This is a genomic window from Streptomyces silvisoli (genome assembly GCF_029269905.1).
In the GTDB taxonomy this organism is placed as follows: Bacteria; Actinomycetota; Actinomycetes; order Streptomycetales; family Streptomycetaceae; genus Streptantibioticus_A; species Streptantibioticus_A silvisoli_A.
In genome coordinates, this window is the sequence record NZ_JARJBC010000001.1 from 398,023 (window position 1) to 452,242 (window position 54,220).

Annotated in this window: 63 protein-coding genes and 1 pseudogene (2 of these 64 running past the window's edge); 37 read left to right on the plus strand and 27 right to left on the minus strand. The window is 70.4% G+C overall.

Annotated elements, in window-relative coordinates; translation table 11 throughout:
- Positions 1–172: the beginning of an MGDG synthase family glycosyltransferase gene (locus P3G67_RS01790; protein ID WP_276091844.1), read on the minus strand. It extends 1,070 nt beyond the left edge of the window; the window shows 172 of its 1,242 coding nt (coding positions 1–172); it begins with the start codon at positions 170–172; its stop codon lies beyond the left edge, outside the window.
- A 161-nt stretch (positions 173–333) separates the two neighbouring features.
- The gene (locus P3G67_RS01795; RefSeq protein WP_276091845.1) at positions 334–1,716 is read right to left on the minus strand and encodes a hypothetical protein; all 1,383 of its coding nucleotides are present in this window, start codon (positions 1,714–1,716) and stop codon (positions 334–336) included.
- Between the two features lie 335 nt (positions 1,717–2,051).
- Here P3G67_RS01795 and P3G67_RS01800 point away from each other — a divergent pair, with 335 nt between their 5' ends.
- From P3G67_RS01800 to P3G67_RS01820, 5 genes are all read left to right on the plus strand, one after another.
- Positions 2,052–2,921: an RNA methyltransferase gene (locus P3G67_RS01800; RefSeq protein ID WP_276091846.1), complete on the plus strand. Its 870-nt coding sequence runs from the start codon at positions 2,052–2,054 to the stop codon at positions 2,919–2,921.
- A 264-nt stretch (positions 2,922–3,185) separates the two neighbouring features.
- Positions 3,186–3,674, plus strand: coding sequence for a hypothetical protein (locus P3G67_RS01805; RefSeq protein ID WP_276091847.1), 489 nt, complete (start codon positions 3,186–3,188; stop codon positions 3,672–3,674).
- Positions 3,675–3,693: 19 nt separating this feature from the next.
- Complete coding sequence (locus tag P3G67_RS01810; RefSeq protein ID WP_276091848.1) at positions 3,694–4,653, plus strand: NAD(P)H-dependent flavin oxidoreductase; 960 nt, start codon at positions 3,694–3,696, stop codon at positions 4,651–4,653.
- A gap of 196 nt (positions 4,654–4,849) precedes the next feature.
- A complete protein-coding gene (locus tag P3G67_RS01815; RefSeq protein ID WP_269856712.1) occupies positions 4,850–5,353 on the plus strand; it encodes an LURP-one-related/scramblase family protein in 504 nt (167 codons plus the stop codon).
- A gap of 170 nt (positions 5,354–5,523) precedes the next feature.
- Positions 5,524–7,068 (plus strand): AMP-binding protein, encoded by a 1,545-nt coding sequence (locus tag P3G67_RS01820; RefSeq protein WP_276091849.1) that lies wholly within the window; start codon positions 5,524–5,526, stop codon positions 7,066–7,068.
- A 51-nt stretch (positions 7,069–7,119) separates the two neighbouring features.
- Here the strand turns inward: P3G67_RS01820 and P3G67_RS01825 are convergent, their stop codons facing one another.
- Complete coding sequence (locus P3G67_RS01825; protein WP_276091850.1) at positions 7,120–7,758, minus strand: SAM-dependent methyltransferase; 639 nt, start codon at positions 7,756–7,758, stop codon at positions 7,120–7,122.
- Positions 7,759–7,900: 142 nt separating this feature from the next.
- Between P3G67_RS01825 and P3G67_RS01830 the strand changes: the two are divergent.
- A pseudogene (locus P3G67_RS01830) lies at positions 7,901–8,077 on the plus strand (XRE family transcriptional regulator); the annotation flags it as partial.
- A gap of 11 nt (positions 8,078–8,088) precedes the next feature.
- Here P3G67_RS01830 and P3G67_RS01835 read toward each other — a convergent pair.
- Together P3G67_RS01835 and P3G67_RS01840 are read right to left on the minus strand one after the other, a co-directional pair.
- Positions 8,089–8,307 carry a DUF6011 domain-containing protein gene (locus P3G67_RS01835; RefSeq protein WP_276091851.1) on the minus strand — a complete coding sequence of 73 codons (219 nt, stop codon included), beginning with the start codon at positions 8,305–8,307 and terminating at the stop codon, positions 8,089–8,091.
- Complete coding sequence (locus P3G67_RS01840; RefSeq protein WP_269856708.1) at positions 8,304–8,564, minus strand: Smr/MutS family protein; 261 nt, start codon at positions 8,562–8,564, stop codon at positions 8,304–8,306. Before P3G67_RS01840 ends, P3G67_RS01835 begins: the two co-directional genes overlap by 4 nt.
- Before the next feature lie 220 nt (positions 8,565–8,784).
- Here P3G67_RS01840 and P3G67_RS01845 point away from each other — a divergent pair, with 220 nt between their 5' ends.
- The 4 genes from P3G67_RS01845 (at position 8,785) to P3G67_RS01860 (ending at position 12,985) form a co-directional block, all read left to right on the plus strand.
- Entirely contained in the window at positions 8,785–9,300 is a 516-nt protein-coding gene (locus P3G67_RS01845; protein WP_276091852.1) for a 2Fe-2S iron-sulfur cluster-binding protein, read from the plus strand.
- Complete coding sequence (locus P3G67_RS01850; RefSeq protein ID WP_276091853.1) at positions 9,297–10,298, plus strand: FAD binding domain-containing protein; 1,002 nt, start codon at positions 9,297–9,299, stop codon at positions 10,296–10,298. The genes P3G67_RS01845 and P3G67_RS01850 overlap by 4 nt, the downstream gene beginning before the upstream one ends.
- On the plus strand, positions 10,295–12,409 hold the full coding sequence (locus P3G67_RS01855; protein ID WP_276091854.1) for a xanthine dehydrogenase family protein molybdopterin-binding subunit: 2,115 nt from the start codon (positions 10,295–10,297) through the stop codon (positions 12,407–12,409). Before P3G67_RS01850 ends, P3G67_RS01855 begins: the two co-directional genes overlap by 4 nt.
- A 90-nt stretch (positions 12,410–12,499) precedes the next feature.
- Positions 12,500–12,985, plus strand: a complete 486-nt coding sequence (locus P3G67_RS01860; RefSeq protein ID WP_276091855.1) for a DUF5709 domain-containing protein — start codon at positions 12,500–12,502, stop codon at positions 12,983–12,985.
- A 27-nt stretch (positions 12,986–13,012) separates the two neighbouring features.
- Here the strand turns inward: P3G67_RS01860 and P3G67_RS01865 are convergent, their stop codons facing one another.
- Complete coding sequence (locus tag P3G67_RS01865) at positions 13,013–13,399, minus strand: winged helix-turn-helix transcriptional regulator (RefSeq protein WP_276091856.1); 387 nt, start codon at positions 13,397–13,399, stop codon at positions 13,013–13,015.
- Positions 13,400–13,500: 101 nt separating this feature from the next.
- Here P3G67_RS01865 and P3G67_RS01870 point away from each other — a divergent pair, with 101 nt between their 5' ends.
- Positions 13,501–14,337, plus strand: a complete 837-nt coding sequence (locus P3G67_RS01870; RefSeq protein WP_276091857.1) for an alpha/beta fold hydrolase — start codon at positions 13,501–13,503, stop codon at positions 14,335–14,337.
- Between the two features lie 150 nt (positions 14,338–14,487).
- A complete protein-coding gene (locus tag P3G67_RS01875) occupies positions 14,488–15,198 on the plus strand; it encodes an MBL fold metallo-hydrolase (protein ID WP_276091858.1) in 711 nt (236 codons plus the stop codon).
- Here the strand turns inward: P3G67_RS01875 and P3G67_RS01880 are convergent.
- Both P3G67_RS01880 and P3G67_RS01885 read right to left on the minus strand, forming a co-directional pair.
- Complete coding sequence (locus P3G67_RS01880; RefSeq protein ID WP_276091859.1) at positions 15,188–15,787, minus strand: hypothetical protein; 600 nt, start codon at positions 15,785–15,787, stop codon at positions 15,188–15,190. The two genes, P3G67_RS01875 and P3G67_RS01880, sit on opposite strands and share 11 nt — an antisense overlap.
- 65 nt (positions 15,788–15,852) lie before the next feature.
- A complete protein-coding gene (locus P3G67_RS01885) occupies positions 15,853–16,287 on the minus strand; it encodes a hypothetical protein (protein ID WP_276091860.1) in 435 nt (144 codons plus the stop codon).
- A 140-nt stretch (positions 16,288–16,427) separates the two neighbouring features.
- Here P3G67_RS01885 and P3G67_RS01890 point away from each other — a divergent pair, with 140 nt between their 5' ends.
- From P3G67_RS01890 to P3G67_RS01900, 3 genes are all read left to right on the plus strand, one after another.
- Positions 16,428–16,616, plus strand: coding sequence for an antitoxin (locus P3G67_RS01890; RefSeq protein ID WP_276091861.1), 189 nt, complete (start codon positions 16,428–16,430; stop codon positions 16,614–16,616).
- 176 nt (positions 16,617–16,792) lie between these two features.
- Positions 16,793–17,494, plus strand: coding sequence for an esterase/lipase family protein (locus P3G67_RS01895; RefSeq protein WP_276091862.1), 702 nt, complete (start codon positions 16,793–16,795; stop codon positions 17,492–17,494).
- Positions 17,495–17,929: 435 nt separating this feature from the next.
- Positions 17,930–19,522 (plus strand): hypothetical protein, encoded by a 1,593-nt coding sequence (locus tag P3G67_RS01900; RefSeq protein WP_276091863.1) that lies wholly within the window; start codon positions 17,930–17,932, stop codon positions 19,520–19,522.
- Between the two features lie 17 nt (positions 19,523–19,539).
- On the opposite strand, the gene P3G67_RS01905 is transcribed toward P3G67_RS01900, so the two are convergent.
- The 5 genes from P3G67_RS01905 to P3G67_RS01925 all read right to left on the minus strand — a co-directional run bounded on the left by P3G67_RS01905 (position 19,540) and on the right by P3G67_RS01925 (position 26,120).
- The gene (locus tag P3G67_RS01905) at positions 19,540–20,331 is read right to left on the minus strand and encodes a polysaccharide deacetylase family protein (RefSeq protein WP_276091864.1); all 792 of its coding nucleotides are present in this window, start codon (positions 20,329–20,331) and stop codon (positions 19,540–19,542) included.
- Positions 20,332–20,489: 158 nt separating this feature from the next.
- A complete protein-coding gene (locus tag P3G67_RS01910; protein ID WP_391858161.1) occupies positions 20,490–21,758 on the minus strand; it encodes a sugar ABC transporter permease in 1,269 nt (422 codons plus the stop codon).
- Entirely contained in the window at positions 21,755–22,549 is a 795-nt protein-coding gene (locus tag P3G67_RS01915; protein ID WP_276091865.1) for an ATP-binding cassette domain-containing protein, read from the minus strand. Before P3G67_RS01915 ends, P3G67_RS01910 begins: the two co-directional genes overlap by 4 nt.
- 4 nt (positions 22,550–22,553) lie before the next feature.
- A complete protein-coding gene (locus tag P3G67_RS01920; RefSeq protein WP_276091866.1) occupies positions 22,554–23,660 on the minus strand; it encodes a sugar ABC transporter substrate-binding protein in 1,107 nt (368 codons plus the stop codon).
- Positions 23,661–23,744: 84 nt separating this feature from the next.
- Entirely contained in the window at positions 23,745–26,120 is a 2,376-nt protein-coding gene (locus P3G67_RS01925; RefSeq protein WP_313879550.1) for a SpoIIE family protein phosphatase, read from the minus strand.
- Between the two features lie 223 nt (positions 26,121–26,343).
- On the opposite strand from P3G67_RS01925, the gene P3G67_RS01930 reads away from it, so the two are divergent.
- Positions 26,344–26,799 carry a hypothetical protein gene (locus tag P3G67_RS01930; RefSeq protein WP_276091867.1) on the plus strand — a complete coding sequence of 152 codons (456 nt, stop codon included), beginning with the start codon at positions 26,344–26,346 and terminating at the stop codon, positions 26,797–26,799.
- Between the two features lie 53 nt (positions 26,800–26,852).
- Here P3G67_RS01930 and P3G67_RS01935 read toward each other — a convergent pair whose 3' ends face one another.
- A complete protein-coding gene (locus P3G67_RS01935) occupies positions 26,853–27,257 on the minus strand; it encodes a TOBE domain-containing protein (protein WP_333482407.1) in 405 nt (134 codons plus the stop codon).
- A 121-nt stretch (positions 27,258–27,378) separates the two neighbouring features.
- Here P3G67_RS01935 and P3G67_RS01940 point away from each other — a divergent pair, with 121 nt between their 5' ends.
- Positions 27,379–27,798: a TOBE domain-containing protein gene (locus P3G67_RS01940; protein WP_276091868.1), complete on the plus strand. Its 420-nt coding sequence runs from the start codon at positions 27,379–27,381 to the stop codon at positions 27,796–27,798.
- 21 nt (positions 27,799–27,819) lie between these two features.
- Here P3G67_RS01940 and P3G67_RS01945 read toward each other — a convergent pair whose 3' ends face one another.
- Positions 27,820–28,281: a molybdopterin-dependent oxidoreductase gene (locus P3G67_RS01945; RefSeq protein ID WP_276091869.1), complete on the minus strand. Its 462-nt coding sequence runs from the start codon at positions 28,279–28,281 to the stop codon at positions 27,820–27,822.
- A 173-nt stretch (positions 28,282–28,454) separates the two neighbouring features.
- Here P3G67_RS01945 and P3G67_RS01950 point away from each other — a divergent pair, with 173 nt between their 5' ends.
- Positions 28,455–29,009 carry a winged helix-turn-helix domain-containing protein gene (locus P3G67_RS01950; RefSeq protein WP_449343244.1) on the plus strand — a complete coding sequence of 185 codons (555 nt, stop codon included), beginning with the start codon at positions 28,455–28,457 and terminating at the stop codon, positions 29,007–29,009.
- A gap of 17 nt (positions 29,010–29,026) precedes the next feature.
- Here the strand turns inward: P3G67_RS01950 and P3G67_RS01955 are convergent, their stop codons facing one another.
- From P3G67_RS01955 to P3G67_RS01980, 5 genes are all read right to left on the minus strand, one after another.
- On the minus strand, positions 29,027–29,401 hold the full coding sequence (locus P3G67_RS01955; RefSeq protein WP_276091870.1) for an ArsR/SmtB family transcription factor: 375 nt from the start codon (positions 29,399–29,401) through the stop codon (positions 29,027–29,029).
- 336 nt (positions 29,402–29,737) lie between these two features.
- Positions 29,738–30,496 (minus strand): class I SAM-dependent methyltransferase, encoded by a 759-nt coding sequence (locus P3G67_RS01965; protein WP_276091871.1) that lies wholly within the window; start codon positions 30,494–30,496, stop codon positions 29,738–29,740.
- Positions 30,497–30,582: 86 nt separating this feature from the next.
- A complete protein-coding gene (locus P3G67_RS01970) occupies positions 30,583–31,785 on the minus strand; it encodes an aminotransferase class V-fold PLP-dependent enzyme (protein ID WP_276091872.1) in 1,203 nt (400 codons plus the stop codon).
- Between the two features lie 6 nt (positions 31,786–31,791).
- Positions 31,792–33,111 (minus strand): pyridoxal-phosphate dependent enzyme, encoded by a 1,320-nt coding sequence (locus tag P3G67_RS01975; protein ID WP_276091873.1) that lies wholly within the window; start codon positions 33,109–33,111, stop codon positions 31,792–31,794.
- Entirely contained in the window at positions 33,101–34,570 is a 1,470-nt protein-coding gene (locus P3G67_RS01980; protein WP_276091874.1) for a Y4yA family PLP-dependent enzyme, read from the minus strand. The genes P3G67_RS01975 and P3G67_RS01980 overlap by 11 nt, the downstream gene beginning before the upstream one ends.
- A gap of 197 nt (positions 34,571–34,767) precedes the next feature.
- On the opposite strand from P3G67_RS01980, the gene P3G67_RS01985 reads away from it, so the two are divergent.
- From P3G67_RS01985 to P3G67_RS02040, 12 genes are all read left to right on the plus strand, one after another.
- On the plus strand, positions 34,768–35,268 hold the full coding sequence (locus P3G67_RS01985) for a Fur family transcriptional regulator (protein WP_276091875.1): 501 nt from the start codon (positions 34,768–34,770) through the stop codon (positions 35,266–35,268).
- Positions 35,269–35,320: 52 nt separating this feature from the next.
- Positions 35,321–35,632 (plus strand): GTP-binding protein, encoded by a 312-nt coding sequence (locus tag P3G67_RS01990; protein WP_276091876.1) that lies wholly within the window; start codon positions 35,321–35,323, stop codon positions 35,630–35,632.
- Entirely contained in the window at positions 35,604–35,870 is a 267-nt protein-coding gene (locus tag P3G67_RS01995) for a hypothetical protein (protein ID WP_276091877.1), read from the plus strand. The genes P3G67_RS01990 and P3G67_RS01995 overlap by 29 nt, the downstream gene beginning before the upstream one ends.
- The gene (locus P3G67_RS02000) at positions 35,867–36,295 is read left to right on the plus strand and encodes a (2Fe-2S) ferredoxin domain-containing protein (RefSeq protein WP_276091878.1); all 429 of its coding nucleotides are present in this window, start codon (positions 35,867–35,869) and stop codon (positions 36,293–36,295) included. The genes P3G67_RS01995 and P3G67_RS02000 overlap by 4 nt, the downstream gene beginning before the upstream one ends.
- A 190-nt stretch (positions 36,296–36,485) precedes the next feature.
- Positions 36,486–36,785, plus strand: a complete 300-nt coding sequence (locus P3G67_RS02005; RefSeq protein WP_276091879.1) for a hypothetical protein — start codon at positions 36,486–36,488, stop codon at positions 36,783–36,785.
- A 217-nt stretch (positions 36,786–37,002) separates the two neighbouring features.
- Positions 37,003–37,167: a 50S ribosomal protein L33 gene (gene rpmG, locus P3G67_RS02010; protein WP_269856678.1), complete on the plus strand. Its 165-nt coding sequence runs from the start codon at positions 37,003–37,005 to the stop codon at positions 37,165–37,167.
- Positions 37,168–37,172: 5 nt separating this feature from the next.
- Complete coding sequence (locus P3G67_RS02015) at positions 37,173–37,424, plus strand: type B 50S ribosomal protein L31 (protein ID WP_269856677.1); 252 nt, start codon at positions 37,173–37,175, stop codon at positions 37,422–37,424.
- Entirely contained in the window at positions 37,421–38,578 is a 1,158-nt protein-coding gene (locus P3G67_RS02020; protein WP_276091880.1) for a GTP-binding protein, read from the plus strand. Before P3G67_RS02015 ends, P3G67_RS02020 begins: the two co-directional genes overlap by 4 nt.
- Positions 38,579–38,621: 43 nt before the next feature.
- Positions 38,622–38,864 carry a 30S ribosomal protein S18 gene (gene rpsR, locus P3G67_RS02025; protein WP_269856675.1) on the plus strand — a complete coding sequence of 81 codons (243 nt, stop codon included), beginning with the start codon at positions 38,622–38,624 and terminating at the stop codon, positions 38,862–38,864.
- Positions 38,865–39,016: 152 nt separating this feature from the next.
- On the plus strand, positions 39,017–39,178 hold the full coding sequence (locus tag P3G67_RS02030; RefSeq protein WP_269856674.1) for a hypothetical protein: 162 nt from the start codon (positions 39,017–39,019) through the stop codon (positions 39,176–39,178).
- 186 nt (positions 39,179–39,364) lie between these two features.
- Positions 39,365–39,832 carry a hypothetical protein gene (locus P3G67_RS02035; RefSeq protein WP_276091881.1) on the plus strand — a complete coding sequence of 156 codons (468 nt, stop codon included), beginning with the start codon at positions 39,365–39,367 and terminating at the stop codon, positions 39,830–39,832.
- 83 nt (positions 39,833–39,915) lie between these two features.
- Complete coding sequence (locus tag P3G67_RS02040) at positions 39,916–40,935, plus strand: PHP domain-containing protein (RefSeq protein WP_269856671.1); 1,020 nt, start codon at positions 39,916–39,918, stop codon at positions 40,933–40,935.
- 144 nt (positions 40,936–41,079) lie between these two features.
- Here P3G67_RS02040 and P3G67_RS02045 read toward each other — a convergent pair whose 3' ends face one another.
- The gene (locus P3G67_RS02045; protein WP_276091882.1) at positions 41,080–42,399 is read right to left on the minus strand and encodes a carotenoid oxygenase family protein; all 1,320 of its coding nucleotides are present in this window, start codon (positions 42,397–42,399) and stop codon (positions 41,080–41,082) included.
- A 29-nt stretch (positions 42,400–42,428) separates the two neighbouring features.
- Complete coding sequence (locus tag P3G67_RS02050) at positions 42,429–42,992, minus strand: hypothetical protein (RefSeq protein WP_313879551.1); 564 nt, start codon at positions 42,990–42,992, stop codon at positions 42,429–42,431.
- 119 nt (positions 42,993–43,111) lie between these two features.
- On the opposite strand from P3G67_RS02050, the gene P3G67_RS02055 reads away from it, so the two are divergent.
- Together P3G67_RS02055 and P3G67_RS02060 are read left to right on the plus strand one after the other, a co-directional pair.
- Positions 43,112–43,636 carry a PadR family transcriptional regulator gene (locus P3G67_RS02055; protein WP_276091883.1) on the plus strand — a complete coding sequence of 175 codons (525 nt, stop codon included), beginning with the start codon at positions 43,112–43,114 and terminating at the stop codon, positions 43,634–43,636.
- A 531-nt stretch (positions 43,637–44,167) separates the two neighbouring features.
- Positions 44,168–44,860: an RraA family protein gene (locus P3G67_RS02060; RefSeq protein WP_276091884.1), complete on the plus strand. Its 693-nt coding sequence runs from the start codon at positions 44,168–44,170 to the stop codon at positions 44,858–44,860.
- A 37-nt stretch (positions 44,861–44,897) separates the two neighbouring features.
- Here P3G67_RS02060 and P3G67_RS02065 read toward each other — a convergent pair whose 3' ends face one another.
- Positions 44,898–45,356 (minus strand): nuclear transport factor 2 family protein, encoded by a 459-nt coding sequence (locus P3G67_RS02065; RefSeq protein WP_276091885.1) that lies wholly within the window; start codon positions 45,354–45,356, stop codon positions 44,898–44,900.
- Positions 45,293–45,739: a maleylpyruvate isomerase N-terminal domain-containing protein gene (locus P3G67_RS02070; RefSeq protein WP_276091886.1), complete on the minus strand. Its 447-nt coding sequence runs from the start codon at positions 45,737–45,739 to the stop codon at positions 45,293–45,295. The genes P3G67_RS02065 and P3G67_RS02070 overlap by 64 nt, the downstream gene beginning before the upstream one ends.
- Positions 45,740–45,889: 150 nt before the next feature.
- Between P3G67_RS02070 and P3G67_RS02075 the strand changes: the two genes are divergently transcribed.
- On the plus strand, positions 45,890–46,774 hold the full coding sequence (locus P3G67_RS02075; RefSeq protein WP_276091887.1) for a ketopantoate reductase family protein: 885 nt from the start codon (positions 45,890–45,892) through the stop codon (positions 46,772–46,774).
- A 66-nt stretch (positions 46,775–46,840) separates the two neighbouring features.
- On the plus strand, positions 46,841–47,569 hold the full coding sequence (locus P3G67_RS02080) for a rhomboid family intramembrane serine protease (RefSeq protein ID WP_276091888.1): 729 nt from the start codon (positions 46,841–46,843) through the stop codon (positions 47,567–47,569).
- A gap of 19 nt (positions 47,570–47,588) precedes the next feature.
- Here the strand turns inward: P3G67_RS02080 and P3G67_RS02085 are convergent, their stop codons facing one another.
- Entirely contained in the window at positions 47,589–48,959 is a 1,371-nt protein-coding gene (locus P3G67_RS02085) for a helix-turn-helix domain-containing protein (RefSeq protein WP_276091889.1), read from the minus strand.
- Between the two features lie 207 nt (positions 48,960–49,166).
- On the opposite strand from P3G67_RS02085, the gene P3G67_RS02090 reads away from it, so the two are divergent.
- Positions 49,167–49,991 carry a neprosin family prolyl endopeptidase gene (locus P3G67_RS02090; protein WP_276091890.1) on the plus strand — a complete coding sequence of 275 codons (825 nt, stop codon included), beginning with the start codon at positions 49,167–49,169 and terminating at the stop codon, positions 49,989–49,991.
- A gap of 12 nt (positions 49,992–50,003) precedes the next feature.
- Here P3G67_RS02090 and P3G67_RS02095 read toward each other — a convergent pair whose 3' ends face one another.
- Both P3G67_RS02095 and P3G67_RS02100 read right to left on the minus strand, forming a co-directional pair.
- On the minus strand, positions 50,004–50,747 hold the full coding sequence (locus P3G67_RS02095) for a Mut7-C RNAse domain-containing protein (RefSeq protein WP_276091891.1): 744 nt from the start codon (positions 50,745–50,747) through the stop codon (positions 50,004–50,006).
- A 77-nt stretch (positions 50,748–50,824) separates the two neighbouring features.
- The gene (locus P3G67_RS02100) at positions 50,825–51,400 is read right to left on the minus strand and encodes a CGNR zinc finger domain-containing protein (RefSeq protein WP_276091892.1); all 576 of its coding nucleotides are present in this window, start codon (positions 51,398–51,400) and stop codon (positions 50,825–50,827) included.
- Positions 51,401–51,484: 84 nt separating this feature from the next.
- Here P3G67_RS02100 and P3G67_RS02105 point away from each other — a divergent pair, with 84 nt between their 5' ends.
- Both P3G67_RS02105 and P3G67_RS02110 read left to right on the plus strand, forming a co-directional pair.
- On the plus strand, positions 51,485–52,702 hold the full coding sequence (locus tag P3G67_RS02105) for an MDR family MFS transporter (protein WP_276091893.1): 1,218 nt from the start codon (positions 51,485–51,487) through the stop codon (positions 52,700–52,702).
- A 178-nt stretch (positions 52,703–52,880) separates the two neighbouring features.
- On the plus strand, positions 52,881–54,220 hold the 5' portion of the coding sequence (locus P3G67_RS02110) for a pentapeptide repeat-containing protein (RefSeq protein ID WP_276091894.1). The gene runs 379 nt beyond the window's last position; only the first 1,340 of its 1,719 coding nucleotides appear in the window; its start codon is at positions 52,881–52,883; its stop codon lies off the right edge, out of view.

Consider the following 54,220-nt stretch of genomic DNA (forward strand, 5'->3'; position numbering starts at 1 on the left):
AGTCACGGTACGTGGCCCCGATGCCGTGGGCGGCCAGCCGTCGTACGAGTTCCGTGGCGGCACCGTTGTGGCCCGCGCCGACACTGCCGGTGATGACCAGTGCGCGGAGCGGTGGCCCGGTTTCCGGGAGGTGGTGGGTGTGGTCGGGAGAGGCGTGCTGTAGGACGTCCATGTGCTTCCGCTCGACGTGGGCGCACGGCCGGGTACGGCGTGCGGCGCTTCGGGTGGGGCAGCCCCCTCGTGCTCGCGCCGTACCGTAGGAGCGGCCGGTCCCGATCCGCCGTTCGTGGACATGAGCGCCAGACGGCGGTCTGGTGAACTTCACGCCGCGCACTACCAAGTCCAGCCGTGGCCCCCACTGTTGTGGCTGAAGGCGAGCACTGACGTGGTCAGGATCAGCCAGCGGGTCAGCGGGCCGCGCGGCAGCAGTGCCGCCGTGGCCCAGACGGTGGCGGTGTACCAGGGCATGGACCAGGGCGCCGCCAGGATCCAGGCGAAGCCCAGGGCGAACGGCGCGGACACGGAGAGTACAGCCTGCGGCGGGATGCGGCGGTGCAGCAGCCAGGCGAGGGCCAGCATCAGGACCGGCCAGGCGAGGCTGATGGCGGTGCCGGTCGCGGCCGGTCCCACGGTGACCCGGCCGAGCTGTTGGACGGCCGCCCACAACGACGGGACGGAGACCAGGCGGGCCGCCGACGACAGCGGTGACAGGGCATGCAGGCCGTACGGGTAGTAGCCGGCGAACGAGACGACCGCGAAGGCGGACGTCTGCCGTGCCATGCGGGCCCAGTCGCGCTCCCGCAGCAGCGGCCACAACAGTCCGACGCCCAGCAGCACCGCACTGATCTTGAGGCCGCAGGCCAGCCCGACGAGCACCCCCACCAGCAGGTCGTCACGCGGCCGGGCGGCCCGGCGGGCGAGGTGAACGGCGCAGACCGCCAGGGCGGCGATGAGGGTGTCGAGATGGCCGCCCGCGACCAGCAGCACGATCAGCAGCGGATTGGCGACCCACATCAGCGCGGCGCGGACCGGGTCGTCGGCGGTGCGTATCAGGAGGTGTCCGGCGGCGAGGAACGCGGCGCCGTTGACCAGCATCAGCAGCCAGATGGTCAACCACGGCCGGTGCCCGCCGATCTGCGCCGCCGCGGACTGCAACCAGGTCGCGACCGGCCCGTACACCGAGGGCGTACGCAGCCATACGTCGCTGACCAAGTGCGCGTAGCCGCCGCCCAGTTGGCCGGGCGTGGTCACATAGGGGTCGCCGCCGAGCGCGGCTATCCGGCCATAGGCGGCATAACTGGCGGTGTCGGAGGAGCCGACCGGCGTCAGGTCGGCGACGACGGCCACGACGGCCGCGCCCACGTAGAAGAGGGCGCGCGGTCTTGGGCGCCAGCCGCGGCGGTTGGCGCCGAGCAGTCCGAACAGCCCCACGCTGGAAAGCGCTATCGATATGTAGACGGCGATCGTGGAGGCGCCCCCCGGCATGGGTGCCAGCAGGGGCAGCGGAAGCGGCGCCCGCAGTGTGTGGTTGTTCGGCGCGCTGGCGCCGACCAGCACCAACAGCACCATGCCGAGTGCCGATACGCAGACGGCGACCCTCGGCCTGGCGAGCACGCTGTCGTTGAACCGGTCGACCAGGGCGCTCCCGAGGGCGTCCGGCGCGATGGTGGCGGACGCGGGTCCGGTGTCCAGGGCGACTCGTGGAACCGGCGGCATCAGCGGCTCTCCCGCGGCCCGTTGGCGCGCACCGACCGCCATCCTCCCTCGCACGGCCTGCCGCACCGGTCTCGCGGCGGGCGCGATGGTCGGCGTTCGATCGTCGGTCGTCACAGTCGCTCTCTGGGTCGCGTACGGGGGACAACGCGCCAGGTAAGCTACTACAGCGTGTAGACGACCGCATATGTGCCCTGCTGGGCCGGGCATGAGCTCCTCAGATATCGCACTGCTCGGTGCACCGCAGATGTCCGGCATCGGAACAGAGGTTGGCGCGCGGACATCGAGTACGCTGCCCACGCGCGGTTCGTCGCGGGTCATCACGATATGGGGGACAGGTGCCAACGGTTCAGCGGATCACCTCGCGCAACGCGCGGTACCAGCAGTGGCAGGCACTGCTGGGCAATCGCAACAAGCGCCAGCGGTCAGGTGAGTTCCTGGTCCAGGGGGTGCGGCCCATCACGTTGGCCGTACGGTACGGCTGGCCGGTGCACGCGCTGATCTACGACGAGCAGCGGAAGTTGTCCCAGTGGGCCGAGGAACTGCTGCGTACCGTACGGACCGAGCACATCGCCACGACCTCCGACATGGTGGCTGACCTGGGGGAGAAGAACGAGTCCGCACCCGAGGTGGTCGCCGTCGTGGGCATGCCCGCCGACGACCTCGACCGAATCACGGTGCGCGATGACTTCCTCGGTGTGCTGTTCGACCGGCCGACGAGCCCGGGGAACATCGGCAGCATCATCCGCTCCGCGGACGCCTTCGGCGCGGACGGCCTGATCGTCGCCGGACACGCCGCGGACGTCTACGACCCCAAGTCGGTGCGCGCCAGCACCGGTTCACTGTTCGCCCTGCCCTCGGTACGGGTCGCGTCGCCACGCGAGGTGGTCGACTGGGTGGACGCGCAGCGGGCCGCGGGCCAGCCGGTGGTGCTGGTCGGTACGGACGAGCAGGGCGACTGCGATGTCTTCGACTTCGACCTCACCCAGCCGGTGTTGCTGCTGGTCGGCAACGAGACCAACGGGCTCAGCAACGCATGGCGCGAGGTGTGCGACCACACGGTGCGCATCCCCATGACCGGCGCGGCCAGCTCCCTCAACGCGGCCAACGCCACCACGGCGGTGCTCTACGAGGCGGCGCGCCAGCGCGTCGCCAGCGGGAGGGCGTCAAGCGGCGGCGCGCCCCGCTCCACCGGCGGCCGACGGTAACGCGGCGCCGTCGCCCCGGCACTGCCGGGGCGGTGCCACCAATCGTGTGCCGCCAGCCGGATGAATCGCCGCCGCCGGGACACCGTGGTGACCCGCGCTGACGGCTACGGGCTGCTCCGGCCGGGTGATCCGGGACGCCCCGCCTGCCACGGGCTCGGGCTGCGGCAAGTGTCTGATGCGCTTTAGCTCGTAGTGAGGGTGCGGATCTTCCGACGTCCAACAGCAGCCTCTTGCCTGCGTCCGCCGCCCGAGGAGGTCATCGCCATGAGCCCTCACAAGTGGGTCGCCGCTCCACTGGCGGGCGCGGTGATCGTCCTTGCCGCGCCGACCCTGGCCGATGCCGCCTTGGCTTCCGCCCACACACGGCACTCGGCAACCCTCGCCACGGTGCACCGCTCGGTGCAAGGCACGGCCCACCGCTCGGTGCACGGCACCGTGGCTCCTGACCGGCGTCGTGGCCGCCGGGTGCGCTTCGGCAGCGGATTCCGCTGCCCCACCCGCGCCCCGTTGGTCTTCAAGGACGTCAGGGCGATCCTGAAGAACTGCCGACGCGGACCGATCGCCATCATCAAATCCACCAAGGACGGCTCGGTGTTGACGTTCCTCGACGTCAACATCCCGTTCAACACCTCCGGTAGCTACCAGTTCCGGATCGTCGGCTTCTACCGACGCCACCCGGCGCTGCTGGTGCAGAACTTCGACCGCCGCCCCCGGTGGTTCTACTTCCCGCCCAGCCGCTGGCACTACCGCTGAGAGGCCGGATAATGCCCGTATGGCATTGACGACCGCGTTCACCACCTCACTCGGGCTGCGGCATCCCATCGCCCTCGCGCCCATGGGCGGCTCCGCCGGTGGCGCGCTGGCGGCGGCGGTGTCCAACGGCGGCGGGCTGGGCATGGTGGGCGGCGGCCGGGGCGACCGCGACTGGCTGCGCCATGAACTCGCCCTGCTCACCGGGCAGACCACCAGCCCGTGGGGAATCGGCTTCCTCGCTTGGGGAGTTGACGTCGAGACCGTCGCCTGGGCGCTGGAGTACCAGCCCGCCGCGATGATGCTGTCCTTCGGCGACCCCGCCCCCTTCGCCGAGCGTGTCCGGGACGCGGGCGCCCAACTCGTCGTGCAGGTCACCGATCTGGACGAGGCGCGGCGTGCCCTCGACGTGGGCGCGGACGTGATCGTCGCCCAGGGCACCGAGGCCGGGGGACACGGTGGCGCGGGGCGCGGCACGCTGCCGTTCGTACCGGCCGTGGTCGACCTGGCCTCGCCGGTGCCGGTACTCGCGGCGGGCGGGATCGCCGACGGGCGCGGCCTGGCGGCCGCACTGGTGCTCGGCGCGGCCGGGGCCCTGCTGGGCACCCGGTTCCAGGCCAGCCGCGAAGCACTCGTACCGCCCCAACTCACCGAGGCGCTGCTGCACGGCCGAGGCGAGGACACCGTACGAAGCCGCACCCTGGACGTCGCACGAGGAGCGCCCTGGCCCGAGCGGTATCCCGCGCGCACACTGCGCAACGCCTTCCTGGAACGCTGGCACGGCCGCGAGGCTGAACTCAGCCGCAACGCCGCTGCCCGGCAGGAGTTCCGGGCCGCCGCCGAACGCGACGACATCGACTACGTCCCCGTCTGGGCCGGTGAGGCCCTTGATCTGATCACCGAGATCAGACCGGCGGCCGACATCGTCACCGACCTCGCCACGGAGGCGGAGCGAGCCCTGGCCTCGGGGGGCCACCGCTGACACCCACGCTTCACGCCACTGTCCGAAGTGGCGGACGCGCTGGGCGCGCACGGGTACCGCCTTCTGTCGCGGGGGAGTGAACCAACGCGGCGCTGGCCGGAGCGCGACGCAACCGGAAGTCGCCGTACCGGCGTAATACGCTCTGGGGCGGCACAGTGCCGCTGACTGGCAGCAACGACCCGAACGGGGATTTCCCATGCGCTACCTGGTACGCGACCGCATGCTGGCCTTCCACGAGGAGGCATGGGTCGAGACCGAGCACCGGGAGAAGGTCTTCAAGGTCAACCGGAGGTTCCTGCGGCTTCGCCGCACCTTCGACTTCGTCGACGCCCAGGGCAACCACGTGGCCAGCATCGTCAAGAAGGCCTTCACCTTCCACCACACCATCCTGATCAAGCGGGAAGGCCAGTTGGAGGCATGGATCAGCAAGCGGATGTTCAGCCTCTTCGGCGACCGCTTCAAGGTCAGCCTGCGGGACGGGCGGCGACTGCGGATAGTGGGCAACTTCTGGGACCGCGAGTTCGACATCCAGCACGACGGCAACACCCTGGCGCACATCTCCCGGCGCTGGTTCAGCATCCGCGACGCCTACGCGGTGGACGTGATGAGCGAGCGGGACACGATGATGCTGCTCATCCTGGCGGTCTGCGTCGACCACACGCTTCAGGACATGAAGGGCGACAAGCTGACCAACCTCTGAGCAGGGCCGCAGGCAGCGTGTTCACGGCGCCCCGCAGGTGGCGAATCGGCGCCGTGATCGACCTTCCTGGGCCGGATGGCGATGGCCCGACTTGTTGTTATGGATCATCAGGGTGCATCGTACATTCGGTTGCCTCGGGCAACCCTATGGGTTTCTAGGAGGAGTTATAGATGTCTGTCGCTGCCGACGGTTTCCGTACTTACGTGGACGACAACCTCGACGCGCTGGGCGCTGACCCGGAGCGCGAGGCCCTCGTGCACGAGGGACGACGCATGACCGCGGGGGAACTGCGCGACCTCGTCTACCGGATGGCCCGCGCCCTGCGCGCCCAGGGCATAGGCCGCGGCCAGACGGTCACGTTGCTGTGCGGGAACCTGCCGGAGACCGTCGCCGCCCGCTACGCCGCCAACCTGATCGGCTGCCGGGTCAACCACCTTTACAACAAGCTGTCGGCCGAGGTCCAGGCCGCCATCGTGCAGGATGTGGAGACCCGCGCGCTGATCGTCGACCCGCGCCTCACCGAGCGTGCCGTCGAGGTGCTCGACCGGGCGCCGGTGAAGGACGTCCTGATACTCGGGCCCGCGCCCATCGGTTCCGACCTGCTCGCCCTGGCGGCCGAGCAGTCCGCCGAGCCGTTCCCCAACGAGGCCCGGCCGCAGGACATCTGCACCATCCGCCACACCGGCGGCACCACCGGCCATCCCAAGGGCATCTGCACCTCCTTCGGCCAGATGCGCAACCTGCGCGGACGGCTGCCGGAGAACAAGGGCGACCGGCACCGGCAGTTGGTGTGCACCACCCTGGCCCACGCGGCCGGTTTCCTGGTCGACTCCACCCTCAACTCCGGTGGCTCGGTGGTGCTGTTGGAGGACTTCGACGCCGAGGCCGTGCTGGCCACGATCGAGCGTGAGCGCATCACCCATCTGTTCCTGCTGCCGCCCCTGCTCTACCAGTTGATGGACCACCCGAACGCGGCCCACACCGACACCTCCAGCCTGACCAACGTGGTGTACGGCGGCTGCCAGGCGTCGCCGACCCGCATCGCCGACGCGGTGCGGCGGTTCGGCCCGGTGCTGATGCAGTTCTACGGGCAGAACGAGGCCGGTGGCATCAGCGTCCTCAAGTCCGAGGACCACGACGTGCAGCGCCCGGACCTGCTGCGGTCCGCGGGCAAGGTCCTCGACGGGGTCGAGGTCGTCGTCCGTGACGAGTCGGGACGCGATCTGCCCGCGGGTGAGCACGGCGAGATCTGCGTGCGCTCCGACCAGATCATGAGCGGGTACTGGAAGCAGCCCGAACTGACCGCAGAGGTGCTGCGCGACGGCTGGCTGCACACCGGTGACGTCGGCTACCTGGACGCGAACGGCTACCTGACGATCGTGGACCGACTCAAGGACATGATCGTCGTGGTCGGCGGCCATGTGTACACCACGGAGCTGGAGGACCTGCTCAACTCGCACCCGCAGGTGCTGCAGAGCGCCGTCTTCGGGGTGCGTGACGAGGACCGGATGGAGCGGGTGCACGCGACCGTGGTCCGCGCCCCCGGCAGCGACGTCGACGAACAGCGACTGCGCGACATGGTGCGCGGCGAGCGCGGCGCGATGTACGAGCCCGCGCGGATCACGTTCGTCGACGCCCTGCCGCTGACCGACGCGGGCAAGCCGGACAAGAAGCAGCTGCGGCTGCGGGCCGAGCAGGAGGCCGCCCTGGCCTGACCGCCGTCCGGGGCGGGCCGGGACTCGTCCGGCCCGGCCCTGGCGGTCCGCTCAACGCTGAGGCAGCCGACGGAGTTTGACGGTGCTGTCGGTGCGCGTGAACGACTCGCCGTCGGGCATGACCTGGACGCGCTCGTGTTCCTCGTTCAGCAGTACCTCCCACTGCCCGTCCGGCAGGTTCAGCGCTTCGATGACCTCGTCCGGGGAGGGCAGCCGCACCTCGGGATGGGCGTGCTGCTCCCAGTGGGGCAGACCCGAGTGTCCCTCGATGAGCAGTACCCCGCCGGGCGCGACGGCCGCAGCGGCCTTCTGCAGGATCTCCTCTCGCGGCATGTCGCCGAGGGTGTGCAGGAACTGGGCGGAGACCAGGTCGAAGCTGCCGGTGGGAAAGGACGTCGCGAGATCGTGCCGCTGCCAGTCGATCCGGTCGCCGACGCCCGCCGCAGCGGCGTGCTTGATCGCCCGGTCCAGGGCGACACGGGAGACGTCGACAGCGGTGACCCGCCAGCCCCGCTCGGCGAGCCAGACGGCGTCTCCTCCTTCGCCGCATCCCAGGTCCAGCGCGGTGCCCGGCTTGAGGGGGGCGACCTCCCGGGCCAGGACGGTGTTGGGCTGTCCGCTCCAGATCCGCTCGCTCTCGGAGTACCGGGCGTCCCAGAGCTCGGCCGCCGAGGCGGTTTCGTTGGTCATCTTCGGTTCCCTTTCGGTGGGAGGGGCGGTGGTCACAGGCGGGTGGCCCCCGCCCGTACCTCCGTTCACCGCAGAGCGTCGCCCCAGCATCGCTGCTTTGACAAACCTTCTTGCCGAGTCAGCAAACAGATGTATGGCTGACCTGTCCGGCCGACTACGGCTGGCCCTGGGCGGGCACGGCGTCGTCCTGACCGCCGAGTTCGACATCCGCACTCCGCATGGCCTCGCCAACGCGGGTTCGGCGCCCGTGGAGTTCCTCAGCCTGTTCGGGCCGCGGGGAGAACGGATGCGCGTACGCGCCCGCCCGAGCGGTGAGTGACCCGCGCCCGCTCAGTCCGCCAGACCGGGTAGCGCGTCCTGCTCGACCTCGGCGCGCGGCGGCCGTGGAGCGCCGCGCTCCGCCAGCTTGGCGCGGCAGCCCTCGCCAAGCCCCCACAGGCGCGCCTCCCGGCCGGTCAACGGGCGCCCGCACAGGCGGCAGCTGACGCGCCGCCGCGCCTGCGGCTCGTCATCCTGGTCGAGCGGCAGCGTCGGATTCGGCGCGGTCATCGGGCCGGCCTGAAGTGGACAAGGAGACGGCCCGGGTTGTTCGGATCGGCCTCGACCCGGTCGTACAGCTTCTTGATGTGCTTCTGGCCGAGGAACGCCAGGGTGCGCTGCCTCAGCTGCCCCGATCCCTTCCCGGGGATGATCTCCAAGACGGTCTCGCCGGTTCGGGCGGCCTTGAAGATGGTCTGCCGCAGGGCGAGTTCGATGTCTCGGTTGTTCCGGAAGATCGGGTGAAGGTCGAGGGTCAGCAACGTCAACCCCTCCTGTCGGTTCCGGCGTGGCCCAGCCCGAGTCTGCCATGTCGCCGTGCGCTCGACGCCGGGCGGGCGTACCCCGGTCACCTTCGGTGAACGTTTCCGTGCGCCAGCGGTGTGAGATGACGCGGCATCGGTTTGTCGCGGGCCCGAATCGGTTAGCCCGAAACGCTGTGCCGATGTGTTGGTACGCGCGACCGCGCGCACCGGAAGGAGACGGGCCATGGGTGCCATGACCGCGGTCACCCTGGACATCAACGGTGAGCGGTTCTCACGCGAACTCGACAACCGCACGACGCTGTTGGACCTGCTGCGCGAACACGCGCACCTGTCCGGGGCGAAGAAGGGCTGCGATCACGGTCAGTGCGGGGCCTGCACGGTCCTGCTCGACGGCCACCGCGTCAACTCCTGCCTGTTGCTCGCGGTCGCCATGGACGGGACGGAGATCACCACCATCGAGGGGCTGGCCGAAGGGGGCACCCTGCACCCGCTCCAGCAGGCGTTCGTGGACCACGACGCCTTCCAGTGCGGCTTCTGCACACCGGGCCAGATCTGCTCGGCGGTCGGGGCGATCGCCGAGGCGCGCGCCGGATGGCCCAGCGCCGTCACCGCCGAGGACGTCCCCGAAGGCCCGGTCGAGTTGACCGTGCCAGAGGTCCGCGAGCGGATGAGCGGCAACCTGTGCCGTTGCGGCGCCTACGTGAACATCGTCAGTGCGGTACGGGAAGTGGCTAGGTGAAGGAATTCCGGTACGAACGGCCGACCGACGCCGACGCGGCCGTCGCTTTGCTGACCGACGCTCCTGCCGCCACCTACCTCGGTGGCGGCACCAATCTGGTGGACCTCATGAAACTCGGCGTGGCCGCCCCCGACGTGGTCGTCGACGTCAGCCGACTGCCGTTCGAGGAGATCGAGGAGACCGACGGCGGCGGGCTGCGGGTTGGCGCCGCCGTACGCAACAGCACGCTCGCCGCGCGCCGGATGGTGCGCGAACGCTATCCGATCGTCTCCGAGGCGCTGCTGTCCGGCGCCTCGGCGCAGCTACGGAACGCGGCGACCATCGGCGGAAACCTGCTCCAGCGCACCCGGTGCCTGTACTTCCAGGACGTCGGCAAGCCGTGCAACAAGCGCCAGCCGGGCTCCGGCTGCCCCGCCCGGGAGGGCGTCCACCGCGACCTGGCGATCCTCGGGGCGTCGGAGCACTGCGTCGCCACGCACCCGTCCGACCTCGCCGTGGCGCTCGTCGCGCTGGACGCGATGGTCCACCTGGTCTCGGCCTCGGGTCCGCGCTCGCTGCCGCTGACCGAGTTGCACCGTCTGCCGGGCGACGAACCGCAGCGCGACACCGTCCTGCGGCACGGTGAACTGATCACCGCCGTGGAGCTTCCGCCGCCGGTGCCCGAGGCCCGCTCGGCCTACCGCAAGGCCCGTGACCGGGCCTCCTACTCCTTCGCGCTCGCCTCCGTCGCCGCCGTGCTGCAGGTGCGCGGCGGGCTGGTGCACCATGTGCGGATCGCCTTCGGCGCACTGGCGGCCAAGCCGTGGCGCGCCCGCGTCGCGGAAGAGGCGCTGCTGGGCCAGCCCGCGACCGGGGAGGCCTTCGGAGAGGCCGTCGACCGGGAGCTGGCGGCGGCCAGGCCGCTGCGGGACAACGGCTACAAGGTGCCGCTCGCCCGCCGCCTCGCCGTCAGCGTGCTGACCGACCTCGCGGCGCCCGAGGCCGGAGAACCGCGATGACCACCACCCAGCCCCTGCTCGGGGCGCCCACGGCCCGGCTGGAGGCCCGCGAGAAGGTCACCGGCGCCGCCCGGTACGCCACCGACCACCCCACCGACCGCACCGCGTACGCCTGGCCGGTGCCCGCCACCGTCGTGCGCGGCGAGATCACGTCGATCGACACCACCGCGGCCCTGGCCGACCCGGCCGTACTGGCCGTACTCACCCACCAGAACGCTCCCCGGCTGCACGAGACCGACGACCCGAACCTCGCCGTGCTGCAGAGCCCGCACGTGGCGCACCGCGGCCAGTTCGTCGCGCTCGCCGTCGCCACCTCACTGGAGGCCGCGCGGTCCGCCGCCGAAGCGATCCGCGTCACCTACCGCACCGAGCCGCACGACGTCGTACTGACCCCCGACCACCCGGGACTGTACAAACCCGACGAGGTCAACGCGGGCCTGCCCGCCGACCGGGAGCACGGTGACTTCGACACCGCCTACGCCAACGCCCCGGTGCGGATCGACGCCGTCTACGAGACCCCCGCCCTGCACAACCACCCCCTGGAACCGCACGCGGCCACCGCGCTGTGGGACGGCGACGATCTGACGGTCTACGACTCCAACCAGCACTCCTCCGGCGTCCAGCGCACACTCGCCCAGTTGTTCGGGCTGGCGAACGGCAAGGTGCACGTGGTCAACGAGCACGTCGGCGGCGGCTTCGGCGCCAAGGGCACCGCCCGGCCCCCCGTCGTACTCGCGGCGATGGCGGCCCGCACCGTGCGCCGCCCGGTCAAGCTCGCCCTGCCGCGCAACCAGCTCGCCGCGGTGACCGGCTACCGCGCCCCCACCATCCAGCGGATCCGCATCGGCGCCGACCCCGAAGGACACATCGAGGCGCTCGCCCACGAGGCGATCACACAGTCCTCGACGATCACCGAGTTCGTGGAGCAGGCCGCGACGCCCAGCCGCACCATGTACAACGCACCACACAGCCGCACCACCCACCGGGTCGCCCGACTCGACGTCCCCACTCCGTCGTGGATGCGCGCGCCCGGCGAGTGCCCGGGGATGTTCGCCCTGGAGTCCGCGATGGACGAACTCGCCCTCGCCTGCGGGGTCGACCCGATCGAACTGCGGACGCGCAACGAGCCGGCCGTCGAGCCGGACAGCGGGCTGCCGTTCAGCAGCCGCCATCTGGTGGAGTGCCTGCGCGAGGGCGCCCGCAGGTTCGGCTGGCACGACCGGGACGCCCGGATCGGGGGCAGGCGCGAGGGCCGTCTGCTGATCGGCAGCGGCGTCGCCGCCTCCACCTTTCCGGCGCTCGTGATGCCCTCGCAGGCCGAGGCGCACGCCGCCGCCGACGGAAGCTACGAGGTGCGCGTCAGCGCCAGCGACATCGGCACCGGCGCCCGCACCGTGCTGACCCAGATCGCCGCCGACACCCTCGGCGTGCCGCTGGACAGCGTCCGGGTCCGCGTCGGCAGCAGCGATCTGCCGCCCGCCTCGGTGGCCGGGGGCTCGTCCGGCACGGCCTCCTGGGGCTGGCCGGTGCACAAGGCGTGCACCGAGTTGCGGCAGCGCCTGGCGGAACGCGGGTACGCGGTGCCCGAGCAGGGCATCACCGTCGCCACGGACATCGCCCAGGACATTGACGAGCGGGAGGACCTCGCACGCCACGCCTTCGGCGCGCAGTTCGCCGAGGTCCAGGTCGATCCGGCGACCGGTGAGACACGGGTGCGCCGGCTGCTCGGCGTCTTCGCGGCGGGCCGGATCCTCAACTCCCGTACCGCGCGGTCGCAGTTCATCGGCGGGATGACAATGGGCCTGGGAATGGCGCTACTTGAGGGCAGCACCATGGATCCCGCCTTCGGTGACTACGCGGAACGGGACCTGGCCGCGTACCACGTGGCCGCCTGCGCGGACGTCCCGGAGATCGACGTCCACTGGATCGAAGAGGAAGACCCACACCTCAACCCCATGGGCTCCAAGGGCATCGGCGAGATCGGGATCGTCGGCACCGCCGCGGCGATCGCCAACGCGGTCCACCACGCCACCGGCGTACGGGTGCGTGCCCTGCCCATCCACCCCGATGTGCTCGTGGCCCGGCTGACTGACCAGCCAGGTCCGCCATAGCGCGGGAAAGTGTGTCAAGGTGTAAGAGGAAGAGCGCCGTAGCAGGTGCCTGGGCAGGACGGCAGCTCACCCGGTGGTGAGGAGACTCCCATGTCCGACGAGATGTGGGCCAACGAGGTTTACCAACCTGACGGGTCGGAGGTCCAGGACGACTCCGGAATCCTCGATCCGCAGGACACCCTGGACGACCGGGGCGTCAGCCCGGCCATCGACGAGGGGTACTCACCGCCGGAGCGCCCGCTGGCAGTGGAGCGGTTCGGCGTCACGGTCAGCGAGCAGCGCCGGGGCGAGAGTCTCGACCAGCGGCTGGCGGAGGAGGTACCGGACGTCGGCGAGCCACTGGGGGACGGCGTCGGAGACCTGGTCGGCGGCAACGGAGAGCTGATCGACCGCGAGGTCGGCGACGCGCGGGCGGGGCGTCTTGTGGGCACCGACGAGGGCGTGCCGCACGGTGTGGAGCAGGCGGAGGACAGTGCGGCCTACGACGCCGGAATCGCGGGCGGCGCCGCGTCGGCCGAGGAGGCGGCGATGCGGATCGTGGAGGAGGGAAAGGAGCCCGAGCCGGACGATCTGTGACCGCCACCGCGCTGCGGTGTGAGGGGACTACCCGGAAGCGCCGTCCATGGCCGCCGCGTTGGCGCGGTCGATCTCGGCCATGTGTTCCTCGGCCCAGTTCCGCAGCATGGCCAGCGGAGTCTCCAGAGACAGGCCGAGTTCGGTGATCCGGTAGTGCACCCGTGGCGGCACGGTCGGCTCCACCCGGCGGGTGACCAGGCCGTCGCGGACCAGGTTCCGCAGGGTCACCGACAGCATCTTCTGCGAGACGCCCGGCATCCGGCGCTGCAACTCCGCGAACCGGACCTCGTCCGGAGCCGCCCCGGCCAGCACCTTGATCACCATCGACGTCCACTTGGTGCCGATGCGGTCCAGCAACTGCCGGGTCGGGCATCGCTGATCGAACAGGTCGCCGCGGGCGCCGTCGGGGGTCACCTGGAACTCACCACCTGTGCCGAAAGTGCGGTCTTGGCGCCTCCACTGTAGTTACCTAACGTTTGCTTGTCACCATCGGTAACCGGCCTCGGAGGCGCGCCGTGTCCCTGAAGATCGAACTCCGCCGCGTCGCGACCAACCGCGTCCGGCTCAATGTGGCGCTCGCGGGCGAAGGTCCGGCGGTCCTGCTGCTGCACGGGTTTCCGCACACCTGGCGACTGTGGACCGAGGTCATGGAGCGGCTCGCCGCTCAACACCGCGTCATCGCACCCGACTTGCGGGGTCTCGGCGCCAGCACCCGGGCCACCGACGGCTACGACGCCGCAAACCTGGCCGCCGACGCCGAGGGCCTGCTGGCCGCACTCGGCGAGACCTCCGCGGCGGTGGTCGGGATCGACGCGGGCACCCCGCCCGCCTTCCTGCTCGCCATGCGGCGACCCGGTCTCGTCCGGCGACTGGCGGTGATGGAGTCACTGGTGGGCGCGCTGCCCGGCGCCGAGGACTTCCTGGCGGGCGGGGCACCGTGGTGGTTCGGCTTCCACGCCCAGCCCGGCCTGGCGGAATCCGTACTGACCGGCCATGAGGCCCAGTACATCGACTGGTTCCTCGACCGCGGCACTCTCGGCCGTGGCGTGCCCGCCGACATCCGCGACGCCTTCGTGCACGCCTACACCGGAGCCGAGGCCCTGCGCTGCGCCTTCTCCTACTACCGCGCACTGCCCACCAGCGCGCGGCAGATCCAGGAGGCGGTCGCCACCAGCCGACTCACGGTGCCCACCCTGGCGGTCGGCGCGCAGCCGGTCGGCGACGCCCTCGAACGGCAACTGCGTCCGGTGGCCGACCACCTCGTCGGCCATGTCATCGAGGACTGCGGCCACATCATTCCGCTGGACCGGCCAGCGGCGCTGCTCGACCTACTGGAGCCGTTCCTCGGGTGAGGCGCAGACAGTCACTGCTGGCCGTGGCCCGGCGGCGCGACGTCACCGTTGTCGAGGACCTGTCCTCGCGGCGGGGCCGGGGTGACGGGGAGCGGTTCCGCCATGCGCGAAACCTCCGAATGCGGCGTGGCGGGCGGCCACGCTGGGGTGATGGGAGAGACCACGACCGTGCGACGGCTCGACCTGGGCTATGTGATCCGCCCAGCGTCGGAAACGGGCGGCTCGCAGCCGAGGGTTGACCCCGTTCTCGCCTATCTGGTGGCGCACGAGCGGGGCCTGCTGCTATTCGACACCGGCATCGGCGCGGCCGATCCCGAGACCGAAGCCCACTACCGACCCCAACGGCGCGGACTCCAGGACGAGTTGGCCGCCGCCGGTGTGACCCTTGCCGATATCTCGGTCGTTGTGAACTGCCATCTCCACTTCGACCACTGCGGCGGAAATCCTTTGCTGGGCGGCACGCCGATCCTGGTGCAGGACGTGGAACTGGCCATGGCCCGCCGAGGCGACTACACGATTGACGAACTCGTCGACTTCCCCGGTGCGGTCTACGAAGGACTCGCCGGCGAGGCCGAGATCTGGCCTGGGGTCTGGATCATCCCGACCCCAGGGCACACCAACGGCCATCAGCCACTGGTCCTACGACAACCGGACGGCGGAGCCGTCGTGCTCGCCGGTCAAGCCCATGACTTCGCCTTCCAGTTCGGCTCGGACCACTTGGCCCGGCGCGCTTCGCTGCGCGGCGTGCAACCACCGCTTCCCACCTACCGGCCGTGGTTGGACCGGCTCGCCGAATTCCACCCCCGGCGTGTGTTCTTCGCCCATGACTTCGCGGTCTGGGAGGCGCCGCTCAACGGGTGATGGGAATGGTGCGGCTGACCAGGGCCTCGTAGCCGCGTTCTGACCAGGCGGTGAAGTGCACTTGGAGCGAGGTCAGTTGGGCGGGGGCCGCTGGGGCGATGGACAGGCGGAACAGGAAGCGGGTGGCGCGGTTGTCGGGGAGGTTCTCGGCCAGGAAGTCGGTGTTGGTGTTGAGCACCGGGTCGCAGCCGCTCGTCAGGCTGAGTCTCTTCCACCGTCCTTGGTGGTAGACCTCGACGGTTGCGTCCCTGGGTGCGAGGGACACCGCCTTGCCGTTGCCGATCGGGGCCCAGGCGGACAGGCCGAGCGCCGGGCGGATGCTGTGGAACGGGGCGCCTGTGCCGTTGTAGATCACCGTGCCGATCTCGACCTTGGGGCCGCCCGCGATGACCCCTTTCGGCATCGCCAGCGGGTCGTAGGCCGCCGTGGCACGCCCGTGGTGGACGGTGGCCGGAGTGCGCGTGGCGGAGGGTGCCGGGTCCGGTGCGTCGCAGGCGGTGGCGGGGTCGGCCGGGGCCAGTAGTGGTACGGCGGTCAGGAGCAGCCCGGCGACGGCGAGGGGCAGGCGCGGACGGCGTGCGGTGGACATGGTCTCCGTCCGGGTTGGTGTGTGCGGCAACTCGTCCGCGGCGCCCGGGGATTGCGGCCGTCTCGTCACTTCACGTGGACCGTTGCCGTCCAGTGCAGCACCGTATGCGGGCAGATGCGACCGGGAGCGGAGACGCACCGCTCATTGGCGCTGATGGTCGCGGTGCCGTCGGACTGCGCGCGGAAGACGGCGCTGGCGTTGCCGCTTGGGGATGTCCCCTCGGCGGTGCGCTGGAGGGTCCGGTCCCCGGTGGCGCTCGGCACGCTCCACTTCCACGTCTCCGCGTTCGCGCGGCGGCCGGTCAGCCGGACCGTGATCACTTCTCCCCTGCGGACGGTCACCGAGCGGCCGTTGTCAGCGTTCGTGAGGGTGAGGCGGGCGGCCGTTACCGACCGGTCCGTTCGTGGTGCGGCGGAGGCCGGGGCCGGTACGCAGATCGCGGCGGTGGACAGGGCCAGCCCCACGGTGAACGCGCTGACGGGGATTTTCATGCTCCTCATGCCCTCCACTGTGGCTCGCGGCGGCACGGCCCGCTTCCGATCACCTTCGATTCACTCCTTCGAGGTGAACGGCTTGCGGATGCGGACCGAGTGTTATGCGGTGACCCTGGGAGAGGGGCCACACGCCAAGGAGGACCACCATGTCCATGCTCGACAAGCTCAAGGGCCTGCTGAAGGGGCACGAGGACCAAGCCAGGACGGGCGTCGACAAGGCGGGTGACTACGCGGACGAGAAGACGCAGGGCAGGTACAGCGGCCAGGTCGACACCGGCCAGGAAAAGCTCAGGGAGCAGTTCGGCGGAGACCAGGGCAATCCCCCACGGACCTGACTGCGGCCTGACGCGGATCGCGGGGGCCGTTGGCGGCCGCGGCGGCGTTGCCGGTTGCCTTGCGCATGTCCGTCGCGTTCCCCAAGCTGCGTTCCAGGCCCTACGAGGGGGAGGAACGGATGCCCAAGGGGAACTCAAGGCACGGCTTACCGCGACGGCCGGTAAAACGCGACCACTTGGGCCGCGCACTCGCGGCCCTACTGGCAACGGCCCTGGCGACCGCCACACTGAGCGCCGTCACGTCCAGCGCTCCCGCCCATGCGGCGCCGGCTGAACCGGACCCGGTGGTCTTCGTGCACGGCCGCAACGCCGGGCCCGGTGTGTGGGGCGGCATGATGACCGACTTCACCGCCGCCGGGTACCCGCAGGACCGGCTGTTCGCCTGGTCGTACGACACATCGCAGTCGACCAACGAGGTGCTGAGCGGCCAACTGTCCTCGTACGTCGACACGGTGCTGGCCCGCACCGGTGCCACCCGGGTGGACATCGTCGCGCACAGCCTGGGCAGCCTGCCCACCCGCTGGTACGTCAAGTTCGGCGGCGGCGCGCGGAAGGTGGCGCACTGGGCCTCCCTTGCCGGTCCCAACCACGGTACTAGCCTGGCCTATCTGTGCGCGTTGTGGGACCAGGGATGCCGGGACATGACCCCCGGCTCCTACGTCGTGCGGCACTTGGACCAGGGCGCCGAAGCCCCGGGACCGGTGCGGTACGCGACCTGGTGGTCGCCGTGCGACGAGCAGGTCTCCCCGCCGACGAGCACGGAACTCACCGGTGCGGCCAACACCGAGACCGGCTGCCTGAAGCACAACGACTTCCTCAGCGACCGAACGGTGTCCGAACAGGTTCTCGCGTTCCTCCGGACCGCGACGGCTCACTGATCACCGGCCCGGCCGGACACGGCTTCGGACGCCCGCCAAGCCCTTGGAGCGGCGGGCGCCCGAAGCCTCAGCGTTTCACGCGGCCTGGCGCGGCCGCATCAGCGACTCGACCGGGCAGGAATCCGGGTAAGTCCCAAAAGCTTCGGGAGCGCTGTGACGGCGTCCGTCCGGAAAGGGGAATCCGGCCCTCCGGACTTCGATCAGACCGGGACCGTGAAATGCCGCTCATGTGGTTGGCGCTGCGGCGGGACCATCCGGCGGCCGAAGCCACCGAGTCGGACAGGGCCGGTCCGGACGCTGCCAAGTGACCGCACCACGCCGGGAATTGAACCCCACCGCGCACCCGTACGTGTGGAGGGGCGGCCCGGTTCCGCCGCCGACGCCGAGGCGGTTCGGCGACGGGCCGACTGAACCAGGAAGATCGGAGCCGGATACGTGTCGCACATACGCACCGAGAAGTCCCGTCGGACCTTGCGGCGGCAGCGGGTACGCCGCCGAAGGATCTCCAAGCTGACGCTCACCCTCGCGGGCGTACCGCTGGCCATGGGCGCGCTCGCCGGAACCGTGTTCGCCGCGGTCGGCGTCCACCACCACCGCGGTGCCGCCGCAGCCGCCCCGTCCACCAGCCCCAGCGCCGCCGCCAACCCGGCCGCGGCCGCCAACGCCAACCCGAACTGCACCCTGATCGTCCCCGCCAACCCGTTGAGCGCCCAAGGCCTGGCCACTCCCTACCAGTTGACGGCGACCAACCCCGCGATGGGACCCTGCAACGAGGCCAACGCCAACCAGTCGGCGTTCGTCGAAGCCGCGGTCATGGGCGGCAACGGCCAACTCACGCTCTACGACCCGCTGGTGGTCGACAAGGGCACCCAACCGGCCGCGCCCCCGGCCGCCGCGCAGGTCCCGGCGGGATCCACGGTCGGCATCTGGTTCGGGTTCAACGGAACCAACCTGACGCTGAAGTCGGCCGCGGGCGCCAACAGTCTCACCCAGGGCAAGTGCGTCAACGGTCAGAACGGCTCGGTCTTCGGGCAGTTCGCGCAGTGCAACGCCCCCGCGTTCTTCCAGGCCGCCAACGGCCAGATCGCCAACAAGCAGTTGCAGGTCCCGGCGCTGGGCATGGCGAAGGACGGGATGCCTTGTCCCACCACCCGTGACTTCTCCGTGGTGGACCAGGACCAGAGTGACAACGTGGTCACCCACTACCTGGCCAACGGCAAGGGGCAGACCGCCCAGAACAACGCCGCGGGCAAGGCGGCGGTGGCCAACGCCACCGATCTGGCCAACGGCAGCGACAACCTGCTGCTGAGCCAGTTCATCGACCCGGCCCTGGGCTGCACACCGTGGACCACACCGGACCAGTCCAGCGGCAACCAGCCGAGCGCCGCCCTGCCGTTGGACGAACTGTCCGCGGCGGCCAACCAGAAGGCCCCGGTCGCCCTCGTACCGCTCAACGATCCGATGACGCTGAACAACGCCAACGCCAGCCAGGGCAAGACCAATCTGTACCGCGCCGGAGTCGACCAGCCCCCGATCGGCGCCGCCGACAACGGCAACGGTGCGACGTACTGCAAGAACATGTTCAACAACCCCGCGGGTGTGCAAAGGGTGTTCAAGGACCAGGCGATGTTCGCCAACGCGCCGTCCGTGGACGCCGCGATGGCCACCAACCTGTTCACCTTCCTGGCGATGCGGGCGAACCAGAGCTTCACCAACCTCGGTTGCGGCAAGCTGCTGAACGCCGCCAACCCGATCACGTTGACGACCAACGGCAACGGGGTGGTCACCGCCGCCGCCCTCACCCCGCTCGGCAAGACCCCGCCGTCCGCCGCGCCCACCGCCTCGGCCATGCCGAGCGCGCCCACCGGCACCGGCGGCATGCCGCCCACCGCGACCGCCTCAGCCCCGGCCCCCAGCACCAGTGCCACCGCCCCGGCAGGCGGCACCGCGGGCGGCACCGGCACCGGGAACAGCCCCACCCCGGCGCCCAGCAAGTCGTGCCGACCGCCCAAGAAGGTCCATTGGTAGCCGACGCCGACGGTGGGTTACTCGCCGTCGCTGTCGTCGGCTCCGGAGAAGGGAGTGGTGAACCGGTAGCCCGCGGCGATCAGCCGCGGGAGATAGGTGCGCACGGCCGCCAGGGTCTGGGATCGGTCGCCGCCACCGTCATGATTGATGATGATCGCTCCCGTGCGGGTGCGGTCCAGTACGGTGGCGGCTATCCGCGCACTGCCCGGACGGGACCAGTCGCGCGGATCCACCGACCAGGCCAGCGGCCGCAGGTCGTACTCCGAGCACGCGGACAGCACGGCGGGCGTGAACGTTCCGAACGGGGCGCGGAACAGCCCCGGGCGGTTCCCCCGGGAGGCCGACTCGATGGCGTCGGCGGCCTTCTCTATCTGGTCGCGTATCTGCGCGGGACGCAGATGCCGCAGATTGGGGTGCGACCAGGTGTGGTTGGCCAGCGCGTGCCCCTCGTCGACGACGCGGGCCACCAAGTCCGGGTGTCTGGCGGCGTGTTCCCCGATCATGCAGAACGTGGCGGTGACATGGTGGCGCCGCAACTCGTCGAGTATGAACGGGGTGTAGCGGGGGTCGGGCCCGTCGTCGAAGGTGATGGCGATGGTCTTGGGGCCGGCGTCCACGTGGTACTGCGGCCCGCGCACATCGCCGTCCTCGCTCTGTGCGGGGCCGGGGGTGGGGAACCGGGACCGGGACCGCCCGCCGGCGACCGTGTGCCGCCAGGGCGGGTCGACCAGCAGGCCCCATCCGCCCACGGCCGCCATCACCAGACCGCTTGTGTACAGCACAGCCCGCCGAGGCACGCTCACCGTCACGGGACATCGTCTCCCTCGTAGCGGTTGCCCCCATCGCGGCACCAGAGGGCGTTCGCCCGTCGCCGCGTTACACCGCCACCCTGGCACCGGGCACCGTCCCCGGCAGTCGGGAGTACGCCATTAGCCTTAACGTCCCCGCGGCGCGGGGACGGGTCCGCTCACGCCCGGCCGTGCGTCTTCTGGGAGCGGCGGGAGAGCGAGTCCAGCACGACGGCGGCCAGCAGCACACCGCCGGTGATCATGTACTGCACGGTGGTCTGGATCCCCATCAGCAGCATCCCGGACGCGATCGACTGGATGACGAGCATGCCGAGCAGCGCGGACCAGGGCCTGCCGCGCCCGCCGAACAGGCTGGCGCCGCCGATGACGGCCGCGGCAATGGAGTTGATCATCAGGATGCTGGAGCCGGAGGTCTGGCCGACCGAGGCCACCCGCGAGGCCAGGAACAGCCCGCCGATAGCGGCCAGCGTCCCGGAGATCGCGAACACCGAGACCCGCACCCACACCACGTTGATGCCCGCTCGCCGGGTCGCCTCCACACCGCCGCCGATCGACCGGATCCGGCGTCCGTACTTCGTACGCCGCTGCACGTAGTCGAGGCCGACGACGAAGACAAGGAAGACCAACAGCGCGAGCGGCAGGCCCTCGAACCGGTTGAGCACATACGCGGCGGCGAACGCGATCACCGCGATCCCGCCGGTGCGCAGGGCGATCTCAGCGAGCGGCCGGTACGGCACCTCGGCGGCCCTGCGCCGCCGCCGGTCCTGGTACGAGGTCAGGAAGAACACCGCGGCGCTCAGCGCGGCCAGCCCGTACGCCGCGGCCGTGTGGTGGAAGTAGCGGTTGGTCAGGGCGTAGACCACGCCCCGGTCATGGAGGTTGATGGTGCCGCTGGCGCCGAGGACGTGCAGCATCAGACCGTTCCAGGCCAGCAGCCCCGCCAGGGTGACCACGAAGGCGGGCACCCCGACCCTGGCGAAGAAGAACCCCTGGATGCCGCCGATCGCGGCGCCGACGAGCACCGCGGCGAGCACCGCCAGCCACTCCGGCAGGCCGTCGTTGACGTTCATCACGGCGAACACCGCCGCCGCCAGCCCGCTGACCGAGCCGACCGACAGGTCGATCTCGCCCAGCAACAGCACGAAGACGATGCCGACCGCAATCAGTCCCGTGCCGACGATGTCCACGCTGAGGTTGGACAGGTTGCGCGGGGAGAGGAACTGGTGGTCCAGGACCTGGAAGACGATCCAGATCACCACGACGCAGAACACTCCCGGCAGCGAGCCCAGTTCACCGCCGCGCAGCTTGCGGACGAACTCGTCCAGATAGCCCGGCGCTTCCCGGTCCGGCTCGCCCTGGCGGCGCCTGGCGGTGGAGTCGGTGTGCGCCTTGGCGGCCTTGAGTTCGGAAGCTTCCGCCCTGTTCACAGCATCGCCTCCCACGCCCATGCCCTGCGGTGCGTCACGGCGTTGTCGGTTGCTCCGGTGATGGAGGAGACGATCTGCTCCTGGGACGTGGTCAGTACGTCGAAGAAGCCGTTGTTCCGGCCGAGGCGCAGCACCGCGACCTGGTCGGCCGCGGCCTTGACGTCGCCCAGGTTGTGGCTGATCAGCAGCACACCGATGCCGCGTTCCCGCAACCGCTCGATGAGGTCGAGGAAGTGGGCGGTCTGCTCGACACCCAGGGCTGCGGTGGGCTCGTCCAGGATGAGGATTTTGGGATCGCTCAGCAGTGCGCGGGCGATAGCGACCATCTGCCGCTGGCCCGCGGAGAGCGACGCGACGGGGACCCGTACGCTGGGGATCCGGATGGACAGGGTGTCCATCAACTCCAGTTGCCGGGTGCGGCGTTCCATGGCCACCTCGTCAAGGACACCGCCCTTGCACAGCTCATGGCCGAGGAAAACGTTACCGACCACATCGAGGGTCTCGCACAGCGCGAGGTCCTGGTACACGCCCGCGATGCCCAGGGCCTGGGCGTCATGGGGGCGGTTGATGCGGACCGGTCGGCCGTTCCACTCGATGACGCCCTCGTCCGCGGGGCCGACACCGGTGATCACCTTGACGAGGGTGGACTTTCCGGCGCCGTTGTCGCCGACCAGGGCGACCACCTCACCGGCGTGGATCTCCAACTCGACGTCCGTGAGCGCCTGGACGGCGCCGAACCGCTTGCAGATTCCGCGCAGTGCCAGCACGGGCGTGGTGGACACATCGACCATCTCCTTAACCGGTGAGACCGGCCTTCTGGCAGGCGGACCCGTACTGGGGCGTGCAGATCTGGCTGACCGTGTAGGGGCCGCGGTCGACGACGGTCTGCCGGATGGTGTGCACGGTCACCGGCACCAGGGTGCCGAGGACGGCCGGAATGTCCTTGCTGGTGTCGTTGCTGACCCGGGCGTTGGCGATGCCGTGCAACGTCCGGCCACGGCCCAGCGCGACGGCCATCCGCGCGGCGGCGTCGGCTTCCGACACGAAGGACTTGTAGACGGTGAGGCTCTGCTCGCCGGTGAGCAGCCGCTGTATGGCGCCCAGATCGGCGTCCTGACCGGTGATCGGGGGCAGCGGCGTGACATCGGCAGCCTTGAGGGCGGACAGAGCGCCGGACGCCAGGCCGTCGTTGGCGGACAGCACACCGTCGATCCGGCCCGCGCCCAGTTCGGCGATGGCGGCGGACATGTTGCTGAACGCGTTCTCCGGGATCCAGCCGCCGGTGTAGTACGTCGCGGCGATCTTGGCTCGGCCCTTGAGGACGGAGAGCGCGCCGTCCTTCAGCGCCGCGGTGTTCGGGTCGGTGGGGTCGCCGTTCATCATCACGACCCGCGGATCGTGCGCCTTGCTGCCCATGGCGGTCAGGAGGCCTTGGGCCTGGACCCGGCCGATCTGCCAGGAGTCGTAGCTGGAGTAGGCGGAGACCGGGCCCTGGGCCAGCCGGTCGTAGGAGACGACCGGGATGTGGGCGTCGTGCGCCCTGGTGACGGAGGAGCGCAGCGCCTTGTAGTCGACCGGATCGAGGATGAGCACCCGGACGCCGTTGGCGATCATCGAGTCGATCTGCTGTTGCTGGGTCGCCACGTCCGCCGAGGCGTTGGCGTAGTCCACCGTGCAGTGCGGGCACAGTTGCCGGACCTTCTTCTCGACCAGCGGTTTGTCGGCGGTCGCCCAGCGTGCGGTGTGGGTGTCGGGAAGGAGCAGGCCGATCGTGAAGCCGCCGCTGCCCTTGGCGACGGCGGTCGGGATGCCGGGGCCGCGGGCCGTTCCGCAGGCGGCGAGGCCGACGGCCAGGGACACCGCTGTCACGGCAACCGCAGCGCGACCCAGAGAACTCTTCATCCGCGGGCACTTCCGGTCGTGGTTCCCCTCTCGACAATAGCCGTAATACCCAAAAAATCGGACTCGGCGCCGGCGATCGACGACTCAGCTCTCCAGCGGTGCCAGGACAATCTCCCCCCACACCTGCTTGCCGCCGCTGAGTGGAACCGCACCCCACGAGCACGCCATGGCCTCCACCAGCAGCAGCCCCCGGCCGCCGGTCACCTCCCAGTCCACGCTCGTCGGCTTGACCGGTGCGCGCGGCGACGAGTCGCTGACCGCCACCCGCAACCGCTCCCCGGCCAGGGTGAGATCGAGGCGAACCTCGCCCTGGGTGTGCACCAGGGCGTTGGTGACCAGCTCGGAGACGATCAGCAGTACCGCGTCCGTCTGCTGGCTCACCTTCCACGAGCGCAGGGTGCGCGCGGTGAAGCGGCGGGCGTGCATCACGGCGTCGGGCAGCCGCCACACCGCCCAGCCCGCGCGCAGCGGCCGGGCCCGCAACCCGTCGTAGCGCAGCAGCAGCACCGCGACGTCATCGTCACGCTGGTCCGCGCCGCTGATCACCGCGTCGGCCAGCCGGTCGACGTCGGACGGGTCGGTGGCGGAGAGCACCTCGCGCACCCGGCGCATCCCGTCGTCCAGATGCAGGCTGGACGACTCGACCAGGCCGTCGGTGAGCAGTGTGATGACGCTTCCGGCGGCCAGCCCGACCACCGTCAGGGGAAACTCCGCGTCCGCCAGCACCCCCAGCGGCGGACCGCCCTCGGCGAACACCTCGCTGGAGTTGCCGTCCGGGTCGCGCAGCAGCGGCGGCAGATGCCCGGCCCTGACGATCCAGGCGTCGCCCTCCTCCGTGTCCAGCGCGACGTAGCAGCAGGTGGCGAACGAGTCCGTGTCCATGCCCACGAGCAGCCGGTTGGCGTGCGAGACCACCACGTCCGGCGGGTGGCCCTCCACGGCGTAGGCCCGGATGGCGGTGCGGATCTGGCCCATGACCGTGGCGGCCTCGGCGCTGTGCCCCTGTACGTCGCCGATGACCAGCGCCACATGCCGGTCGGAGAGCGGGATGACGTCGTACCAGTCGCCGCCCACCTCAAGCCCGGCCGTGGCGGGCAGATAACGGGCTACCGCCGCACAGCCGGGCAGCTCGGGCAGCTTGCGCGGGAGCAGGCTGCGCTGGAGCATCGCGGCCAGCTCGTGCTCGGCGTCGAAGGCGCGGGCCCGCACCAGGGCCTGCCCCACCAGTCCCGCGGTCGCGGTCAGCAGCGACCGCTCCTCGGTGCCGAACTCATGCGGGTTGTCCCAGCCGAGCAGGCAGGCGCCGACCAGCCGGCCGTCGGCGGGCAGTGGCAGCACCGCGAGTCCGCCGCGGCCGAGTCCGGCGAGCCCCGGCTCCAGGCCGGTGCTGGTGGTCCACAGGCTGGTGCGGCCCTCGCGCAGCGCCGCCGCCAGCGTGGGCAGGGCGCGGGCCGGGGCCTCGGGCCACTCGGAACGCCACTCGGCGCGCCAGATCTCCGGCCACGCCGAGGGCTCCGGCGGGTCGAGGACGGTGACCACCAGTCGGCTGGCGTGCAACTCGGACAGCGCCATCCGATCGGCGCCCAGGGGCTCGCGCAGCGCGGTCACCACGCCCCGGCTCACGTCCCGTACGGTCGTCGCGGTGGCCAGGATCGCGGACAGCCGCTGCACCCGGGAGACCTCGTCCGTGCTGGGCCGCAGATGCGAGGACTCGGCGACCACGCCCAGCATCCGCTCCGGCCTGCCGTCCGAGTCGGCCAGCACCCGGCAACGCAGCCGCAGCCAGTGCAGCTCGCCCGACGGCCAGCGCATCCGGAACTCCAACTCCCGCCTGCTGGAGGCCATATGCCCCGGTTCGACCACGGACATCAGCGCGGGCAGGTCCTCCGGAACGGTGTGCGCCAGCAGGGTCTCCACGCGTCCGTCGAACTCGCTCGGGTGGATCCCGGCCAGATCGAGCACCTGTCTGTCAGCGTCGATCTGCCCGGTGCCCAGCACCAGCGTGAACGAACCGACCCGCATGTGCCGCAGTGCGCAGTCCGGGGCCGTGGTACCGCAGGGGACGTCGGCGGCGTCGAGGAGCGCGCCGACCTGGTCCGCGTACAGCTCCAGGAAGTTGCGCCGCACGGTGTCGAAACCGTCCCCGCCGCGGTCCAGTACGACCAGGCAGCCCAGCCGCTTGCCGTCGGCGCCCAGCGGCAGGGCGCCCAGGGAGACGTCGGCGGGCTGGCCGTCACCGTGTGCGGTCACCTCCGCCGGGGTCAACCACAGCGGCTGCCCGGTGCGGAAGGCGTCGGCCACCGGCGAGCTGCCGGACAAGGGGTATCTGGACGACAGTCCGAACCCGGTGCCGGGACTCTCCCCGACCGCATCGGTCTGTCGTAGCTCGTCGGCGTCCTGGTCCAGCACGTAGACGGCGGTGAGTGCCGCCCCGGCGAACCCTTCGCCCCGATCCGTCACGATCCGCAGCGTCCTCGTAGCAGGGAGTCGACTCCGTGGCCCCGGCCGCCAGGTTTCGCGGCATCGGGGCCGCCTCGCTCTGGCCCTTTATCATCACACATTCCCGCTTAAGGGCGAGATTGATCCGGATTGCTCCCGGGTTCGCGGTTCTGGGTTGCGGGCTTGCGTAATCACGCAAGTGGCGTGGCTACGATGTGGGGAACCGGGACCCAGGGGAGAGCCAATGAGCACGGAATCCGGCGGAACCGTACCCACCGTCGACGAGCAGCCGACCGACCCGGGAATGCGGCCGGTGGAGTCACTGACCGGGATAGCCCACCCGGCACACGCCTTCGACCGGATCCTGGCCTGGGTGCCGCGCGCCCTGGCCAGCAAGGTGCACGTCATCTTCCTGGTCGCGCTGGGCATCTACCTGGTCGTGCTGCCGCTGGCTCACATCCTCACCCCCAGTGCCACCGCCGAACTCATCGGCGGCAACTACACCAACGTGACCAGCGACGTGGGCGCGTGCGTCGCCGCCGGCGGCACCCTGCACCTGGTGCGCACCAACCGCAGGCGCTCCCGCATGGAAGAGGAAAGACTGCGCCTCGCCCGGGAGACGCACCGGCTGCTGCATCATGTCCATGCCGACCAGGCCCGCGGTCTGGGTCATGACGTTCCGGAGCTCGACAGGGGCTAGAGCGGAGCGCGGGTACTCGGTCAGCCGACCGGGCCGGAGGAGCGGGTCAGGGTTCAGCGGTCGATGTGGACGTTGGTCGACTTCACCCGGGCGGTGGCCTGTACCCCGACCTCCAGTCCGAGTTCCTCGACGGCCTCCCGGGTGAGCAGCGAGACCAGCCGGTGCGGTCCGGCCTGGATCTCCACCTGGGCGGCGACATCGCCCAGCTTGACCGCGGTGACGATGCCGGGGAAGGCGTTGCGGGCCGTGGTGTACGAGGCCTCCTCCTCGCCCCCCGCGCTCTGCGCCAGTTCCACGGAGAACGCGGCCAGGTCCCGGCCGTCGATGAGACGGCGACCGGCCTCGTCGCGGTGCGTGCGGATACGGCCGCCGTCCGCCCAGCGGCGGGCGGTGTCCGGACTCACGCCGAGTAGCCGCGCCGCCTGGCCGATCGTGTAGGACTGCATGTGCCTCACGATAGTGGCCCTTTGCCCGGCGTTTGCGACGGGTCGCGATCATCGACGGCCAGTGCTGGCTACTGTGTCTGTGTCATATCCGGAAAACGGGATATTCCGTGCGAAGGGCCCGAGGTGGCGTTCCATGAGTCTGAGCATGCGCAACCAGCTTCCCGGCACTGTCGTATCGGTCACCCCTGGCACGGTCATGGCCACGGTGAAGGCCCGACTGGCCGGTGGCCAGCAGATCACCGCCGCGGTGACGCTGGAGGCGGTCAGGGATCTCGGGATCGCCGAGGGCAGTGCGGTGCGCGCCCTGGTCAAGTCCACCGAGGTGGCGTTGGCCACCGGCCCGGTGACCGGGGTCAGCATCCGCAACCAGATCCCCGGCACCGTCTCGGCGGTGGCCACCGGTGAAGCCATGGCGACAGTCAAAGTGGCTGTGGAGGGCGGGGAGTTGACCGCCGCTGTCACCAAGGACGCCGTCGAGGACCTCCGGTTGGCCGCGGGTTCCCCGGTGGTCGCGCTGATCAAGTCGACGGAGATCGCGCTCGCCGCCGCCTGATGGGATGCCGCGGTCGCCCGCCTAGCGGTCGGGCGGAAGGTAGGCCCCGACCCAGATGCTGGTGATCGCGCTGACGTAGCGCGCCCCGCAGGCGTCGCCGGGTACCACCAGCTGGCTGCCCTCCGCGTCCAGCGGGCGCCCGTCGAGAGTGGTGGCCAGCAGCACGGGGGAGTTGCCGAACTCGGCGTCGATCTCGGGCCAGGACAGCACCGAGCGATGGCCGTCGCCACCGAACACCGCGATCAGGAACCGCGAACGGTCCTTGCGGCGGTGCACGTCGAAAGCGGGGTGGGCCTCGGCGGCCACGTCCCGCAGCAGCGGCCCGGTGAAGACATGCCGCTGGGCGCCGTTGGTCGCGCAGTCGAAGACGACTTCGGCCCGCTGGGCCGGCCACCGCCGCAGTTGGGCCACCGTCAGGTCGACGGGGCGTTCGAGGTCACCGTACAAGCGCAGCGTCCGGGGCGGTGCTGTGATGCGGCTCATCGGTGGTCCCCTCGGCGTACGGGCGTGAGTCGGGCTGCTCGCACAACGTGATGCCCGCCCCTGGAGATCGGGAACCGAATCTGCCCGACTTTTCGGCCGTAAAGCCTGGTGAATCTTCGGCGGGTGTGAGCAGTAGCCTCGCATCTGCGAACCCGCTGGCTTGCACTCGCTTGATGAAAATGAAAACCGATTGCGATAAGCTGTGGTGTCATGGCCCGCCCCGAAGCGCACCCGACTGTCAGCACCCGAGCCCGCACCGCTGCCCACCAACTCTGCTACTGGGCGCGTCGGCAACTGGCCACCCTCATCGACCGCTAAGGAGAGCCGTGCTGGTCCGCTATCCGCGCACGCGGTACTCGATCCACCGGAACTGCCGGTACACACAGCCGATTTGGGACCGCTCGGCACCCGAAGCCGTCGCGGTTGCCGAGCCCGTCGCGCCACCGCAGGGTGTGGTCATCGACCGCGAGCGGCGTGCGGCGTCGATTGACGGGCGAACGCTCACCCTGACCTACCTGGAGTTCGAACTCCTCGCCCATCTGACGGCGGCCCCACGGCGGGTGCACACCCGCGCCCAGCTGATCAACGAGGTGTGGCGGCAGCCGTCCATCGGCGACACCCGCACCGTGGACGTCCACATCGCCAGACTCCGCCGCAAGCTCGGCCCGGCACACCGATCGCTGATCGCGACCGTGCGTCAGGTCGGCTACACATACCGCCCCGCATGAGTGGCGGCCGCGTGAGGCTATCCGGGCGAGGGGGTCGAACCGTGCGTGGCGAGCACTTCGAGTAGCTCCGCGATCTCCGGGGCGCGCAGGCGGTAGCGGACCACCCGTCCGTCCTTGTCGGCCTGTACCGCGCCCGAGGTACGCAGCAGCCGTAGCGCCTGGGAGACCGCGGTGTCCCGGATCCCGGTGGCGAGCGCCAGGTCGGAGACCGCGACGGGGCCTGCCCGGTACAGCGCGAGCAGCAGCGAGAGGCGGCCGGGGTCGGCGAGCAGGGCGAAGCGCTCGGCCCAGGCGCGCACCCGATCGGGATCGCCGATCCCCTCGATGGCGTGGCACACGGTGTGCTCGTCAATGGGGCGCTGATGCGCGCGCTCCGGCGGAACCAAGTGCATGGGCCCCATTCTCACCCCTTGCCCGCCGATGACCAACACACGTGCATATCTGTGCGGGCTTGGGGCCACCCTGACCGAACATCTACCGTTGTCCAGCCGTGGTGTTCGGGAGGACCGGTGCGAAACCGGAGCGGCCCTCGCCACTGCCCCCGTCTGAAAACTCCATCATGGCCCTGCCGACTGGATCTCCGGCATCGACCTGAACGACGTGGGCCGCCTCATCATCGTCGGCCTGTTCGCGGTGGTCTGGGCCTGCGCACTCGTCTACTGGCGGCCTGGCCAGGGTCGAGCGCCGTTGGCACGCACCGGCGGCCGAAGGCAGCTGATCCACAGCCGTCAGCGCACCGCTACCAGAACGCAACCGGTGCCGAACTGCCAGACCGGGCAGACGTGTCGGAATCCCACCCGGCGTAGCAGTTCCACGTGGTGGGACACGTCCAGACCGTTGTCCCGGTTGTGGTGTGCGCAGGACGGCCTGGGTTGGTCGGTGAGCAGTTGGGCCAGCTCGGGTTCGTCCGCCACGGCCGCCCACCAGGACGTCCAGTCCTCACGTTCGCGCAGCCGCTGCCGTTCGGCCCGGCGCCGTCCCACCTCGGCGGCGATCCGCGATGCCGGGTCGCCGCCCGGGCCGAACTGGTCGCTGTTGACCAGCACCCCGCCGGGCCGTACCAGCGCGGCCAGTTGTTCGTAGGCGCGTCCCAGCACCTCCGGCGGCAGGCAGTGCAGTGCGGTGGTGGAGACGACGGCATCCGGTGGCTGGTCCAGCTCCAGCGCCTGGAGCCAGCCGTCCGCTCCGATGGTCGCCTCCACGAACCGGGCCGCGGCCGCATGGTGGGTTCTGCCCAACTCCAGCAGGAGGGGGTCGCGGTCCACGGCCACGATGTCCGCGTGCGGCAGCCGCTCCGCCAGTCGCACGGCCAGCGATCCGGGGCCGCAGCCGAGGTCCACGATCAGCGGCTTCGGCTGTTCGGCGGTGACATGCTCAACGATGTCCGCGATCACCGTGAACCGCTCCTCGCGGTCGACGGCGTACCGCTGCTGCTGGCGTTCCCAACGCTCTACCCACAGCGCGGCGGTTGCCATGCTCAGTCCCATCGGGGCGCGCCACCTCTGCCATCTCGTAACCATCCGTCCGACAGCGCCGAGCCTACAGGTGGAAACGATTTTCAAGTGCGGGTGCTTCACTCCAACGTGCTCAAAACCCTCAGAAGCCGGTCAATCTCCTCGGGGGCGTTGTATACGTGCAGACTCACCCGCACCGAGTTCTGCTTCTCGCCGCCGCCGCCCTGGCAGTGGCTGTCGCTGCGCACCATGAACCCCTCACTGAACAACACGAATCCCAGATCACCCGAGTCGATGTCGCGGTGCCGGAAGGTGACTATGCCGCGCCGCTGTTGTGCGTCGGTCCGGGCGGCGAGGCTGCGCTGGCATCCCAGCACTTCGTACGGGTCGAGTTGGCGCAGCCCCTCGGTGAGCCGGGCGGCCAGCGCGGTGGTCCATCGCTCGACGCGATCGATGCCCGCTGTGTCCAGCCAGTCAAGTGCCGCCCGCAGACTGGCGATTCCGCTGGTGTTGGGGGTGCCGTCCCAGCCGCCCGGTACGAAGCGCGGCCCGCGAGCGTTACGGGCCCACACGGCGCCGCTGCCCGGCAGGGCGAGCGCCTTGTGGCCGGAGAACACGGCGAAGTCCACATCTAGTTCGGCCATGGAGACCGGCAGATGGCCGACGCTCTGCGCGGCGTCCAGGCAGATCGGTACGTCCGGCCCCACCGCCTGGCGGATCCGGTGCACGTTCATGTCGCCGCCGTACACATGGTGTACATGGGTGACCGCGACGAACCGGGTGCGCTCACCCACCAGTTCGGCCAGCGCACCCGGTTCGTAGTCACCGGAACCCGGCTGGTACGGCATGGCGCGCACCAGGACGCGCACCCCCTGCCGGGCGAGCAGGTCGCGTACCTCAAGCCACGGTGCGATGTTGGCCTGGTGGTCGGCGAACGGGACGACGATCTCGTCACCGTCGGCGAGCAAGCCGGTCAACCAGTCCCGTGCGACGGTGCGCAGCCCCTCGGTCGCCCCACTGGTGAAGTGCACCTCGGAACGCTCCGGCACCGGATCGCGCAGGAACTCCTTGACGCGCTGCCGGGTGGCCCGCACCAGTGCCGTCGTCTGGTTGGCCCAGGTGTAACTGCCCCTCGCGGCATTGGCGTTGCTGGTGGTGAGGTAGGCGTGTACGGCGTCCAGCACCGCCCGCGGTTTCTGTGTGGTCGCCGCGCTGTCCAGGTACGTCAGCTCCGGGTTGGCCGCGATGATGGGGAACTGGGCGCGCAGCGCGGTGTGCCAGGCGCGTAGCTCCTCCAGCGCGTCGGTGTCCGTGGTGGTCACCCCGGCTCACTCCCGTACCAGGGGAGCGCCGGCGTCCCGCCAGGCGATGATGCCACCGGACAGACTGCGCACATCGGGATGGCCCATCCGGGACAGCAGCGCCGCGTACCGGGCGGACTGCTCACCGACCGGACATGCCAGCAGCACGGGCTGGCTCTTGCTGAACGGCAGTCCGCCGCGAACGAGTTCACCGAAGAGTTCGTCCACGATGTTGACGGACCCCTCGATGTGCAGGGCGGCGTAGGCGAAGGGGCTGCGCAGGTCGACGATGAGTGGCCGCTCCATGGCGATCCACTTCAGGGCTTCCTCGGTGTCGATGGCCGGGGCCGAGCGCACTTCGGCGTCGGAGAGGGTGGTGAGGGAGTTCTTCCGCGCTGGGCGGCCCAGCAGTTCGGGGCGCCGCTCCCGGACGTAGCTCAGATAGCTCTCTATTCGGTCGCACACGATGAACACCGCCGACCTGCGCTCAGTCAACTCCCTGTCGACTTGGCGCAGTTGGCGCACCGCGCCGAAGTACGCGGCGCCGCCGGTGGGCCCGGCGAGCAGGCCGCAGCCGCGGGCCAGGGTCAGCATGCCCTCGATGGCCTCGTCGGAGGTCACCGACTCGATGGCGTCATAGGTGGCCGGATCGAACAGGCCGACCTCCTGCACCTCGTCAATGGTGCGGATCCCCGGGATGAAGTCCGACTTGTGCGCGACCAGCCCGATGACCTGCACCCGCGGGTCGTGTTCGCGCAGCACCCTGGCCACTCCACTGGACGAGCCCGCGGTGCCCACACAGGCGATGAACCAGTCTGGGGCCCGTCCGTCCAGGTCCTTGACGATCTCCGGGCCGGTTCCCGTGGCGTGTGCCTGTGTGTTGCGGGTGTTGTAGTACTGGTCGGTGTACAGGTAGGCGCCCTGCGGTTCGGTGAGGGACTGGTGAAAGAGCGTCAGCGGATCGGCGGTGTTGGTGGGATCGAGGCATTCGGTCTGTCCCGGTAGCTCCTCGATCTCCGCGCCCAGCAACAGCAGCAGTTCCCTGACCTCGGGGATCTTCATCCGGTTGGTGATGCTCTTGAACGACAGCCCGTGCATGCCCGCGATCACGGCCAGCGCCTTGGCGGTGTTCCCGCTGGACAGTTCCACCACCGTGTGGCCGTTTTCCACCGCCGAGTCCAGACCGGGGCGCACCATGTTCCAGGCGGCCCGGTCCTTGACCGATCCGAACGGGTTGAGCATCTCCAGCTTCGCGTACAGGTCGATGTTGCGCAGGCCGTGCACGGCCGGGTTGATGCGGACCAGCGGTGTGTTGCCGATGGCCTCGGTGATGTTGTCAAACCGCATGCGCGCCCCCGGGATTCGTGATCGGCCAGTACTGCTCGTCAAGGCACCATCGCCAGCCGTCCCCGTCCTGCCAGGCGGCGACCTTGCGCGCCACGGGCTGCCGTTGCGCGTGGTCGGCGCTGAAGTCCATGCAGTACCCGGCGGTGTTGGCGAAGCCCAGCAGATCACCGGGGACGGGTGGACGCGGAAGGAAGACCATCCTGCGGGTGACCATGTCCGACTCCAGGCAGAGGTTCCCGGTGAGGTAGACCCCCAACGGCTCCGCGTCGGCCGGGGTTCGGCCCTTGTCGCGCGGGATGAGCAGCGGGTCCATCAGCACGCCGTGTTCCTCCAGGCCGATGTCGTCCGCGTTGGCCTCCAGCCGTACCAGGTGCTCGCCCGACTCCGTGCGCCGCACCTCCAGCACCCGGGCGAGGGTGAGCCCGCACTGGTCGGCCAGCGCCCGACCGGGTTCGGTGTACAGGTCGTACAGACTCTCCAGGAGCAGCGTGGCCAACCGGCCGCCCAACGACGGGGCTTGCTGCGACAGCAGCGCGTCGAGGTAGCGCTCACCGGCTACCGGCCGATGGGCCGGGTAGAGGCCGAGGGCGCCGCGCAGCGTGCCGGAGTCGTTGCGCAGTCCGTAGCCGTGCTGGTGCCAGGTGAGCGGCGGGCGCCTGCCCAGCACCGCGTTGGTCAACTCCGTGGTGTAGCGGTCCCACTGCTCGCCGTCGTCGAGGTAGTTGACGCCGTAACCGCCGCCGACGTCGATGACCCGCGGTTGCAGCCCTCGGGCCCGGCACAGGTCCATCGCCCGAAGGCAGCCTTCGAGTGCCACCGCCTTCTCGCTGAGGCTGGTGGTGTCCAGGTGGTAGCCGACGCCGAGCAACTCCACGGCGTCGCCGTGCCGTTCGACCACCTTCAGTAGTCCGTCCAGTTCCGCCACCGGTGAGCCGAACCTGCTCTGCCGGGTCAGTACCTTCACTCCGGGCGCCGTGAACCCCGACAGCCTCAGCAGGATCCGGGCGCGGGGCAGCCGGAACCGGTTCACCAGTGCGGTCAGTTCGTCGAGTTCGGCGGGGGAGTCGATGTGCACCCCGACCCCGGTACGGGCGGCCAGCCACAGGAACTCCGGGTTCTTCGGGCCGGTGGCCACGATCCGGTCGGGTGTGAATCCCGCGCCGAGCGCGTGCTGGAGTTCGCCCAGCGACGCGACCTCAACGGCGCCGCCCGCGGCGGCGAGTTGCCGTACCAGGGCGCTGGAACGGTTGGCCTTGTGCGCGAAGAGGACCTCGCCGCCCAGCCGGTGCTCGCGGTACACGCCGCGGAAGCGAGCCAGGTTGTCGGTGATCTGCTGGGGGAGCACCACGTTGAGCGGTGAGCCGAGGCCGCCGACGAGTGTGTGCAGTAGTGGGCCGGACCGCACCAACGACGCCAGCCGTGGGCCCAGCCTCGGCTCCAGGTACAAGGGGACGTCCATCCGAGGTTCCCTCCCCTGGTATCGGCTGGGCCAGCGGTGACCCAACGACTGTTCGGTCTACCCATTTCCGCCCGCGAGGCTATTTACGCCCCCTTCCGAGTGGTGGGAATGGCCGGAAAAGATACGTGGACATGGAAGTCATTTTCACTTAGTGTCGGTGTGTGACCATACAGAGCCTCGCGAGGAGGTGATCGGCCGTGGGCGGCCGGACGACCGGCAAGCCGCCGCGCGTGGAGGCGCGGGGGCGTACGACCTGGCAGCGCACCGCCGTACTGAGGGTGCTCGCGGGATGCCAGGACTTCGTCTCCGCCCAGGAGTTGCACGCCCTGCTCGCCGCAGCCGGAAACAGCGTCGGGCTGACCACCGTCTACCGTGCGCTACGGGACCTGGAGTCGGCCGGGCGGGTGGACGTGGTCCGCGATGACGCGGGGGAGCGGCTGTACCGGCGGCGGCTCTCGGACGGCCACCGGCACTACCTGATGTGCCGCTGTTGCGGGCGCAGCCAGCCGGTGGCCTCCGAGGTGGTGGAGGAATGGGCGGACCGGGTCGGTGAGGACGCGGGGTTCGCCGCGGTCCATCACACCGTAGAACTCACCGGCATCTGCGCCCGATGCCTGCCCTCCGCCGAACAGGGCGAGCCACCCTGTCGGCCAGCCCGCAACCGCGACCCCCACAGCACCGCCCCCGAAGGGGCCTGACCCATCGATAGGCGAAACCGCCGCGGTCGGCGGCGGATGCCTGCCCGCCACCGTGCTAACCGGATTCCTCGCCTCGCTTCGGCCGTCCCCGCCGACACGCCGGGTCGACCTCCAACAGGCCCTGAACGCCACCTGGTTCCGCGCCGACGGCGGGCACCGGTACGACACCACCGTCATATCCGTCGGCGTCGACCTGCCCGGTGAGCTCGACCAGGACCGGCTCAACGGGTGGCTGGGCGGCCTGTTGAGCGCCCGGGGCGCTGATATCTTCCGTTCGAAGGGCATCCCGCCATTGCGGGCACGCCCAAGCCGATATGTCTTCGAGGGGGCTCCACATGCCGTTGCATGGCGGGTTCGGCCGTGACCGCCGCGTCGGCGAACTCCGCGGCGAGCGGCCGGTGTTCATTCCGCCGCGACCGCGACCGCGCCGCCCGGGAACCCGGCTTCGCGGACTGTCCAACCACCGCGGGAGCGAGCGCGTGGGCTTCTCCGGCAAGGGTCGGGCCGACACCGCGCCGCGCCCGCTGCGCGCCTACGGGACCATCACGGCACTCGCCGCCTGGCGACCGGGCGGTCATCTGCCGTCCCGGACGGCACGGTGAGCAGGGGCGTGGTGTTCGGTGCCGCCCGCAGTCGGCCGTGCACGGTGGTCGTGTGCCGGGGCTGCTGCTGCGGCAATCCGAGCAAGCACCCCGGTACCGACCACCAGTGGCAGGTGGACCGGCTACGGGCGGCGGCCGCCGAGTCCGGGGGCCGGCTGACGCTGCGTACCACCGACTGCCTCGGTCCCTGCGGTCAGGCGAACGTGATCGTGGTCCAGCCCTCCGCCGAGGGCAGGCGCAACGGCGGCCGGGCCGTCTGGATCGGCTGGGCGCTGGACGACGACTGCACCGATGACATCCTGCGCTGGGTCGCCGACGGCGGCCCCGGCGTCATCGATCCGCCTCCGACCCTGGAGCTCCAGTTCATCGAGCCGCCCGGCGAGGCGCGCGCACGGGCCCGGGGTCGCGGTCGTACCCGCCGCTGAGGCGCGGGCCGCTCGGCCACCGCAAGATCGAACACTGCTGAGCATGGCAAGGGCGGTATCCGGACATCATCGGATTCCAGACGACAACCGTCACTCGGGTGCGGTTCCGATCACCGCATGTCAGGATCGAAGGCGAAGTGCACATGACGCGGGGCAGACGCACATGACCGAGCGGAAAGAAGGAATCGCCATGGCGACCGCCACCCACGCTCCCCACACCAACCACACCCACCAGCACGGCTCTGGCTGCGGCCATGTCGCCGTTCCGCACGACGACCATGTCGACTACGTCCACGACGGACACCTGCACCGCGCCCACGAGGGGCACACGGACGAATGTGAGCCCGCGGGCCACAGCGTCCATGACAGCCACAGCCACCAGCACGGCGCCGGGTGCGGCCATGTCGCCGTTCCGCACGGCGACCACGTGGACTACATCCACGACGGACACCGCCACGCCGAGCACGAAGGCCACTGGGACGACCACTGACCGCTGTCCCCGCGACGCACGCTGATCGGCGCCTCGGCCTTCGGGCCGGGGCGCCGATCAGTTGTGACGGCGGCGACGTTGTCAGGCGCGGCGGCCCCAACCTGCTGGCAGCCGGGCCCACTTGACGGTCGTGCTTCTCCACCTCGGATCGGGACGGCAGGGGATCGGCGGCACCTGGAGATGAAAATGAAAACCAGTTCTGTGTAGTCTGTTGTCCATGGCCCGCAACGAACTACGCCCGATCATCAAGCTCAGGTCCACCGCCGGAACCGGCTACACCTACGTGACCCGCAAGAACCGCCGCAACAACCCCGACCGGCTGACCCTGCGCAAGTACGACCCGGTCGTCGGTCGCCACGTCGACTTCCGAGAGGAGCGCTGACCGTCATGAAGTCCGGCATCCACCCCGAGTACCGGCACGTCGTCTTCCGCGACCGCTCCGCCGACTTCGCCTTCCTCACCCGCTCGACCATGACCAGCGACCGCACCATCGAGTGGGAGGACGGCAACACCTACCCCGTCATCGACGTCGAGGTCTCCTCCGCCAGTCACCCCTTCTACACCGGAACCCAGCGCGTCCTGGACACCGCCGGCCGCGTCGAGCTGTTCCAGCGGCGTTACGGGCGGGGGGCGCGATGAGCCCGGCCGATCGTCGGCTGCCGGTGGCGATCGTCGGCGGGCTGCACGCGGACGCGCGCCGTGCGGCGATCGGCGACATCCTGCACGCCGTGCCCGGTACGGTCGTGCTGCACCACGACCTGTCCGCCGCGTCGGACGGCATGGTGCACCGCGCCGTCCGGGACATCACCGGCCCGGTCAGCGCCGGCCACACCCCGCTGGTCAACGACTGCGCCTGCTGCGCGCTGCGTGAGGACCTGGTCCCGGAACTGCTGCGACTCGCGGAGGACGGCGCGTACCGCCTGGCCGTCGTCGAACTGTGGGACTCCGTCGAACCGCAGGCCATGGCCGCCGTGATCGCCGCCGCGGGCGCCCCGCTGGAACTGACCGGCGTGGCCACCGCGGTGGACCCGGCCCTCGTCCTGCCGTACCTCGCCAACGGCGACGACCTCGCCGAGGTCGGCCTGGCCGCCGCGCCCACCGACCAGCGCACCATCGCCGACACCTTCGCCCGGCAGATCGAGTACCCCACCGTCCTCGCGCTGTCCGAGGGAGAGGAACCGGCGGACGACGCCGACCAGGCACTGCTGGCCCAACTCACCCCCACCGCACGGCGCTTCCAGGTCGGCGGGGGCGAGCTCGGCCCGGAGCTGCTGACCGGATTCGACCTCGCCGCCGCAGCGGCCCGGCAGCACCCGTCCTGCGCACTGCTGCCCCAGGAGGCCGACGACCACGGGGTGACCACCCTCGCCTGGCGCCGCGACCGGCCCTTCCACCCGCAGCGGCTCTATGCCGCGCTGGAGGACCTGGCCTGTGTGGCGGCGCGCAGCCGCGGCCGGTTCTGGCTCGCCGACCGCCCCGACACCCTGCTGTCCTGGGACGCGGCGGGCGGCGCCCTGTGCGTCGAGTCGACCGGACCGTGGCTGGCGGCGCTGCCCGAGGCGGCCTGGGAGATGGTCCCGGCCGAGCGCCGTGTCGCCGCCTCGCTGGACTGGCACCCGCAGCACGGTGACCGCTGCCAGCACCTCACGTTCACCTCACCCGGCCTCGACCGCGACGGCCTGCTGGAACTTCTCGACTCCTGCCTGCTGACCGACGGCGAATACGCGGCGGGCCGGGACGTGTGGCAGCAACTGCCCCACGCCTTCGACGAGTTCCTGGACCCCGTGTCCTGACCTCCGACCCGAAAACCCCAGACCTCAAGGAAAGGACCCGGACATGTCCCGGCGTATCCCCACCAAAGCCACCGACCGCCGCCGCAAGCGCGTCAACCCCCTTGAAGCCGCGGACATCACGTACATCGACTACAAGGACACCGACCTGCTGCGGAAGTTCATCTCCGACCGCGGCAAGATCCGCAGCCGACGCGTGACCGGCGTGACCCTCCAGCAGCAGCGCCGCCTGGCCCAGGCCATCAAGAACGCCCGCGAGATGGCGCTGCTGCCGTACGGCAGCCGGTAGGCCCTCCGCGCGCGGTGCGGGCCCCCACCACCCCTATGATCATCCCTCGGATCGGCGATTCCCCTGCTGAACGGGGGAGTTGGCGGACTCCGTACATATCGGTCGCCCCAACCCGGTTGGGCGGCCCGCACCGAGGGAAATGAGGAAGCGCCGTGCGTGAAGAGTTCTACGAGCGCGAAGAGATCATCGAGCGGGACGGGTTCTTCGGCGGGGAAGAGATCATCGAGCGCGAGACCGTCGTGGAGCGCGACGGCTTCTTCGGGCGCGAGGAGGTCATCGAGCGGGAGGAGATCGTCGAGCGCGACTTCTTCTGACCCGCACCGCCGCCGGGCCCCGGCCCGGCGGCTCACGTGTGCTTCCGGCGCACAGGGTCCGGCCACCGGAGTGAGCGGCAGCGTGCGGCCGCCGAGGCCCTGCTGGGGGAGTGGCGCGAGCTGTCCGCACGGTTTCAGCTCGATGCGTTCCTCCAGCTCAGCTGCTTCGCGAGTGCGGACGGCCGGGTGCAGCTCAGTCACGCGCAGTGGGTCAGCGATGAGGCGCACATCGCCTTCGCACGCGAGCACCGCCAGGACATGGTCAACCGCATCGACCAGGCGATCCCCGGCATCGAGCGTCCTGGACTGTCCCGCTACCGGCTGCTACGCAGCGTCGTCCCGGACGGCGCGCCCGACCGTGGCGAGTCCATCACGCTGCTTTACGTCGCGACACAGACGGCCGAACACGCTCGGCGCTGGGCCGACGCCACCGCGGACAGCCTGCGGAACGCACCGCCCGCGGGCATCGGAGCCGCACACCTGCTGGCGAGCACGGATGGCAAGCGCGCGCTGCTCTACGCACCGAACACGCAGGGCGGCGACTGGCACCGCTCACTGGCCGTGCCCCTCGACAGCGCGGTACACGTACCCCCTCCGCAGCACTACCGCCTGCTCGGAAGCGTGCGAGGCCGCCGAAGCGAGGCACGCCGCTAGCGAGTGTCCCGTCCCTGCGCCAGACGGGGGACGACCCCGCAGGTCCGTGCGTCGATCGCGCTCCGACCGGCTATTCGTCGTTCATGGACCCCGTCACCGCGCTGGACCGCATCGCGTTCCTGCTGGAGCGCCGCCACGAGGCCACCTACCGTGTGCGTGCCTTCCGCACTGCCGCGGAGACGATCGCGGCCCTACCGCCCGAGGAACTGCGCGCCCGAGTCGCGGCCGGGACACTGACCGCACTCCCCGGCATCGGCCCGACTACCTCACGGGTCATCAGCGAGGCGGTCTCCGGGCGGCGGCCCGGCTACCTCGTCGAGCTGGAACGCGCCGCCGAAGAACCGCTCGCCCAGGGTGGGCAGCGGCTGCGCGGGAAGCTGGTCGGCGACTGCCACACGCACTCCAACTGGTCGGACGGCGGAAGCCCCATCGCGGACATGGCCTACACCGCCCGTGACTACATCGGCCACCGCTGGACCGTCTTGACCGACCACTCGCCACGGCTGACGGTTGCCCGCGGCCTGTCCGCGGAGCGGCTGCGCGAGCAGTTGGACGTCGTCGCCGAACTCAACGCGCAGCTGACCCCGTTCCGGCTGCTGACCGGCATCGAGTGCGACATCCTCGATGACGGCTCACTCGACCAGGACGAGGAACTGCTGGACGAACTCGATGTGGTCGTGGCCTCGGTGCACTCCAAGCTGCGCATGGATCCGGTGGCCATGACCCGGCGGCTGGTCGCGGCGGTCCGCAATCCCCTGGTGGACGTGCTCGGCCACTGCACCGGACGGATCGTCACCGGCCGCCAGCGGCCACCCTCGCTGTTCGACGCCGAGGCGGTGTTCGCCGCCTGCGCGGAGTCCGGAACAGCCGTGGAGATCAACAGCCGACCCGAGCGCCTGGACCCGCCCCGCGATCTGCTGCGCCTGGCCGTGGAGTACGACACACTGTTCGCCATCGACAGCGACGCACACGCACCAGGCCAGCTCGACTGGCAGATCCACGGCTGCGCCCGCGCCGAGGAGTGCGGCGTCCGCGCCGATCGGGTGGTCACGACCTGGCCGGTCGAGCGCCTCCTGGAGTGGACTCGCAGTCACCCGGGCTAGGCCCCTTTCGTCGACTCTCGGCGCGGACACCGGTGCCGCCGGGGCTGTCGTAACGGGGTTTGACCGCGCTGGTTCGGCGCTCATTCGCAGGGCGGGCGCCTACCTCATGCCCGCCCGGTAGAGTGTCCGGCCACTGGGTTCCGCTCAGACGTCGGCCAGCCAGTTCCCGTGGAAACCGGCAGGGACGCGCCGAGGGAGATGGACGGTGGCGACCGGAGGTGCGGTCAGGTTGTCCGCGTCGAGGATCACCAGGTCACTGCGGTCGGTCGCGGCGTCGTACACATATGTCATCAGCCAGCCGGGCCCGCCCGGCGTGTCATCCGCGGGGACGAAGGCGGCCTCGCCGGGCGCGCGGCCCGGGCCGAAGCGATGGCTGGTGACGGTGCCGTCACGTAGGTCGTAGCGGTGGATCGCACCACCGTCGGGTCCGTTGGCGGTGCTGGCGTGCCCATAGCGATGCGGCAGGCCGGTGAGACGGTCGTCGATGCGGGGGAACTCGGCGCGGCGGTCGTCCAGTTGCTCCTCGCGTACCGTTCCCGTCACCAGGTCGAGCGTCCAACGCCACAGCGACGTACGCCCGTTGATGTCCACGCCGTCGCCGAGCCGGTCATGGCGGATGGCGTGCAGGATCAGACGCTCTCCGTCGGACTCCTCATAGGCGCCCAGGGTGTGGAAGACATAGCAGGGCTCGATGGTGAACCACCGCACTTCGGCATAGGGCCTGTCCCGCCGCAGTACGCCCAACCGCGCACCGTGCTCCGGCGCCCAGACGTAGGGCATACCGGTCCCGGCCCTGGTCCGGTCGTAGAGGGCGGGCAGGTCCATGAAGACGACGTGTCCGGCGGTCAGTTGGAAGTCATGCATCATCGTCGCCGCGGACACGTCCACCGGTCGGCTGATGGTGAGTTCACCACGGTTGTCGGCCCGGTGGTAGGTGAGGTACGGGGCCGAGGGGCCACCGTACCCGAAGAAGTGCAGTTCGCCGGTGACGGGACAGGTCTTGGGATGCGCGGTCATCGGCGTACGCAGGCGTCCGTCGAAGTCATAGGCGCCGATGGTCTCCAGCTCGTGACCAGCCCGGCAGTCCAGCTCGTACGGGTAGGAGGACTCGACCAGCGCCAGCGTGCGGCCCGCATGGCGTACGACGTGGGTGTTGGCGACACCGGCGGTCAGGTCGGCGTTGCCCTGGTCGTCGCGGAGCGGGGCGCCGTGGGTGAAGGTGGTCGTCCGCACCCAGCGGTTGCGGTACGAGACGGCCGTCCCGCGCTCCAACCGCACCCCGTGCACCATGCCGTCGCCCAGGAACCAGTGCGCGGAGGCGGCCTCATGCGGGTTGGGTCCGTTGCGCAGGTACCAGCCGCTCAGCTCGGGCGGTATGGCGCCGGTGACCGGCAGTTCGGTGACGGTGATCTCATCGGGCACGGGAGCGTAGCTGCCCAGTAGATGGGGGGCGAGGGTGGTCATGAGGTGCTCCGTGGGCGGTCGCAGGCGCTTCAGCGGGTGACGCCGAGGCGGGCTTGGACGATCTTCGGGTACCGGTTGGTGAAGACCGCGGGCGCTACGAAGCCGACGACCTGGCAGACGGTCGTGGCCAGCGGGCCCGTGTGCGCCGCGTCGCAGGCGGCGACGGCTGCGGCGGTCAGCGCGAAGCCGGTGGCCCATGCCGTGGTGATCACCATGTTGACGCGCAGGAACTGCGGAGTCTGCCAGACCTCCTGCGGAGTACTGCGGCGCGCGATGCCCAGAGTGAAGGGGCGGCGGACGGCCAGCGTGCTCCACGCGGTGGCGGCGAGCCAGCCCAAGGACAGCGCACCCGCGTACGTCCTGACCGGCGAGTGCGGCACGGCGAACGCGAAGGCTGTCATGGCGGCGAAGTAGGCGACGGTGCTGGTCTCCAGGATCAGCGCGTCGGCGGCCACCCCGGACCTGCGGTCCTTGGCCAGTAGCCACACTCCGCTGACCAGTGCGGCCAGCGCTCCCCACTGCCAGCCGACGGTGGAGATAGCGGCGAAGGCGATCCACGGGATGAAGCCGCGCAGGTAGCGCACAGCGCCCATGACGAATCCCCCTGATCAGCAGCCCGGATGCTCCGGGCGTTGCGGACATTCCAACTTTGACATGTCGAAGCTAGAACCTCCTATGGTGACGTGTCAACTGTGGAAGGTAGGATGGCTGCATGAGCCTTCGCCACGCAGTCCTCGGTCTCCTCGTGGGAAAGCCCGCCAGCGGCTACGACCTGATGAAGCTGTTCAACAGCTCGCTGGCGAACGTCTGGCCCGCCACTCAGAGTCAGGTCTACGGCGAACTCGCCCGCCTCGCGGACAACGGACTGATCGACGTCGCGGCCGAAGGCCCGCGCGGCCGCAAGGAGTACACGCTCACCGAAGAGGGCCTGGCCGAACTGCGTCGCTGGCTGATGGACGCCCAACCGGAGGCGCAGCGCAGCGCCGCCCTGCTGCGTGTGTTCTTCCTCGGCGTGCTCACACCGGAGCAGTCCCTTGACCACCTGGCCAAACTGGCCGAACAGGCGGCGGCCGACCATGCGCGGCTGCGGGAACTCCAGAAGTCCCGGGACTGGGACGAGGGGGGCATGCTCACCGTCAACGGCAGACTCGCCCTCGAATACGGTCTGCGGTTGTACGAGATGCGGGAGCAGTGGGCGCGGTGGGCCGCGCAGCAGATCGCCGCCAGCGACAGGTAGGCCGTCGCGTCGCTTGCCGTCGAGGTCGGGGTCGGGGCTGCGCGGCGCCACTCGGCTCAGTTGGTGGGCAGGCACTCCAGCGCGAGCCGCAGCATGCGGCGCCAACCGCCGCTGCCGGTAGGGACGGTGGCGGACAGTGCGCCGATGATGACGCACATCGGTGACCGGGCGGTCCTCGCGCAGCGCGCCCGCCGCCTGATCCCCGTTCGATCAACTTCCCCACAACTGCTTCGAGTTCGGTCCGAGCCCGCCTGCCTGATTCGCCGCCCGTCGCGCCGCGCGCCGCCTCGATGGCGGCCGACAGCCCGCGGTCGCCGGTGTCCAGTGGTGAACCCGGTACTCCATGGCCGCGGGCTGGGGGTGACCGCCCCGCCGGTCGCCACCCTCACCGCGCATTTCGGTGGTCGTCTTCTTCCTGCCTGTCCAGCGCGGATCGCCACCGGCCTGGCGGCGGGAGCCGTGCGTAGGTGAGTATGGCCGCTGAGTCCGCGTCCCACCGGTGGTGGCGGCGTCGAAGTCAGGGAGACGAACATGCTGGCGACCTTTGCCGAGTTGTCCACGCCGCTGCTGGCCGACGCCTGCCTGCGCCGCGGCGTACCGCTGCGCGCCGCGCCGCCCGGCATTCGCGCGGTCGCCGTCGGGCAGCGGATCGCCGGGCGGGTGCTGCCGGTGCGCCACTACGGGAGCGTGGATGTGTTCCTGGAGGCGTTCGGCCGGGCCGAAGCCGGTGATGTGCTGGTCATCGACAACGGCGGCCGGGCGGACGAAGCGTGCGTCGGTGACCTGGCGGTGCTGGAGGCCGAGGCGGCGGGCGTGGCGGGACTGGTGGTCTGGGGGCTGCACCGCGACACACCGGAACTGGTGGAGATCGGCCTTCCGGTGTTCAGCTACGGCAACTACCCGCCCGGCCCCGTACGACTCGACGAGCGCGAGCCCGAGGCACTGACCGCCGCGCGGTTCGGACCGCATCTGGTGAGCGATGATGACGTCGTCTTCGGCGACGACGACGGCGTGCTGTTCGTCGCCGCCGAACACGCCGAGGACGTACTGGCGGTGGCACAGCAGATCCGGCACACCGAACGCGAACAGGCCCGCAGGATCCGGGCGGGCGAGACCCTGCGTCGGCAGACGTCCTTCGACGACTACCTGACACGACGCGCCAGCGACCCGGCCTACACCTTCCGCCAGCACCTGCGCCGGACCGGCGGCGCCATCGAGGAGTAGCCTCACCTCGGTGTCCGTCGTCGTCGGAGGACTGCCCCTAGCCGATGCGATCCGTCGGTCCTGCGAACGGAATGAACGTGGTCCGGGTGGCAAGCAGCCAACTGCCTGCCACCTTGCGGAAGGTGTCCTCGTAGTGCCCGATGTTCACCGGCGGCCGGGGCGGCACCATGCCTGAAGTGTGCCCGTCGACACGGTACGTCGCGAAGTACGTTGTGGCGCTGGCCGTTGCCGGCGAGGTGATCGTGACCAGGATGTTCGTGCACATACGGCGTGAGAGCCGGTCGGCGGGCCGCGAGCCGAAGTAGTCACGCAGCGCGTCACGGCCCTGGATCCGTCGGTCGCCGTCCGGCCACTCCCAGACTCCGTCCGCCGTGAACAGCTCGGCCACCGTGCTCGGTTCGCCCAGATCGAGCCGCCGGACGAAGTCGAGGATCAGACGCTCGCAGGCTCGCTCGGCGAGCAGACGTTCCATGGGGTCGATGGTTTCGGCATCCATCTCCCCTTCCTAACAGGGCGTACCGCACGTCGCGAGCGCTTTTGCCGCCACCGTCCCGCGGGCATCGCAGCCGCTTCATCGGCCAGTCGACTGAGCCGACCGCGCACATCAGCCGCCAGATCGCGCGCCGGACGCTCGGCGCCCGCCTGGACCGCGCGGGACAGGGCCGCGGCATCGGTGCGCTGCCCCGGCTCAACACCGGTGCGGGCGAAGGCCAGCAGCCACAGGTACGCGTCGATGCTGCGCGCCACGTGGGTGATGACCTGGCCGCGGTTCCAACCGGGCAGCGTCGAGGGCTCCCGGACCTGCGCATCGCTCAACGTCTCAACGGCGGCGGTGAACCGCTCGCCGGAGGGTATGACGTCACCGGTGATGTCGGGCACGGCCTCACTGTAGCGGCCAAGTTCGCAGGTCACCTCAGTCGCTCGTCCGGGACGCGCCGCCCCCGCTGGTGCGCCACAGCCGCCGATCTGATCGAATTCGGCATCGAGACCGTCCGACCCGCACCGGTCTCCCGGAGAACAGGAGCGCACATGACAACAACCACCATGACAGTGGCCATCCTCGGGCCGGGCGGTGTGGGCGGCCTGATCGGCGCGCTGCTCGCACGCGGCGGACACCGCGTCATCTGCCTGGCCGGTGAGGAGACCACCGCCGTGCTGCGCCGCGAAGGGTTGCGCGTGCGCAGCGGACAGTACGGTGACTTCACGGCGCGAGTGGAGGCCGACACCGAGCTGCGCGAACCGGTCGACGCCGTCTTCGTCACGGTGAAGCAGACCGCGCTGTCCGCCGCCCTGGAGCGTGTGCCGCCGCAGGCCGTCGGCGACGGGATCCTCGTGCCGCTGCTCAACGGCCTCGACCACGTCGCGGCGCTGCGCCAGCACTACCCGGCCGCCCAGGTCGTAGCCGGAACCATCAAGGTGGAGGCCACCCGCACCGCGCCCGGACAGATCGCGCACACCAGCCCCTTCGCGTCGATCGAACTGGCCGCCCCCGTCGATGACTTCGCGGCCCGGCTGAAGGACGCCGGCCTCGCTGTGACCCTGCGCACCGACGAGGGCGAGATGCTCTGGGACAAGCTCGCCTTTCTGGCACCGTTCGCCCTGCTGACCACTCGCTACCAGGCCGCCGTCGGCACCATCCGCACCGAGCGGCGCTCCGAACTGCTGACGGTACTGGACGAGATCACCGCCGTGGCCCGCGCCACCGGCGCACCGGTGACCGCCGAAGCGGTGCTCGACTTCTTCGACCGTGCTCCGGAGGGGATGAAGTCATCGATGCAACGCGATGCGGAGGCGGGCCGTGCGATCGAACTCGACGCCATCGGCGGCGCCGTCCTGCGGGCCGCGGCCGCCCACGGCGTCCACACCCCCGTGACGTCACGGCTCGTCGCCGAACTCGGCGCCAAGGCCAGCTGAGACCCGTAAGCGCCTAGAGTGCGCGGTAGCGGTGGGAGGGGTCCCGCTGTGGGAGGAGCATTGGGGATGAGCGGGCTGGGTCAGCGGGTGGTCACCGGTGGACCGACGAACGCGGAGGAGATGATCGCGGAGGCGCGAAAGGCGTTCTTCGTGATGTTCGGCTTCCTTGCCCTGGTATGGCTGCTTCAGCTCGCCAACTGGGCGGACCACTACGGCCTGTCGCGGGAGTACGGGGTGGTCTCCGGCGATGTGGGCAGGCTGCCGGACATTCTCGTCGCGCCCTGTCTGCACTGGAGTTGGGCGCACATCGAGGGCAACTCCGGCCCGCTGTTCGTCTTCGGCTTCCTCGCCGCCTACCGCGGGGTGGCCCGCTTTCTGGGGTTGAGCCTGCTGGTGGCGCTGACCAGCGGACTGACGGTGTGGTTCTTGGAGCACGGTGGCGTTGACACGGTCGGCGCCAGCGGCTTGATCTTCGGGTACTTCGGCTATGTGGTGGTCCGGGGCCTTTTCGACCGACACCTGATCGACACGTTGATCGGCATCGTCATGGCCGCGTCCTTCGCCTACACCCTCACTCTCACCGTGCCGGGCACGCCCGGCATCAGCTGGCTGGGGCACCTCGGCGGTCTGGCCGGCGGGCTCGTCGGGGCCTGGATCTTCCGGGACCGACGCCCACAGCCGGTCAGCGCGGGCCGGCCGGGCCGGACCACTGGTGGAGGCCCTGATCCCCGTACGCGCGCCGACGGCTCACGGGCGGACCTGCACAAGGAACTCGGCGACCTCGGCCTGCTGTAGTCGGTGGCCGGCCGCGCCGTCAGAGCGGCGGATCGGCCGGGGCAGGGCCCAACGTCGTCGTTCCGGGCGGGGTGCGGTGGCCGAGGCCGGTGCGGTAGACGTCAAGTGCCGCTTCGACGCGGCCCGTTCGGCGCAGCAGGTCGCCGAGGAGCCGACACAGATCGGCGATGTCGCCCGTCGCACCGGCCTGCTCCAGCAGGTCGAGCGCGGCCCTGTAGTGCTCCTCGGCCTGCTCCGGGCGGTCCCGCTCCTCGGCGATGAGCCCGAGCAGCCGGTGCGCTCCGCCCGCGTGCACGGCGCCGCGTCCGCTGCCGAGTTCGCCCAGCAGGTCTGAAAGCAACTGCTCGGCCGCACCGTATCTGCCCTGCCGTCGCAGTACATCGGCGAGTTCCACGTTGACCTGCACCGTGTACAACGTGGCCTGGCGCTCGGCCAGAACGGCACGCGCCGTGCGCAACTCGGCCTCCGCCTGCGTCAGGTCACCTTCCTGGGCGCGCAGGTAGCCGCGCATCCAGTGGCAGTGGGCGAGTTCGGTGCGGATCTGCAACTGCTGGTACAGCTCCTGCGCCCTGGCCAGGGAGGCGTCCGCGTCGGCGGTACGGCCTTCGGCCAGCAGGGTGCGGGCCACACCACGGTGCATCCGGGCCACGAGCGCCGGGTCGGTCGCCTGCGGTGCGAGCGCCAGGGCCAACTCGGCGGCCCGTGCCGCACGCGCCTGCGCGCCCATGTCCATGTACGGGGCGATCACGGCGGAGTAGAGCAGCAGCAGGGCGTTGGGGTCGTGAAGTCCGGCGGTGTTCAGCCCGTCGATGGCGTTCTCCAGCAGGTAGCAGGAGTACCGCAGATCACCGGCGAGCAGATGCGCGACGGCGCGGCCACGTAGCGCGGGGACGCGCTGCGGGAGTGGGGCGTCGGCCAGCAACTGCTCGGCGGCGTGGAAGTGTTCGATGGCCTGGTCGAGGTCTCCGGCCTCCAGAGCGCAGTCGCCCAGCCCCACCAGTGCGGCGGCCCGCTCCGAAGGCATGCCGAGCCGCTGTGCCTCCCGCTCCAGCTGGGTGTACCGCTGCGCCGCGTCCCGCAACGAGCCTTCGCAGAACGCCTGCCGGGCGTCAGTGAGCCGCATGCGCACTTCAGTGGCCAGCCGCACGGGCTGGCCGGTGCGCAACTCCTCATAGCTGACGCCGAGTCGTTCCGCGAGATAGCGCAGCGCGGTTTCCGAGGGGCGTACCTTGCCTGATTCAAGGGTGGAGATGTAGGCGGCGGTGTACTGCGGCTCCGCCAACTCACGCTGGGTGAGTCGGCGTTCGGTACGCAGACGCAGGACGCGCTGGCCTATTCCGGAGGGGCCCTGTGGACCCGGCGGTTCGGAACGCCTCGTCGGCTTCGGCACGATGCTCCCCTTCGTCGCTGCCTCGTGGACCCGCGCGGTCCCCGAGACCGCCCAGGCGGGCGGGGTCCCTCAAGTCAGGCTATTGCGCCTTCGGTTGGGCCACCGCTAGCTTAACTCGTCACGTAAGCACAGTTATCAAGGTGCTTAACTCGCCGCTCTCGGCGGTGCACGCCTCGCGGCACGTCCGTTACTCGATCGGAGCTGTCCATGCGAATACGTCGAACGATCCGCAACGGTGTGACCACGTTCGCCGCGGCCGCACTCTGCCTGCTCTCCACAGGTACATCGGCCCAGGCGGACGCCGCCCCACGGCACTCGCTCCTGGCGCCGTCAACGACCACGGGATCCGGGCCGGTCTGCTGGTTCGGGGCGTGCTACGACTATGTCTCCGGCAGACAGTTCACCGACGCCTCGGGGGCCAGCGTACGGATGCTTCAGGCGGACCCCCGCGTCAAGGCCGGTGACCAGCAGTCCCACTCCCTCCAGGAACTGGCCGTGCAGTCGACCGACCGCAAGTCCACCGTGGAGATCGGCTGGACGGTTGACCTGGGCCTCAACGGCGACACTCGTCCGCATCTCTTCGTCTACCACTGGGTGGACGGCGCCGAGAGCTGCTACAACGCCTGCGGCTTCGTCCCCGTCTCGCACCGGATCAAGGCGGGCATGGCCGTACGCGCCGGAACCGCCGCCCGGTTCACCATCTGGAACCTGGCCGGCGACTGGTGGCTGTTCTACAACGAGCAGCCCGTCGGATACTTCCCCGGCTCACTGTGGCACGGCGGCTTCACCCGAGCGCAGGTCATCACCGCCTTCGGCGAGGTCGCCCACGCCAACGGCACCACCTGTGAGGAGATGGGCGACGGCCTTCCCGGCACCGCCCGGGGCTCCTCCTGGATCCGTGGCTTCCGCCTGATCGGCTCGGCCGACGAACCGCGGATGACCGTCACATCCACCAGCCCCGCCCTCTACGACGCGGGGCACACCACGCCCACCGGCTTCCACCTGGGCGGCGAAGGCAGCGGTACCTGCTGACCGCCGAAGGGCTCAGGGTGCTCGTGTCGGTGACGGCGTCCCGAACTCACGCACGGCCTCGTCCACGATCGCGGCCAGGCGCTCATGGTGAGCGCCCTGCCAGTACGCCTGGCCGCAGTCGGAGCACTGCGCGAACGTGTCGTGCGTGCGCTGTGTGCCGATCCGCAACTGCTCGTGCACCGATGCCTTCGTGGCATCGCGCAACATCCCGTTGCAGGCCGTGCACCGCGTCCAGGGGGCGAGCGGGGGCGCGAACCGGGACAGCACGTCCCTGAGCTGTTCCTCGGGGCGGTGACTGTAGACGTAGGCACCCGCCCAGACCTCCCGGCGGCGCAGCAGTCCCCGGTCCCGTGACAGCATCACGCGCTGCTCGCCGGCCGAACGCGCGGCGAGCGCGGCGTCGCCGATGTCCGGATTCTCGTACGCGGCGTCGACGCCCAGCAGGCGAAGCCGCCGCGCGAGCGTACCGAGGTGGATGTCGAGCAGGAACCGGGGCGGCCCGGACAGCTGTTGGGGTCTGGCCACGCTTTGCACCGAGATCTCCTCCCCGCCGGTGGGGATGTGCGCGGCGGGCACCTGCCGCCCGTCGACGGTCAGCGCACCGACCTCGGTGAGTGGAACCCCCAGTGACTGCACCACATGCCCGAGCGTCGAGGCACCGTCGGCGCGCACCGCCGAGCGCTCCGCACGATGTGCCGGGGCGACGAACACATACAGTTCAGGGGCCAAACTGAGCCAGATCTCCGTACTGTCCACCCGGTCAGCATGCCAGCGGAGGGTGGGCCGCTGCTATCGCTTTGCGTTGACGGGGCGCCCGCGGCTGAGATCGTGCGTCAACGTCGGGCGGCTCGGCGGGCGCGGAAGGCCGCTGCCTTGGTGCGGTTCTGGCATGCGGTCGAGCAGAACTGACGGGCGGCGTTGCGCGAGGTGTCGACGTAGACGCGATCGCACTGGGCCGCCTGGCAGACGCCCAGACGGCCCGCCAGGTCGCTGCCGATCGCGATGGCCAGCCCCGTCGCGCAACCGGCGCTCCACCCCACCGCGAGGGAGTCGTCCGTGCCGTGGAAGTGGAGTTGCCAGGGTTCGCCGTTGGCGCGGTCCAACTGCGGACGGGCGCCGTTGGACAGCAGCAGCGCGTTGAGTGCCGTCGCGGCATCGTCCAGCATTCCGGCGTTCACGGCCTCGAAGACCTCGCGCATCTCCCTTGCTGTGCGGGCGAGATGGGCGGCCTGCTCCCGCTCGATCGTGTGCTGCCCGTCCCTGGTGTGCGGGAGCGCACTGTGGACCGCGTCGACCAGTTCCGCACCTCGCGGCGCGGTGTAGGGCTTGCCGCGTGCGGTGCCGTCGGTCAGCGCGTTGACGAGTGAGACCGCGGTGTCCAGCAGTGTGGACACGTGACTGTCGAACATCACTTGACCAGTTACCCCCTCCGGGCCTAGCGTCGCATCACTGACGTCGGCCAATTCATCAGTGACGGGGGGATTGTGCAACCCTTGAGACGCGAAGGCCAGTTACCGCCTGCGGTCTGGCTGCTGCTGGCCGCCCGAGTGGTCAACCGGCTCGGGGCCTTCTCGCTGCCCTTCCTCACCGTCCTTATTACCACCGACTACGGCGTGAGCGTCGCCACCGCCGGGCTCGTCCCGGCCGCCTTCGGGCTCGCGACCATCCCGTCCCGCCTGATCGGTGGACGGCTCGCGGATCGACTGGGGCGCCGCCGCACGATCGTGTTCGGCCTGACGGGCTGCGCCATCACACAGTTGGGGATCGCCGCGGCGAACTCCCTTGTGGAAGTCGCTGTTTGCGCCGTACTGCTGGGCCTGGTGTACGAGCTGTACGAACCGCCGAGCCAGGCGGTGATCGCCGACGCCACGGGACCAGCCGAACGTGTTCGTGCCTACAGCCTGCTGAACGCCGCCTTGGCGATAGGTGGCATGGGCGCCGGGCTGATCGCGGCCGGACTGGGACGATGGGACCTGCGCTGGCTTTTCGTCGCTGACGCGGTGAGTTGTCTGGCCTGTGCGCTCATCGTGCGGGTCGTACTGCCCGCGGACCGGACCCACCGCCCCGACCGCGGCGACGAGCGCTGCGCGGGCATCCGTCCCTGGCGCGACCGTGTACTGCTCATCATGCTCGTGTTCGGCACCTTGTACGCGCTGGTCTACCTACAGATCATGATCTCGCTTCCGCTGTCCCTGGAACGCCGAGGCATGCGGCCTTCGGACGCGGGACTGCTGTTCACCGTGTCGGCCGCGACCATCGTCGCGGCCCAGCCCGCACTGCGCCTCAAGCGCCTGGCCGCGCTGACCGCGCCCGCGGCGCTCGCGCTCGGATATGTACTGCTGGCAGGCGGTCTCGCTGGCTACGCGGTGGCACACACCCTGCCAACCTCCCTGGCGGCAACGGTCGTCTGGAGCCTGGGTGACCTGCTGGTGCTGGGCCGGGCGTACGCCCTCGCCGCAAACCTCGCCCCGCCCGGCGGCACCGGCCGCTATCTGGCCGCCTACGGCACGAGTTGGGGGTTCGCGGGGATCGCCGCGCCGATCCTCGGCACCCAACTGCTGGAACACGCCGGTGCCACGGCGCTGTGGGCCGGAATGGCGCTGCTTTGCCTGGTACTTGCCGCCGGTCAGTTCCTGATCACTCGCCCACTTGCCGCGCGGGGGACGGCCGCGAACCAGTCGACGGCAGCCCTGGAGCCGTCCAGTCCGTAGAAGTCGACGGCCACGTGCTCGGGGGCACGCATCCCAGTTCCTGGTGTTCGCCGCAGCATGTCCTCGGTGGTCAGTTCACCGCCGCCCCAAGCCGTCATACGTCGGGTTTCACCGCAACCGGGCTCAACTGACGTCTGGCTGAGGGCGATTGTCAGTCCCCTACGGCAAGATGATCAGCATGAGACGTACGCCCGTGCTCCCGCGCCCTGCCGTACCGAGTCGGCTCGGCAGGCTCTCCGCCACCGAACGCCGGGTCTGGCGTGCCTTTCCACATGGCGAGCTGGTCGATCTGCGCACCGGCGACGCCGCGGTGGATGATCCGGCGAAGGCCCACGACTGGCCCGCCGACCGTGTGGTGCGTGGCGAGGTGATCGCCGCGCTGCTGCTCGGCGCATGCCCGGCAGCGCCCGGCGCGGTGGCAGCGGTGCGGCTCGCCGGTGCGCGCATCACCGGAGAACTCTGCATGGACCACGGGCAGGTGGACTCCCTTCTGCTGCTTCGCGGTTGCCGCTTCGAGGGCCCCGTCGACCTCGATGACGCCGTCACCGAGTCGATAGACCTGAGCGGGTCGCAGCTGACCACCATCAGCGCCTACGGAGCGCATGTGCGCGGCACGGTGAACCTCGGCCACACCGTGGTCACCGGCGACGACGATCGAGCCGTACACGCTGACGGCATCCGCATCGACGGCAGCCTTTTGGCCAACGACGTCACGGTTCACGGCCCGCTCAGCCTGATCAACGCGCAGATAAGCGGCCAGGTGGCGCTCAAGGGCGCCAAGCTGGGCAACTGCGAGTCCGGCGGCACGTCGCTCAACGCCGGCGGTATGCGGGTCGGCCGGAGCCTACTGGCCCAGCGGCTTGAGGCGTCCGGCGAACTGCGACTGCCGGGTGCGCACATCGGCAGCGCGCTGGTGCTGGACGGCGCCACGCTGGACGGCCTCGGCCGACTGGCGCTGCACGGTGACTCGTTGACGGTGGCCAGCGAAGCGTCCTTCCGCCCTTACCCGGTGAAGGGTGGTGAGCGATGCTTCACGGCCCACGGGACGGTACGGCTGTCGGGGGCCAGGTTCGACGGCGGACTCGACTTCGGCGGGGCGCGGCTCACCCCGACAAAGGGCCAGCCCGCGCTGCGCGGCGGTGGCATGGTGGTCGAGGGCAGCCTGCGGCTCAACGACGCCTTCCACACCGACGGCGAGATCCGGCTGACCGGCGTCCGCATCTCCGGCCATCTGGACCTTTGCGACATGGACAGCCCCGACGCCCTGCTCACGCTCTACGCCGCGACCGCCGTCGCCGGTATCCGTGATGGACTCGACGCGTGGCCAAAGCGGTTGAACCTGGACGGTTTCACCTATGGCCCGTTCAGCGACTATGTCGCGGCGGTGCATCGAGTACGGCTGATCGGCCGCCAGGTACGGCGTGCGGACCGCAGCCAGGTCGGCGGTTTCCGCGCCCAACCCTACGAGCAGTTGGCGTCCTACTACCGTTCGCTCGGCAACGACGGCGAGGCCCGGAC

Excerpts from the sequence above, each read along its gene's own strand:
- rpsR (WP_269856675.1), top strand. The coding sequence starts at position 38,622 with ATGTCCCGGCGTATCCCCACCAAAGCCACCGACCGCCGCCGCAAGCGC.
- P3G67_RS02055 (WP_276091883.1), top strand. The coding sequence starts at position 43,112 with ATGAGCCTTCGCCACGCAGTCCTCGGTCTCCTCGTGGGAAAGCCCGCC.
- P3G67_RS01915 (WP_276091865.1), bottom strand. The coding sequence starts at position 22,549 with ATGGTCGATGTGTCCACCACGCCCGTGCTGGCACTGCGCGGAATCTGC.
- P3G67_RS01950 (WP_449343244.1), top strand. The coding sequence starts at position 28,455 with ATGAAAATGAAAACCGATTGCGATAAGCTGTGGTGTCATGGCCCGCCC.
- P3G67_RS01955 (WP_276091870.1), bottom strand. The coding sequence starts at position 29,401 with ATGCACTTGGTTCCGCCGGAGCGCGCGCATCAGCGCCCCATTGACGAG.
- P3G67_RS01940 (WP_276091868.1), top strand. The coding sequence starts at position 27,379 with ATGAGTCTGAGCATGCGCAACCAGCTTCCCGGCACTGTCGTATCGGTC.
- P3G67_RS01855 (WP_276091854.1), top strand. The coding sequence starts at position 10,295 with ATGACCACCACCCAGCCCCTGCTCGGGGCGCCCACGGCCCGGCTGGAG.
- P3G67_RS01930 (WP_276091867.1), top strand. The coding sequence starts at position 26,344 with ATGAGCACGGAATCCGGCGGAACCGTACCCACCGTCGACGAGCAGCCG.
- P3G67_RS02090 (WP_276091890.1), top strand. The coding sequence starts at position 49,167 with ATGCGAATACGTCGAACGATCCGCAACGGTGTGACCACGTTCGCCGCG.
- P3G67_RS01820 (WP_276091849.1), top strand. The coding sequence starts at position 5,524 with ATGTCTGTCGCTGCCGACGGTTTCCGTACTTACGTGGACGACAACCTC.
- P3G67_RS01795 (WP_276091845.1), bottom strand. The coding sequence starts at position 1,716 with ATGCCGCCGGTTCCACGAGTCGCCCTGGACACCGGACCCGCGTCCGCC.
- P3G67_RS01965 (WP_276091871.1), bottom strand. The coding sequence starts at position 30,496 with ATGGGACTGAGCATGGCAACCGCCGCGCTGTGGGTAGAGCGTTGGGAA.
- P3G67_RS02005 (WP_276091879.1), top strand. The coding sequence starts at position 36,486 with ATGGCGACCGCCACCCACGCTCCCCACACCAACCACACCCACCAGCAC.
- P3G67_RS01980 (WP_276091874.1), bottom strand. The coding sequence starts at position 34,570 with ATGGACGTCCCCTTGTACCTGGAGCCGAGGCTGGGCCCACGGCTGGCG.
- P3G67_RS02050 (WP_313879551.1), bottom strand. The coding sequence starts at position 42,992 with ATGGGCGCTGTGCGCTACCTGCGCGGCTTCATCCCGTGGATCGCCTTC.
- P3G67_RS02065 (WP_276091885.1), bottom strand. The coding sequence starts at position 45,356 with ATGGATGCCGAAACCATCGACCCCATGGAACGTCTGCTCGCCGAGCGA.
- P3G67_RS01805 (WP_276091847.1), top strand. The coding sequence starts at position 3,186 with ATGAGCCCTCACAAGTGGGTCGCCGCTCCACTGGCGGGCGCGGTGATC.
- P3G67_RS01845 (WP_276091852.1), top strand. The coding sequence starts at position 8,785 with ATGGGTGCCATGACCGCGGTCACCCTGGACATCAACGGTGAGCGGTTC.
- P3G67_RS01885 (WP_276091860.1), bottom strand. The coding sequence starts at position 16,287 with ATGAGGAGCATGAAAATCCCCGTCAGCGCGTTCACCGTGGGGCTGGCC.
- P3G67_RS01810 (WP_276091848.1), top strand. The coding sequence starts at position 3,694 with ATGGCATTGACGACCGCGTTCACCACCTCACTCGGGCTGCGGCATCCC.
- P3G67_RS01835 (WP_276091851.1), bottom strand. The coding sequence starts at position 8,307 with ATGACCGCGCCGAATCCGACGCTGCCGCTCGACCAGGATGACGAGCCG.
- P3G67_RS02060 (WP_276091884.1), top strand. The coding sequence starts at position 44,168 with ATGCTGGCGACCTTTGCCGAGTTGTCCACGCCGCTGCTGGCCGACGCC.
- P3G67_RS01880 (WP_276091859.1), bottom strand. The coding sequence starts at position 15,787 with ATGTCCACCGCACGCCGTCCGCGCCTGCCCCTCGCCGTCGCCGGGCTG.
- P3G67_RS01815 (WP_269856712.1), top strand. The coding sequence starts at position 4,850 with ATGCGCTACCTGGTACGCGACCGCATGCTGGCCTTCCACGAGGAGGCA.
- P3G67_RS02100 (WP_276091892.1), bottom strand. The coding sequence starts at position 51,400 with ATGTTCGACAGTCACGTGTCCACACTGCTGGACACCGCGGTCTCACTC.
- P3G67_RS02020 (WP_276091880.1), top strand. The coding sequence starts at position 37,421 with ATGAGCCCGGCCGATCGTCGGCTGCCGGTGGCGATCGTCGGCGGGCTG.
- P3G67_RS02040 (WP_269856671.1), top strand. The coding sequence starts at position 39,916 with ATGGACCCCGTCACCGCGCTGGACCGCATCGCGTTCCTGCTGGAGCGC.
- P3G67_RS01995 (WP_276091877.1), top strand. The coding sequence starts at position 35,604 with ATGCCGTTGCATGGCGGGTTCGGCCGTGACCGCCGCGTCGGCGAACTC.
- P3G67_RS01920 (WP_276091866.1), bottom strand. The coding sequence starts at position 23,660 with ATGAAGAGTTCTCTGGGTCGCGCTGCGGTTGCCGTGACAGCGGTGTCC.
- P3G67_RS02015 (WP_269856677.1), top strand. The coding sequence starts at position 37,173 with ATGAAGTCCGGCATCCACCCCGAGTACCGGCACGTCGTCTTCCGCGAC.
- P3G67_RS01825 (WP_276091850.1), bottom strand. The coding sequence starts at position 7,758 with ATGACCAACGAAACCGCCTCGGCGGCCGAGCTCTGGGACGCCCGGTAC.
- P3G67_RS02045 (WP_276091882.1), bottom strand. The coding sequence starts at position 42,399 with ATGACCACCCTCGCCCCCCATCTACTGGGCAGCTACGCTCCCGTGCCC.
- rpmG (WP_269856678.1), top strand. The coding sequence starts at position 37,003 with ATGGCCCGCAACGAACTACGCCCGATCATCAAGCTCAGGTCCACCGCC.
- P3G67_RS01890 (WP_276091861.1), top strand. The coding sequence starts at position 16,428 with ATGTCCATGCTCGACAAGCTCAAGGGCCTGCTGAAGGGGCACGAGGAC.
- P3G67_RS01860 (WP_276091855.1), top strand. The coding sequence starts at position 12,500 with ATGTCCGACGAGATGTGGGCCAACGAGGTTTACCAACCTGACGGGTCG.
- P3G67_RS01945 (WP_276091869.1), bottom strand. The coding sequence starts at position 28,281 with ATGAGCCGCATCACAGCACCGCCCCGGACGCTGCGCTTGTACGGTGAC.
- P3G67_RS02075 (WP_276091887.1), top strand. The coding sequence starts at position 45,890 with ATGACAACAACCACCATGACAGTGGCCATCCTCGGGCCGGGCGGTGTG.
- P3G67_RS01875 (WP_276091858.1), top strand. The coding sequence starts at position 14,488 with ATGGGAGAGACCACGACCGTGCGACGGCTCGACCTGGGCTATGTGATC.
- P3G67_RS02080 (WP_276091888.1), top strand. The coding sequence starts at position 46,841 with ATGAGCGGGCTGGGTCAGCGGGTGGTCACCGGTGGACCGACGAACGCG.
- P3G67_RS01975 (WP_276091873.1), bottom strand. The coding sequence starts at position 33,111 with ATGCGGTTTGACAACATCACCGAGGCCATCGGCAACACACCGCTGGTC.